Source organism: Cupriavidus sp. GW821-FHT07C08, assembly GCF_059419025.1.
In genome coordinates this window covers 281,923-336,312 of sequence record NZ_JBWKQZ010000003.1, presented here as the reverse complement: position 1 = coordinate 336,312, position 54,390 = coordinate 281,923, and the positions used below count along the sequence as shown (strand labels likewise).

Sequence of the window (54,390 nt, the reverse complement as noted above, 5' to 3'; positions counted from 1 at the left end):
TGCTTGCACCACCAGGGCGTGACGGTGTGGGACACGCTGGCGATCGCCGAATACCTGAACGAAATCCACCCCAAGGCCGGCCTGCTGCCGGAAGACCGTGCCGCGCGTGCCCACTGCCGCGCCATCTGCGGCGAGATGCATTCAGGGTTCGCCGCGATGCGTTCGGCGCTGCCGATGAACCTGAAGGGACATTTCCCCGGCATGAAGGTGTGGTCGCGTGCGCAGGCCGACATCGATCGCATTACGGCGATCTGGACCGAATGCCTGACGCGCTATGGCGGACCCTACCTGTTCGGCACGCGCACCATGGCCGACGCCATGTACGCGCCGGTGGTGACGCGCTTTGTCACGTATGGTGTCATGCTCGATCCCGTGCCGGTTGACTACTGCAAGCAGATCCTGTCGATGCCGGAGCTGCAGGAGTGGATCGCGGCGGCGCGCCGGGAACCCGACGAAATCAGCGAACTGGATGTGGAGTTCTGATGTCGTCGCTGGCAACCGCCGCGGCCGCCGGCCCTACGCCGTGGCGGAGTCGGCCTGCCGTGCCTTCAGGAAGCGCCCGGCGTAGTCGAAGTACCAGTCGAGCGTGTCCGGGTTGGCCATCGCGTCGCGGTTGGCGATGCCCTGGGGCGCATGGCCGAGCAGCAGCTTCTTGATCGGCACTTCCATCTTCTTGCCCGACAGCGTGCGCGGCACGCCGGGTGCCTGCACGATCTCGTTGGGCACGTGGCGCGAGGACAGCGCTTCGCGGATGCGCGTGCGCAGGGTGTCGCGCAGCGCATCATCCAGCACCAGGCCTTCGCGCAGTACCACGAAGAGCGGCATATAGGATTCGCGGCCCAGGTATTCCAGGTCGACCACCATGCTGTCGAGCACTTCCGGCAGGTCTTCCACCACGCGGTACAGCTCGCTGGTGCCCATGCGGATGCCGTGGCGGTTGATGGTGGCGTCCGAGCGCCCGTAGATCACCGCGCCACCGCGCGGGGTGATCTTGATCCAGTCGCCATGCCGCCAGACGCCGGGATAGGTGTCGAAATAGCTGTCGCGATAGCGCTTGCCGTCGGCGTCGCCCCACAGGTAGAGCGGCATCGACGGCATCGGCTCGGTGCAGACCAGTTCGCCCACCGAGTCAAGCAGCGGCTGGCCGTTGTCGTCGAAGGCCTCCACCTTGGCGCCCAGGCAGCGGCACTGCATCTCGCCGGAATAGACCGGCAGCAGCGGACAGCCGGCGACGAATGAGCCGGCAAAGTCGGTGCCGCCCGACATCGGCACCAGCCAGATGTCTTCGCGCACATGGCGGTAGATCCAGTCGTAGGCCTCCACCGGCAGCGGCGAGCCGGTCGAGCCGAGCCCGCGCAGGCGCGACACGTCGGCGATGCGTGCCGGTTCGATGCCGGCCTTCATGCAGTTGGTGAAGAAGGCCGCGCCGGCGCCGAACAGCGTCACGCCGGCGTCGTCGACAAAGCGCCACAGCACGCCCGCGTCGGGCCAGGCCGGGTTGCCGTCGTAGAGCGCGATGGTGGTGCCCAGCAGCAGCCCGGCCACCTGCGCGTTCCACATGATCCAGCCGCTGCTGCTGTACCAGTGGAAGACATCGTCCGGGCCCAGGTTGTTATGGAAGGCCATCAGCTTGAGCTGCTCGATGACGATGCCGCCATGGCCATGCACGATCGGCTTGGGCATGCCGGTGGTGCCGGACGAATAGACGATCCAGAGCGGATGGTCGAACGGCACCGGCTCGATCGTCAGCGGCACGTCGTGCGCCAGCACCTCCTGCCAGGCATGCGCGCGCACGCCGGCAGGCGGTGCCGCAGGGCTGCCGATCTGCGGCACCAGCACCAGGTCGGTCAGCGAGGGCAGGGCGGCGACCAGGTCGGCAAGCACCGGGGCGCGGTCGTAGACCTTGCCGCCATAGCGGTAGCCGTCGACGGCGATCAGCACCTTGGGCCCGATCTGGCGGAAGCGGTCGATCACCGCCACCTGGCCCATGTCCGGCGCGCAGCCCGACCAGACCGCGCCCAGGCTGGCCGTGGCCAGGAAGGCGACGATGGTGGCGGGGATATTGGGCAGGTAGCCGGCAACGCGGTCGCCGCGCTGCACGCCCATCTGGCGCAGCGCATGCGCCAAAGACGCCACCTGCGCTTGCAGCGTGTCCCAGCTGACATCTGCCAGCGGCTGCGCCTCGCCGGCATGGCGGATTGCGGCGCGCTGGCGGGCGCTGCCCGTACCGGCGTGGCGGAATACCTGCTGCACGTAGTTCAGCGTGGCACCCTCGAACCAGCGCGCGCCCGGCATGGTGCGGCGGTCCAGCGCCTGCGTTGCGGGCGTGTCGAAGCGCACGTCGAAATAGGCGCGCACGGCGTCCCAGAAGGCTTCCAGCTCGGTGACCGACCACTGCCAGAGGCTGTCGTAGTCGTCAAAGGCCAGGCCGCGCTCGGCCCGCAGCCAGTGCATGAAGGCGGCGATCTGGCTGCTGTCGCGGAACGCCGCCGAGGGCGTCCACATCAGGTTGCCTTCGGTGAGCGGGGCGGCGGTCGTCATGTCTCCTCCTTGCGCCCGTCTGTCGCGGGCATGGGATGGTGCGATGGTCGTTCCGGGGCGCCTGTGGCGACACCCGGCATCAGCCCGACATGATAACGGGGGACGGGCGCGGTTGCCCGTCAGCGGCTCATCAGAGCGGCTTATCAGCGGTTGGTGGGGCGCTCGAACAGCGTTTCCCACATGGTGTCGACCCTGGCCTTGACGGCCGCGTCCATGGAGATCGGCGTGCCCCATTCCCGCGTGGTCTCGCCCGGCCACTTGTCGGTGGCGTCGATGCCCATCTTGGAACCCAGGCCCGACACCGGCGAGGCGAAGTCCAGGTAGTCGATCGGGGTGTTGTCGACCAGCACCGTGTCCCGGCTGGGATCGACCCGGGTGGTGATGGCCCAAATCACTTCCTTCCAGTCGCGCACGTCGACATCGTCATCGACCACCACGATGAACTTCGTATACATGAACTGCCGCAGGAAGCTCCACACGCCGAACATCACGCGCTTGGCATGGCCGGCGTACTGCTTCTTCATGCGCACCAGTGCCATGCGGTAGCTGCAGCCCTCGGGCGGCAGGTAGAAGTCGGTGATCTCCGGGAACTGCTTCTGCAGCAGCGGCACGAACACCTCGTTCAGCGCCACGCCCAGCACGGCGGGCTCGTCGGGCGGCTTGCCGGTGTAGGTGGAGTGGTAGATTGGGTCGCGCCGCATGGTGATGCGGTCGATGGTGAACACGGGGAACCAGTCCTGCTCGTTGTAATAGCCGGTGTGGTCGCCGAACGGGCCTTCCAGCGCATGCTGGTAGCCGGAGGGGTGGTTCGGGTCGGGCTGGATATGGCCTTCCAGCACGATTTCGGCAGAGGCCGGCACGCTCAGTTCTGACAGCGTCGGCGTGAGGCAGCCGGCCAGCGCCGTGCGGCTGCCGCGCAGCAGGCCGGCGAACTGGTACTCGGACAGCGTATCGGGCACCGGCGTCACCGCGCCCAGGATGGTGGCCGGGTCGGCGCCCAGCGCCACCGCGATCGGGAACGGCTTGCCCGGATTGGCCAGCGCATGCTCGCGGAAGTCGAGGGCGCCGCCGCGGTGCGCCAGCCAGCGCATGATGACCTGGTTGCGGCCGATCACCTGCTGGCGGTAGATGCCCAGGTTCTGGCGCTTCTTGTGCGGGCCCTTGGTCACCACCAGGCCCCAGGTGATCAGCGGCGCGGCATCGCCGGGCCAGCAGGTCTGGATCGGCAGGCGCGCCAGGTCGACGTCGTTGCCCTCCCACACCACCTCCTGGCAGGCCGGGCTGCTGACGCGCTTTGGTGCCATATCCCACACAGATTTGGCCAGCGTGAACAGCTTGCCGGCCTCACGCAAACCGCGCGGCGGCTCCGGTTCCTTCAGTGCTGACAAGACCCGGCCGATGTCGCGCAGGTCTTCCATCGATTCGGCCCCCATGCCAAGTGCGACTCTGTGTGTCGTACCGAACAGATTGGCCAGTACAGGGACGCTATAGATGCCTCCATCGGTGCTGGCTCCGGAAGGTTTCTCAAAAAGGACCGCGGGGCCTCCAGCGCGCAGCAGCCGGTCGCAGACTTCGGTCATTTCCAGGTTGGGCGCGACCGGCCGGGCGATGCGCCGCAGCTCGCCCATGCCTTCGAGTTGGCCGATGAAATCGCGCAAGTCTTTGTATTGCATAGTGAATTCTGTTGTGGTGCGGGGCGGGGGAAACCGTCCGCAAGGCGGCGTCCAAGTCGGTGACGATACACATTCACCGGCGTCGCGGCAAAAAAATCATCAAGACCAAGCCGCGCAAATTGTAAGTTTTTTGTCGCTGACAGCGTACTTTTCCGAACGACCAGCCAAGGCCAGGCCTGCGTTTGCGGGCAATCGGGTGATCCGATGCCGACATGGCAACCATTGTTACAAATAACTATAAGTAGTAGAAAGCGAAGTTTTTATTCTTGACGAGATATAACACCGTTCCTACAATCCGGTCTTGCTCCGTGGAGTGTTGCGTCGCAACATGGATTTTCCCCCTGTGTCAAGGGGTGCACATTAAGAAAATGTGCCAGAAAGTCCCTCCAGCAAGGATCGATGGTCAGGCCTGAATGCAAGCGGGCCGACCGGTCGCCTCCGGCGACTTGCCGGAGCGTAGTGAGTGAGTTTAGTCGTGGCAGGGTGCGCTCCCCCAGAGCGTAGCCTGTTTCCAGTTGGGCGCACGGGGAGCGCCTGCCAACAGATGCTTGGTCGTCACTGCTAGACGGCGCGGCATCCTTACTTGAGTACGTTGAGATCGGGCGCGTGCCGCAGTCTGGCGCGCGAAGCGGGCAACGGATGGAGGTAAGCATGAGCGGTTGGAAAACCCTTCATCTTCCCGGCATCGGGCGGGCCTTGCAGGTCCGTCTCCGACAGCCGGTACCCGGAGTGAGTCGGGCATTGCAGGTCCGTCTCGCGCATCCGGTCGCGGGCCGCGCGTTGCGCGGTGGCCGCACAACGCTGAAGTACGCCCTGAACAGCCTGGGCGTGGTCGCGGTCGTTTCGGCCGTGTCGCTGTCGCTGAGCCAGGAATGGCGCACCACGCTGGCCGCGCTGCTGGCGGGTGACGAAGCACCCGCGGTGCTGGTTGGCGCCGCCATGTCGGCTGCGCCTGCCGTGGCCAGCACTGCCGTGCCGCCGCATTCGGCGGACGTCGCTGCAGCCAAGCTTGCCTTTGGCAAGGGCGGCCTGCCGACCGTGTCGGGCGTGGACGAATGGAGCCTGGCGGCTGCCGCCAAGGTGCCGTCGGTCGCGCACCTGGCCGCGCAGATCCCGGTGACGCGCGTGGCGATGGATGCCCGCAGCACCAGCACGCTGGGCACCGCCCGCGAGCAGGCGGCCGTGGCCGACTACATCGCGCGCAAGTACCGCGTGGCGGCCCAGGCCACCGCGCAACTGGTGAAGGCGGCCTACCTGACCGGCCGCGAGGTCGGTATCGACCCGCTGCTGATCCTGGGCGTGATCGCGATCGAGTCCAGCTTCAACCCGTACGCCGAAAGCGGCGTGGGTGCGCAGGGCCTGATGCAGGTCATGACCAAGGTCCACCAGGACAAGTACGAGGCCGTCGGCGGCGTTGCCGCGGCGCTGAACCCGTACGCCAATATCAAGATCGGCGCGCTGGTGCTCAAGGACTGCATCGCCCGCGCTGGCTCGATCGAAGGTGGCCTGAAGTACTACGTCGGTGCCACCACGGCCACCGATGGCGGCTACGGCGCCAAGGTGCTGGCCGAGCGCGCCCGCCTGCGCCAACTGCTGGGCGTGCGCAACGCGCCCGCCAACGCCGAAAAGCCGGTCGAGGTCAAGGCCCCGGCCGAGCACCTGGCCCCGAGCGAGAAGCTGGAAGCGAACAACGGTCCGCACAACGCCTGAGGGCGGAACGGTATCGCCAATCAGAAAAGCACCCCGCGGGGTGCTTTTCTTTTGCCTGCTTCAGCCGCGGGAGAGGCCGGTCAGCGGAACAGCCTGCCGAGGCGCGCCATCGCCTCCTCGATGTTCTCGCGCGAGGTCGCGTACGAGATCCGGATGTAGTCCTTAGCTGTATGCGGGCCGAAATCCTGCCCCGGCACCATGACCACGCCCGCATCGTGCAGCATCGCCTGCGTCAGCCGGTCGGCATCGCCGGCGGCGGGGTGGTTGACGCCGCGGCAGTCGGCATAGACATAGAAGGCGCCGTCCGGGCGCACCGGCACGCGCAGGCCGAGGGACTCCAGCGCTGGCACGATCAGGTCGCGGCGGCGACGGAACTCGGCCTTGCGTTCGTCGTAGATCGCCAGGGCCTCGGGCGTGAAGCAGGCCAGCGCGGCGTACTGCGCCACGGCCGACGCGCAGATGAACAGGTTCTGCGCGACCTTCTCGAAGGCTTCCACCAGTGCCTCCGGCACCACCAGCCAGCCCAGGCGCCAGCCCGTCATGTTGAAGTACTTGGAGAAGCTGTTCACCGTGACCACGTTCTCGTCCAGGCTCAGTGCCGACACCGGCGGGGCGTCATAGGACAGGCCCTGGTAGATCTCGTCGAGGATGGCAAAGCCGTTGCGCGCGCGCACGGCCTGCAGGATGCGGGCGAGTTCGTCGGGCAGGATCGAGGTGCCGGTGGGGTTGGAGGGCGATGCCAGCAGCACGCCGCGCGTTTGCTCGCCCCAGTTGGCCTCGACCTGCGCGGCGGTCAGCTGGAAGCGCTCGGCCGGGCCGCTCGGGATCATGCGCGCGGCGCCGTCGAAGGCGGCGACGAAGTGCCGGTTGCACGGGTAGCTGGGGTCGGGCATCAGCACCTCGGCGCCGATCTCGACCAGCACCGCGCACGCCAGCAGCAGCGCGCCCGAGGCGCCGGCCGTGACAATCACGCGCCGGGCCGGGATATCCAGCCCGTAGGCCGTCTTGTAATAGCCGGCGATGGCCTCGCGCAGCGGCTGGATGCCGAGCGCGCCGGTGTACTGCGTGACGCCGCGGCGCATGGCGGCTTCGGCCGCGCGCACCACCGGCTCGGCGGCGGTGAAGTCCGGCTCGCCGATGCCCATGTGCACGATATGGCGGCCGGCGCGTTCCAGCGCGGCGGCCTGCTTGGCCAGCTCCATCACGTGGAAGGCGTCGATATTGGCGAGGCGGGAGGCGGTGGCTAAGCGCTGCATGTCCATGGTGGTCCGGGACGGGCCTGGGGCCCGTTCAGCAAGAGGGTAGGTAGGAATGAAAACACCCGCCGGGGCGGGTGTCGTCTGCATCATTGCCGGCGCAAGCCAGCCGTGATGGCGTGGGCCGGCCCGCGGGCGGCTCGGTTGGCAACTCAGCGGCGCGCCGCGACCTCGGCCGCGCGCACCTGGGCGGCAAGCTTGTCCAGCACGCCGTTCACGTACTTGTAGCCTTCGACGCCGCCAAAGGTCTTGGTCAGCTCGACGGCTTCGTTGATCACGACCTTGTACGGGATGTCGAGGCAGTGCACCAGCTCATAGCTGCCGACCAGCAGGGCGGCACGCTCCACCGGCGACAGCTCGTTCACGGTGCGGTCCAGGAAGGGCTCGAACGCGGCGGTCAGGCGGGCTTCTTCGCGCACCGCGCCGTTGAGCAGCGCGTCGAAGTGCTCGCGATCGGCCTTGTTGAAGCCTTGCGCATCATGCAGGTGGGCCTGGATCGCGCCGATGTCGTTGCGGTTCAGCAGCCACTGGTACAGGCCCTGCAGCGCCAGCTCGCGCGAGCGGCGGCGCGCGCTCTTGGGCGGTGCCTTGGCCTCGGTGCGGGCCGCGGCGGGCTTGCCGCTGGCTGCCTTGCCGCTGTCGTTGTCGGGGGTGTTCGACGTATCACTCATCGTCGTCCTCGTCTTCATCTTCCTGGCCACGCAGCGAATCGAGCGCGACGACCAGGTTGGCCATCTCCACCGCGGCGCGGGCGCAGTCGCGGCCCTTCTCGCGGGTGCGGGCGTGGGCCTGCTCGTCGGTATCCACGGTCAGGATGCCATTGGCGATCGGCACATTGAAGTCCAGGCCGACGCGGGTGATGCCGGCGCCCGACTCGTTCGAGACCAGCTCGAAGTGATAGGTCTCGCCGCGCACCACGGCGCCCAGGGCGACCAGGGCGTCGAACTGGCCGCTCTCGCACATCTTCTGCAGCGCCAGCGGGATTTCCAGCGCGCCGGGGACGGTTACCACCAGGGTGTCTTCGCCCTCGACGCCGAGCTTTTCCAGCTCGGCCACGCAGGCTTCGAGCAGCTCGGCGCAGACCGGCTCGTTGAAGCGGGCCTGCACGATGCCGATACGCAGGCCTTCACCGTCGAGGTTGCTGGGGTAGAAGCCGTGATCCATTGTTCAGTTCTCCAGTTTTCGGGGCGGCAACGGCGCTGGTGCGCGCTGCCGGGGTGTTCGGGTGGCGCAGGCTCAGTCGGCCTGGCCGGTCATGGGTTGGTAGCCGGTGACTTCAAGGTCGAAGCCGGTCATGCTGGGCATGCGCTGCGGCGACGCCAGCACGCGCATCCTGCCCACCCCGACGTCCTTCAGGATCTGCGCGCCCATGCCGTAGGTGCGCAGGTCCGGCTTGCGGCGCGGGCGCGACTGCGGCGCGTCCAGCGCGCTGAACTGCGTGAACAGCTGGTCGGCCGAGTCGCCGCAGTTCAGCAGCACCACCACGCCATTATCGGCGCCGGCGATGGCTTCAAGCGCGGCGGGGATGCTCCACGAGTGCGTGGTGCGCTTCACTTCCAGCAGGTCCAGCACCGAGAAGGGCTCGTGCACGCGCACCAGCGTTTCCTGGTCCGGCGCGGGCGAACCCTTGACCAGCGCCAGGTGCGCCTGGCCGGTGGGCTTGTCGCGGTAGGCGATGCTGTGGAAGGTGCCGTAGGGGGTCTGCATGTCGCGCTCGCCCACACGCTCGATAATGCTCTCGGTGCGGCTGCGGTAGTGGATCAGGTCGGCAATGGTGCCGATCTTCAGGTCATGTTCCTGCGCGAACTCGATCAGGTCCGGCAGGCGCGCCATGGTGCCGTCGTCCTTCATGATCTCGCAGATCACGGCCGCCGGCGTCAGGCCTGCCAGCGCGCCCAGGTCGCAGCCGGCCTCGGTATGGCCGGCGCGGATCAGCACGCCGCCGGGCTGGGCCGTCAGCGGGAAGATATGGCCGGGCTGGACCAGGTCGGTGGGCTTGGCGTCGCGGGCGACGGCGGCCTGCACGGTGCGGGCGCGGTCGGCGGCGGAAATGCCGGTGGTCACGCCCTCGGCGGCCTCGATCGACACGGTGAAGTTGGTGCCGTGCTGGGTGCCGTTGCGGCTGACCATCGGGTGCAGGTCCAGCTGGCGGCAGCGCTCGGCGGTCAGGGTCAGGCAGATCAGCCCGCGGCCGTGCTTGGCCATGAAATTGATCGCTTCCGGTGTGACGAAATCGGCAGCCAGCACCAGGTCGCCTTCATTCTCGCGGTCTTCCTCATCGACGAGGATGACCATGCGGCCGGCGCGGATGTCGGCAATGATGTCTTCGGTACGGGCGATTTTCATGGCGTGCTGAACGGCAAATTGGGGCGAATCGAGCGAAAAACCGGCGAATAGCTGGGGCAGGAACCATGGCCGCGGTTGAAAGCGGCCGGACTGAGGCGGGGCGTCGGGCCGGGCCGGCCAGGCCATATACGCCCGGCAGGTTGCCCAGTCAAGCCGGGTATTGTACGCCAAGGCAGGCAATGCGGGAGACGACGGCACCGGAAAGTACGGCGCCTGCCCGAAGCGGGTGGGGACAGCGGTGCTGCATGGGCCGCCCCGTTGCCGGCAGGGCGCCGGCGTCGGGCTCGGCCGGGGCCTATGCGGCGACGGCCAGCGGTGTGGCGTCGTGGCCCGCGGTGCGCAGCCGCGAGGTCCTGGCGATGCGCGCCCTGGCCGCGCGGGTCGCGTCAGCCAGCGCGAGCTCGCGCGTGAGGAGGCCGGCGTTGGGTTTGGTGAACCTGGCATGCGCGTCCAGCGCATAGGCCCATTCCCACTTGCCGAAAGTGACCTCGGCCAGTGTCACGACGACGTGGCAATGCTTATAGAAAAAACTTTCGCTCATGCTTGTTTCCTTTGTGGGACAGCACGCTGGCCATGGCCTGAAAGCCATGCGGGCCAGTGGCGGTCCGTCAGCCAGCCGCGCAGGTGCAGCCGGCTATCCTGTGGGTCGATGGCGGCGGCGCCGGCATCCTGGGCGATCTCGCAGAGCCGCCCCTTTGCGTGCGGGTCGCACGCGCAAATCATCATCAGCTGGCCTGCCGCCATTTGCCGCTTCTGCCGCCTCAGGCCGGCGCGCATGACCCCGGCACCGATCACGCTGCCCAGCCACCGGCCGATCACGGCGCCAAGCGCCATGCCGCCGAGGTAGGCCATGAAGCCCGCGGCCGCGTTGGCCGGCGTGCCATAGTGGAACACGATCCAGGCCACCAGCAGCGCGCCCGCGACCAGGCCGGCCGCCGCGACTTCATTGCGATAGGTGATCTGCGCCGCGTGGGGCGCGGGCAGGCCTTCGGCCGGCTGGTCGTCGCGCTGGAAGAACCATGGCCCGTCGATGCGTGCGGGCGTCGCGGCCAGCTCGCCAAGCTGCGCGTGCGCGCGCCTTGCCGCGGCAATGTCGTTCAGCCGGAAATACAGTAGGGTGAGCATGGTCATGCCTCGCTTGTTGTCAGGTCCATTTGCCGCTGGACCACGGAAAGCCTGCGAAACGCCGGGCGCCGGGGCGCCGGAATGTCTTCGCCAGGGGTGAGGACGGTGGCTGCAGCCGCGGCCATCCGTCGCCCACGGCCTGGTCCCAGTCGATCAGCAGCGTGGCGGCACGGTGCAGGTGGGTCGCGGCCAGGCGCACAAAGCCCAGGCGCGCGCGCATCGGCGCAGTGGGGTGCCGGTCACGCAGCAGGCGCGTGGCCGGAAGTCGCTGATACAGGATTCTGGCGGTGGGATCGGGCACGGTGGTTTCCTTCATGGGTGCCGGGCAGCAATCCGGCCGGCAATCGAAAGCAACGGCAGGAGCGCCAGCTCGCGGACGAGCGCGCGGCGCGGCGGGCAGGGGTGCATGAAGGTCCCGGTGGTCCCCGTGAGTGGCTTCAGCAGCCACCAGTGCTAGACGTTGTCGAGGGGGGAGGCCCGGGAACGAGTGGCGAGCGCCTGTGGGCATACATGGACTGCAAGCGCTGCCTAACCATTCTAGGCCCAGGGCGTTGCAGGAACCAGCTGACTTACAACAAAGCCGCCACGCCCCGCGCGGCGCACCTTCCCCGGGGGGCGACGGCGCAAGCAAATTGCCACAGGAGGGGGTTGTCAGCGTATGCTCGGGACAAAAGGGCACGCCCCGCCCTGAATGCCGCCGCGCTGGCAGGCGGCGGTTCGGACCTCAAATCAGGGCGCCAGCCCGATCGCGCCCGCGGACTTTGCACAACAAAGGAGACAAAGATGTCGAGGCAGATCAAGAACAAGGCCGAACTGCGTGCCCTGGTACGCGCCGAGCAATCGAAGTTCGCCGCTTGCGAGGGCGCCTGCTTTGGCGATGTGGTCTGGCACGCGCCGGACGCCGGCGGCTGCAACTGGAGCCTGTCCACGATGGAGGGCGGCAACAGCAGCGCCTGTGTGGAAGCGCTGCGTCCCTTTACCGACAAGCTGCGCGAGGCCTATAACGTGCCCGACGAGGGCAGGTAGCCCGCGGGATTACGCGGGGGCCTGCGCGGTCGACAGCATCCGCTCCACATAGCGGGCGATCAGGTCGATCTCCAGGTTCACGCGCGCGCCCGGCTTGAGTTCCTGCAGCGTGGTGACTTCCACGGTGTGCGGGATCAGGTTGATGGAGAACACGCAGCCGTCGGCTTCGTCATTGACGCGGTTGACGGTCAGCGACACGCCGTTGACCACGACCGAGCCCTTGTAGGCCAGGTAGCGTGCCAGCTCGCGCGGGGCGCGGATGCGCAGTTCATGCGATTCGCCCACCGGCGCGAAGTGCACGACTTCGCCCAGGCCGTCGACGTGCCCGGACACCAGGTGGCCGCCCAGGCGGTCGGCCAGGCGCAGGGCCTTTTCCAGGTTGACACGGCCGGTGCTCTCCAGCCCCACGGTCTTGTCCAGCGACTCGCGCGAGACTTCGACGTCGAAACTGTCGGGCGCCATGGCGATCACGGTCATGCAGGCACCCTGGATGGCGATGCTGTCGCCGATGATGACGTCCGACAGGTCCAGCCCGCCCGCGGCGATGCGCAAGCGCACGCCGGCATCGGCGGCGCCCAGCGGGGTAATGGATTCAATGCGGCCGACTGCCGCGACAATGCCTGTAAACATGGTGGTGTCTTCTGCTTAGGGTATTTGGAATCTGGATACGCGGTGCCGGTGGGTGTCGCGCTACGCGTCGTTGCGCCGGGCGATCAGCCGCAGGTCGTCGCCGATCTGCCGGATCTCATGCCAGCGGAACTGCGCGGCGTCCTGCAGGCGCGCCAGCGGCGGCAGGTTGAACATGCCCTGGGCATCGCCCAGCAGCTTGGGTGCGAGGTAGATCAGCAGCTCGTCGGCGCAGTGCTCGCGCACCAGCGAACCGTTGAGCTTGAAGCCGGCCTCCACGTGCAGCTCATTGATGCCGCGCCGGCCGAGTTCTTCCAGCATGCGGCGCAACTCGACCTTGCCGTGCGGGTTGGGCAGGACCACGACTTCGGCGCCACGGCCTTCCAGTGCGCGCTGGCGTTGCCGGTCCCCCACCGCGCAGAACACCAGCACCGGCTTGGCGAACTCGCCGGTGTCCGGCGTCAGGATCTGCGCGTCCAGCGGGACCTCCAGCCGCGAATCGACCAGCACCCGCTGCGGCTGGCGCGGCGTGGCGATGGCCCGCACCGTCAGCGCGGGGTTGTCGTCGCGCACGGTGCCGATACCGGTCAGGATCGCGCACGCACGTGCGCGCCAGGCATGGCCGTCGTCGCGCGCGGCCTGGCCGGTGATCCACTGGCTGGTGCCGTCATGCAGCGCCGTGCCGCCGTCCATCGATGCCGCCACCTTGACGCGCACCCACGGCAGCCCGCGCGTCATGCGCGAGACAAAGCCGATATTCAGGTCGCGCGCTTCCTTTTCCAGCAGGCCGCAGCGCACGTCGACGCCGGCCTCGCGCAACCGCTGCAGGCCGCGCCCGGACACCGATGGGTTGGGGTCTTCCATGGCCGCCACCACGCGCGCCACGCCCGCGCGCACCAGCGCATCGGCGCACGGCGGCGTGCGCCCGAAATGGCTGCACGGCTCCAGCGTGACATAGGCGGTGGCGCCGGCCGGGTCCAGCCCGCGCGCCAGCGCGTCCTTCATCGCCTGGATCTCGGCATGGTCCTGCCCGGCCGGCTGGGTGAACCCCTGGCCGATGACCTGGCCATCCTTGACGAGCACGCAGCCGACGCGCGGGTTGGGCGTGGTGTTGAACATGCCCCGCGCGGCGAGCGCAAGGGCCTGTTGCATGGCGGCGTGGTCGGTATCGGAAAACATTCGGCGGTTGCGTTTGCCTTGGCGCAGCGATCTGGAATACAGGGCTGCCGGGTTATGGTGGTCCGGAGGACTCCGTCGCATCGCAGTCAGCGTCGCGGCCGGGTGTGCAGAGTCGGATACGTCCCTGCGCGCCCAGCCTGACTTGCCGCTGCTCGCCACGGCAGCCGAGCGTGAAAGTGGCGGCCTGGAAACCGCCCTGCTCAGATCGAGAGTATCCCACAGGCAGGAATTTCAGCACATTCGTGCCTCGGCCGGTCTGGCGCAGCGTCACCCACAGGCAGGGCATGCCCGGTTCGACCACGGACAGCACCGCGCGGCGCTCCGGGTCGCCGTCTGCGGTGACCAGTTGCCAGCCGGGACCCAGCGTCGCCTCGCCCGGCAGCGGCTGCAGCGTCACATCGAGGCGGCGCGCCAGTGCGGTGGCCCGCGCCAGCGCCAGCGACGCCGCCAGCCGGTCGGCCGCCAGTGTGACCTGTTGCCGGGCGAGCAGGCCGCTGAACACCGGATAGGATGCCGCCGCCAGCAGTGCCAGGATGGCCAGGCCGGCGAGCAGCTCGGCCAGGGTCAGGCCATGGTGGCGGCGGAGTGCGTGGCGGGTCATCGCGCCTTCAGCAATGGGACGGAAGCGGTCGCTGCACGGCTTCACCTTCGGGCAGCGCCAGCCACTGTCCGGTGCTGCGCAGGATCAGCACGCCGCACTCCGGGTCGGGCCGCTGCGGAACGGCACGCAATTCAACACAGGAATCCAGGCCGGCCTGCGGGCATGCCGCGGCTGTCACGGTATGACGCACGGTGCCGGTGGCCGGTACGGGAAGTGGCCATTCCCCGGCGGCCACTTCGCCACCGGGTTCGGCGGCAAACGTCATGGCGCCGACGGCATGGCGCTCCAGTTGCAGCATTCCCTCGGTCAGCGCGGTACGCGCCTGCGCCCGCCATCCCCGCAACAGGTGGTCGTGCCACGCGGGCACGGCGATGGCCGCAAGGATGGCGAGGACGGCCAGCGCAGGCCGGCACAGGCCAGCCTGTTGGCCATGCCGCAGTGTCCCGGTGGCCGGCCTGCGACGGCGGCGCCGGCGCCAGATCGCCGGCGGCGGTGCCGGGTGTTGGCAACGGGTCGGCGCCTTATGGGCGGTCACCGAGACTGGCAGGGACCGTCAAAGTAGCTGTCGCGAGCAGGCGAATACGTGCCTAAGCGTGAAGGATTTGCAGAATGTTGTTTCGGTCGTCCTGGGAACAGCTACCAGGCCGCCTCGCTTACTGACACACCGAGGTTTGTGTCGGCACGGGCGCGCATACGCGGACCCTGCCCAACTGGCTGATATCGATGAGCTTCTGGTTGCCGGTGCCCAGTCCCATCAGCACCTGGGCAGACTGCATCGCATCCGCCAGCGTGCGTGTATAGCCTACGGGCGAGTAGGAGAGGACCGCCGACTGCGGCGTGCTGGAGAACGCTACGGTCAATCCCTGGGCGGAGGGGACATGCTGAACCAGCACGGTTTGGCCAGTGCAGTCCGCGTTTCGATTGGGGTTCAGGCAGACAGTCCAGCCGTTCTGCCAGTCATTGCTGACGGGCGCCACGGTGACCCAGCTATTGCGCGATAGCGCACTGGCCCGTGCCAGGGAAAGCGACGAAGCCAGCGCGTCTGCTTCAGTGGCAAGCGTGTTGCGCTGAATGAACGAAGTGTAGGCGGGTGCCGCCATGCCGGCGAGGATGGCCAGTACGACCAGTGTGACCAGCAGTTCGATCAGCGTGAACCCGGTCTGAGGTTGGGGGGCTTGGTCGCGCATCACCAGCACCCCTGGGGCAGGTTCGCGAAGGCCGTGACATTGTTGATCAGCACGCCACGCTCGCCGGTGCTGCGTAGCAGCAGCGTGCCACACCGGTTGTCGGCGATGGCGGGCGTGGCGCTGACCTGCACGCATTCGTTGAATGCCAGGCCCGCGCACGCGCCGGATGCGATCGTGTAGTTGCCGCTTTCCGAGGCTTGAGGGAAGCCGCGCCAGGCCCGCATGCTGTCGGCGGGGTCGACGTAGGAGTTGGCCTGTGCGTAACGACGCTCCAGTGCCTGCATGGCCGTCATCAGTGCGGCCTTGGCTTCGGTGCGGCGCCCGCGGGCAACATGTTCGGCGTAGTTGGGATACGCAATGCCGGCGAGGATGCCAAGGATGGCGATGGCAATCAGCATCTCCATCAGCGTGAAGCCGCTGGCGTGGTGACGCCAGTCACGGTGGCAGCGCTTCATTTTGCGGCTCCGAAATTGCGAATCTCGCGCCAGCCAAGGCGCCCGGTGGTGGGATGCCCCCCGTCGGTGGCTGTATTGCCGGACACAAGCGGCCTGCTGGACAACGACGCGCCTGCGCTGCGGCCACCGCCCGATGCGCCGAACGAAAACACGTCGATGGACTTCAGCGTAGTGATCTGGCCGACAGCATTGCGTTGCGGATCCACCGTGGTCCTGGTCTGGATCAGCACCGGCGCACCCAGGATGCCGAAGGTGGAGGGATCGCCGGTCGATGTCCCCGTGGCGGGCATGCCGGTCAGCGCATTGATCTGATAGCGTCCGCTGTTGCTGGCGGCACCGCAAAGGTCATCGCCGGTCATCAGCGAGTTGAACCAGATCTTTCCGTAAGCCGGTACGAGCGCGGTGACCTGGCGTTCTCCGTTGCCAGGGAAATCAAAGTACCACCCCGCCTTCTGTCCCGTCTTTGAGCCGAGGCTATAGCTGCGTGACGAATATTCGTAAGCGCCTTTGCTGTTGCGGGTCAAGGTGACCGGGTTCAGCATGCTGCGGTCTGCGATCGACTGTGAGCCTCCCGCATCGTAGATGCCGTACATGGCGTTCCGGGTCAGCGTGCCGGTGGTGATGGTGTCGGCAGGCTCCAGGTACTTCCCGGTGCCGAACACCACCATGTAGCCTCCGGGCGCGTAGACCCATTTGGGCTGGACGGTGATCGGCTGCGGTTTTCCGCTGGCATCGCGGGCCTGGAAAAGCGGCCGTCCATAGTTGCCGCCGCCGTAGTAGGGCAGTGCCCCGGCAGCGTTCCAGGTGGATGGGCCGCCATTGAGGATGAACTTCCAGAGTCGGCCCTGGAGGTCGCCGGCGTAGGCGGCGACGGTCTGCCCGTCGGTAAGCCGCACCAGCGCCGGCGAGCTCAGCCCGTTGGCAATGCTGGCGGTGGCGTCCGCTGCCATCGAGATCTTCCAGTAATTGACGCCCAGTTGCCACGGCGTCCCGGCCGGCTTGTCCAGTGCCACGATGAACAGCACCGAAGGCGCAGCCGGATTGCTCGCGCCATCCGCATCGTTGGCATTCAGGCCGTTGCCGGTCATGGCAAACCACTTGTACACAGGCTTGTTGTCGGAGTCCTTGCCGGCAAACAGCTTGACGATCTGGGGCGGCGACATGACGTTGCCCATGTCGGCATCATCCTTGTCCGTGAACTCCCACAGTACATTGCCGGTCCCGACGCTGGCAGGATCGCTGACATTCAGCGCAAAGAGGCCTTGCGCGCCGCCGCCCATGCCAGAGACCAGCACGGTCTGCCAGGCGTTGCCCACCCTGGCTTCCGCCACGGCAGGCGTGGCGTCCACGTAAGGCCGATGGATATAGCTCGGGGTGGTCAGCTGGGCCAGGTTGGCGAACACTGCGTTTGGCACGTAGGCAAACAGTTCAGAGCCATTGGCCGCATTGAAGGCGTGGAGCATGCCATCGTTGGCGCCGATAAATACGGCGGCAGTACGCCGGCTGTGGGCCTTGTAGAACGCGATGTAGTCGCTTTCGGCGATGGTGCCGGATGGGGCCGCCATATAGACGGGGCCCGAATTGACGATGTCGCCCAGCAGTGAGTCGCGCAAGCGCATGGTCCCCGTGCTCCCGGTGGCTTGCTCCTGGCTGCGCTCGCCACGCAGGTAGCTGAGCCGGCTCTGGGCTACGGTGTCAGTCTCTGTCGGCACGATCTTCAGTGCGGCCTTCTGCGCGGCGTTGAGAGATTTCCATTCGAAGGTGGCGCCAGAACCCGCGCCGGTTCCTACATTGTCGGCCGTGCCCGACGGGACCCAGGTCAGCAGATTGCGGGCAGCGGTGCGGGCAGTCAGCACCTTGCCGGCCTCCCAGGTTTCGGTATTGGAGATCTGAACACCGGTATTGGGATCATTGGTCACCGCCAGTGCCGACAGGCGACCGTTCCATCGCTGGTCGAATCCGGGGGTGAACAGGAGCGTGTCGCTCGCGACCTGGGAAGAGGTCAGCGCCACGCCAGATAACGTACCTGCCGCATTGACGATTTGCGCGAAGACCTTCTTGATGGAAGCGATCATGGCGGCCGGCTGCCCGGCCAGGAACCAGTTGGCGGGGACATTGGATCCGCCCGACGATTCCCATTCGGCATTGCTGGTGACGGTGGTGCCGCTGGCCCCCTTGGTGCGGAACGGATTGCCATCACCGTTCTGGTCGTCAAAGCCGCCGTACTTTGCCGCCAGGTACATCTGGCTGCGGCGCTGTTCATCGCCCACGCTGCCGTCCCCGTTCTCATTGACGTCGATGCTGAACGTGGTGACGCGCAATTCCGGCATATCCGGGCGGAAGCCGTAGGTATGGGCCCAATACGCGACGCCGGCCATATAGTAGGTGCCGTGGCCGCTGGAGCCAGTGTCGGCGCCAGCGAGGTTGGCGAGCGAGGCGTCGGGGCGGCTGTTGCCGGATGTTCCCGAACTCTCAAGATCGGCCACCGCCTGGGTCCAGGTCGTGACATCGAAGCTGTACTTGCTGTATTTCGATATCGCGTCGGCCGGCCTTGCCGAGTCGTTGGCAGAGACCTGCTTGCCACCGGAGAGGTAGGTCGTCCTGGTGTTGCCGGGGATGTATCGGTCCCAGTGCGTATTGATATCGGCAATGGCAAGGACGTAGTTCTTCTGGCAGCTGGCAAGGATGGGGTCCGTCCATTGCGTGTAGACCGGAAATCCATCCTTGTAGGCGCTGGCGTTGTCGATGGCTTCGGGCGTTGGTTGTCGGCCTTGCAGGTAGCGGATGCTCTCGTAGTAGAGCTCGCCGACGGGATCCAATGACTTGTAGGCGCCGGAACGCCCGAACTGATTCAGGTAATTGATGACACCGCTGATGTTCTCTGACGCGCTCTCGGGGTTCTGGATGAATACGCCGTCGTCATCCCATTCCCGGCGCAGGTTGCTGGCTTGATTGAAATTGCTGTCGACGGTGTTTGGCCCTACATACTTCAGGGGCGCGCGCAAGACACCGCCATAGCGGGTACTGGCACTGTCGTTCAGATAGCCAAACGCGCCAAAGCGGACCTTGTCGGCATTGCGCTGCATTTCACCAGCCGGCTTGTACCCGGTGCGATACAACTTGCAGAGATCGGTGCGGGACTTGGCTTCGCTTGCATCGCAGACTTGCACCCGTACCAGGTAGGTGCCCTGGTTCTTGTACTTGCCGGGGCTCGAGCAGCTGGCGCCGGACTCGGTGCTGTCCCCGAAGAACACCTTGTTGCCGCATGAAGTGATGTACAGGGTCCGACTGGTGAAAGGCGTGACTGAGGACGCCTTGTCGTAAGTCTTGCGGGGGAAGTAAGAGTTGCTGTTGAAAAAACTGTCCTGCTGCACGGCACGTTGCAGGATGGTCTGCGTGGCGGTGTCAACCACGCGGTCGCCCCCGGTCAGCGCGTATCGCAGCATATCGATGGCCGAGGCCGTGGCCCAGTTCATGAAGTTGCCGCTGAACTGGCCCGCGCATGTGTGATCGGCCGTGTTGGCGTCGCCAGCAATGACAAAATAGCCATTGCTGGTGCCGCCCCCGCTGTAGTTGTAGCACTTGAGCGGATTGAAGTAGCCGATGTATTCGGTGGCCGGCGAATACGTGCCGGAGCGATAGGCTGCCCCAACCGTGGGGAACTCTACCGAGAGCGTCAGCAGCAGGTTGGGATGGATATTCTGATTGCGGCCGTACAGCGGTGCCTGCGCGATCTTGACGGTCGCGAGGCTGCTCTGTTCTGTGGCGGCAAGCAACGGGCCGGCGGGCAGGCTGAGAAGCGCAGCCATTGCCGCGAACAGGAATTGCCGGATGCGGCTCATTTGCCGTGCTCCGCGACAATCATGGACGTTGCCATTCATTCCCCCTTTCGGTAGTACGACTGCAACATGACCCGGGTCGCCGGGTTTGCGCCAAAGCCGACCGCCGTGACGCGGAAGATGTATGCGCCCTCGCTCGCGCCCGGCGACATGTCGTTGATCGGCTCGATGATGTAGCGCGGCAGGGCGGCAGGCAGCAGCCCGCCGGTCGCGGTCGGGAACCTGCGGCCGGTGAAGGTGCCATAGGCGGTGGTGCGTGCGTTGGCGCCAGCCTGGCTGAAGTCAACGGTGAGCCAGTTCGGCGTACCGTCGAGCACCGGGTCGCACAATCCCTGGAAGGGCGAGGCGCCTGTTACACCCGTATTGCAGCCCGCCACGAACGGCAGGACGTTCATCGTGGTGCCGGAGAAGATGGCCGACCGGCTGGTTGGGGCGGCGACACCCTGGATGTCTATTTCTGCATCCAGCAAGGCTGCCTCGGCCGCTTGCTGAGCCAGGTCCCGGTCGCGCTGGTTCGATGCCATGCGCTTGCTGCCAATGGCCAGCCGGGCACCGGCGATGGCGATGACGCTGATGATCAGCAGCATCACCAGGGCGGTGATCAGCGCGATGCCACGCGGGTTGGGCTGCACGGTGCGGGCGTTCATGTCGGCGAGCACGTGGTGCAGGTGGCCATGTTCCGGAGCTGTACGGTGACGGTGTACAGGCGTCGCATGCGCTGCAGTTGCGTGGCTGGCGTGAAGGACGTGTCGTTGCCCGGCGAGCCCGGGAACAGGCGCCCAAACAGGCGGAAGGTTGGCGGATCCTGAGGCGATGCGCTGGCGGTATCGCCCATCAGCACCATGGCCATCTTGATTGCGACGACGTTCTGCCAGGTGGTGGGCAGGGCCAGCACCTCGGTGGCTGACAGGAAGCGGTCCGGGGTCTGGTCGAAATTCGTATCCACGCCGTAGAGCACCTGGAAGACTTCGACGCCTGAGATCAGCGAAACAGCCTGGTACGCCGTGCCCGCCGTGAGGATTTCCTTGTTGGTGGCGTCCCGTGGACGATAGCCACACATCAGCTGAGGCATGCCGCTGGCATCGTTGCTGACATAGAAAACCGCCATGCCGCGCGCGAGGTCTGCGTCTTCCCAGGCCTGCGGCTCGGCGACGCCGTTGCCGGAGCAGTCGATCATGCTGTTGTCCGGAACGGTGCGGTCCTGCTGCGTGCCGGAACCGAAGAAGCGGACCTGCAGCACATCGCTCTTGTTCACGGCGCCAGGTTGAGCAGGACACGCGAGGTTTTGCGCCGGGTTGCCGAGGTCTTGCGTCGGGGCGCCGCAGCTGTCGAGGCCGCTGATGGTCGGCGACAGGCTCGTGGTCGTGAGCATGACGCCTCCAGGGCTGGGCGCGGGTGGCCCGCTGGCGCCGGGCGAGGCCGCCGCGCTGTTGCCCGCATAGTTGCTCCAGGCGGCCTGGCGCACGATCCGCACCACGGTATCCACCGCAAAGCGGCCTTTCTCATCCAGCGCCGTGGTGTCGTCGATGCTGTTGTAGTTGGCTCGCCCGGTCAGGTAGAGCGCCGCGGCAGCCATGATCAGGAGCAGGCTCAGCGTCATCGCTACCATCAGCTCCACCAGCGACAGCCCCAATTGACGATGCCGGCCGGGGTTGTGATACATCCTGGCGTTCCGCATGTCAGTTCACCGTGCCCTGCGTGGCCACGATGACCACCTGGGGGCGCGTGCCCATATCGGACATGTCGACCCGTGCAGCGACGGTTTTGGCGGCAAGCCGCGAGATCCAGCCGATCTTGATGACAATCGGTGCATCGTCCGGGCGGCCAGTGGCCGATGGCGTGCATCCCCATGAGAAGCCGGTGGTCTGGTCGTACGCGACCATGTCCCGGCAAATCACGGCGCGTCCGCCAGGCAGGCCTATGCTGACACGCTCCCAGAACTCGGCGACATCGAAATCCGCCAGTTGCTGTGCGCACCCGGCCGCCGTGCCCGAGCAGGCGATCGCGTATGGGCTGTTTGCTGCCGTGAGCGCGGGTGGCTGCCCGGTGGCCGTGTCGATGAAGTAGCGGTTCGGGGTGATGGCTTCCGCAGCCGCGCCGGTTTGCGAGACGGCAGGATTGGCACGCATGCGCTCGGCCATCTCGGTGGCCAGCTGCATGGCAGTGGTGTCGTAGGAAGCTTGTTGCGTGAAGCGGGATGAATTCAGCAGCAGGCTGGCGACGCCGAGCACGCCAACCGCCAGAACGACAATTGCCACCAATGCTTCGAGCATGGCAAAGCCGGCTGCCCCGCGGCAGCGTTGACCCATTCTGACCCCCGTCAAAAGACGTCCGACTTCGTTAACTTCTTTTTTTGGTCTGCAATCCGGGCCCTTTTAATATGCGACAGCGGGCCTTGCGGAAATGCAACGGGGATTAAACAACGACTTTGTTACTTTTGCTACCCCTTCCGAGGGGTGGACACCGCGAATTCGTCCAGTACGTCGCGGAATTCCGACACGTCCTCAAAGCTCCGGTAAACCGAAGCAAAGCGGATATACGCAATCTTGTCGAGCTTGCGCAATTCGCGCATCACCAGCTCGCCGACCTGGCTGCTGGGGATTTCCTTTTCGCCCAGTGCCAGCAGTTTTTCTTCGATGCGGGTGATGGCTTCGTCGATGGCTTCGGCCGAGACCGGGCGCTTGCGCAGCGCCAGGCGCATGGAATCCTTCAGCTTGGCGCGGGTGTAGTCCACGCGCGAGCCGTTTTTCTTGACGATGGCGGGGAAGAACAGCTCGATCCGCTCATAGGTGGTGAAGCGGCGGTCGCAGGCTTCGCAGCGCCGGCGCCGGCGCACGGCATCGCCGTCTTCCGACATGCGCGTGTCGAGTACCTGGGTATTGGAATGACCGCAAAAGGGGCATTTCATGCCGGACCACCTTCAGTTGAACCCCGTCGCCTTGTCCGTGTTGTCGTTCTGCGGTGGCGGGGCGGGTTGGCGAGGCCCGCAAGCCGGTGCCGCGGGGCGCCGGCTTGCGGAGCTGCCGGCCGCTCATGCGAAATCCGCATGGGCGGCCTCGATGCATCAGCCGTAGACCGGGAAACGCTTGGTCAGGGCTGCCGCCTGCTCGCGCACGCTGGCGATGTTGGCGGCGTCGTGCGGGTTGTCCAGCACATCGGCGATCAGGTTGCCGACAATGCGGGCTTCTTCTTCCTTGAAGCCGCGCGTGGTCATGGCCGGCGAGCCCAGGCGGATGCCCGAGGTCACGAACGGCTTTTCCGGATCGTTGGGGATGGCGTTCTTGTTGACGGTGATATGCGCCTCGCCCAGGACGCGCTCGGCTTCCTTGCCGGTGATGTTCTTGGCGCGCAGGTCGACCAGCATCACGTGGCTTTCGGTGCGGCCCGAGACAATGCGCAGGCCGCGCGCGATCAGGGTCTCAGCCAGCACGGCGGCGTTCTTCACCACTTGCTGCTGGTAGGCCTTGAACTCGGGCGTCAGCGCTTCCTTGAACGCGACCGCCTTGCCGGCGATCACGTGCATCAGCGGGCCGCCCTGGATGCCGGGGAAGATCGCCGAGTTGATGGCCTTCTCGTGCTCGGCCTTCATCAGGATCACGCCGCCGCGCGGGCCGCGCAGGCTCTTGTGCGTGGTGGTGGTGACGAAGTCGGCGTGCGGCACCGGGTTGGGGTAGACGCCCGCGGCGATCAGGCCGGCGTAGTGGGCCATGTCGACCATGAAGTAGGCGCCGATCGACTTGGCCACCTTGCTGATGCGCTCGAAGTCGATGCGCAGCGCGAAGGCCGAGGCGCCGGCGATGATCAGCTTGGGCTTCTTCTCTTGCGCCAGCTTTTCCAGCGCGTCGTAGTCGATGTCTTCCTGGGCGTTCAGGCCGTAGCTGACCACGTTGAACCACTTGCCGCTCATGTTCAGGGCCATGCCGTGGGTCAGGTGGCCGCCTTCGGCCAGGCTCATGCCCATGATGGTGTCGCCCGGCTTGAGCATGGCGAAGAACACGCCCTGGTTGGCCTGCGAGCCCGAGTTGGGCTGCACGTTGGCGGCGTCGGCGCCGAACAGCTGCTTGACGCGGTCAATGGCCAGCTGCTCGACGATGTCGACGTACTCGCAACCGCCGTAGTAACGCTTGCCGGGGTAGCCCTCGGCGTACTTGTTGGTCAGTTGCGAACCCTGCGCGGCCATCACGGCCGGCGAGGTGTAGTTTTCGGAGGCGATCAGCTCGATGTGGTCTTCCTGGCGCTGGTTTTCCTTCTGGATGGCGGCAAAGACCTCGGGGTCGATCTGGTCGATCGTAAAACGGCTGCGTTCGAACATGGCGAAACTCGTCTGAAAAAAGGGAATCCGATTAGCGCATCGGGGGTAGGGCGCGCGGGGAAGGCTAGCGGCGACCAGCACCGGCGGCACGTTGTAACCGTCGGTGCAGGGCGCACCCTGCTTCCCATTCGCTGCCCAGGCGAGCGGCAGGCGCAAGCAACTTCACGCCTAGGCGTGCTGAACGTTACGCGAACGCGCAATGGACGTCACGCCAGAGAACTTGCGCTTCCTCGTGGTAGTGCCCACTGACTTCGCCAGTCGCGCAAGATGGAATGGTTGCGCGCAGTGTAGCGCGAGGCGGGCGCCCGCCGCAAGCCGTCGGCCCCGCCAGGCAAGCACTGGCAAGGGCTGGTCAGCAACTTGCTGTTGCAAAGTCGTCATGCGGGTTTACACGAAACCGCTATCGCTCTCCGTTACAATCGCGGCCATGACAAACTTTGTCTGGACCCTGCGGGTGTATTGGGAAGACACCGACGCGGGTGGCGTAGTGTTCTACGCCAACTACCTGAAGTTCTTCGAGCGCGCCCGCACCGAGTGGCTGCGTGCGCTCGGCATCGAGCAGCAGTCGCTCGCCGACGAGGCGGGCGTGGTCTTTATCGTCCGCAGCACGGCGGTGGACTACAATGCGCCCGCCCGGCTGGATGACCAGCTCGAGATCCGCACGCGCATCGACCGGGTCGGCCCGGCGTCGGTCCAGTTCACCCAGGAAGCCTGGCGTGGCGAGTTGATGCTGGCCTCTGGCGCGATCCGCGTTGGGTGTGTCGATCGAAGCACTTTCCGTCCCGCCCCGATTCCCGACCCCGTTCTAGCTACCATCAAGTCCGCACGATGAATCCCGTGACCGTCACGCAAGACATGTCGATCATAACGCTGGTGCTCCACGCCAGCCTGCTGGCACAGGCCGTCATGGCACTGTTGCTCGTCATGTCCCTGTTTTCGTGGACCTATATCTTCCGCAAGCACCTGGCACTGCGCTCGGCGCGCACCCAGACCGAGGGGTTCGAACGCGACTTCTGGGCCGGCGGCGACCTGCAGGCGCTATATAACAGTGCCCTCAACAACCGCCACAACACCGGCGCGCTGGAGCGGATCTTTGAATCCGGCATGGGCGAGTTCCTGAAGGCGCGCGAGCGCGGCAACGAAGCCGGCGCGCTGCTCGATGCGGCCCGGCGCGCAATGCGCGCGGCCTACCAGCGCGAGATGGATGTGATGGAATCGCATCTGCCGTTCCTGGCATCGGTGGGTTCGGTGAGCCCGTATATCGGTCTGTTCGGCACGGTCTGGGGGATCATGAACGCATTCCGCGGCCTGTCGAATGTGCAGCAGGCGACGCTCGCATCGGTGGCCCCCGGTATTGCCGAGGCGCTGGTGGCGACCGCGATCGGCCTGTTCGCGGCGATTCCGGCGGTGATCGCCTACAACCGCTATGCCACGGAGATCGACCGCCTGGCGATCCGCTTCGAGAGCTTCATGGAAGAGTTCCTGAACATCCTGCAACGGCAGGCACGCTAACTGCACACGTATCGAATCTAATCCAGACGGTCCGGGCGCAAGCCCGGGCCGGCGTTTCCAGGAGTCCTGCAATGGCAGCCATTCAGCGCCGCGGCGGCTCGCGCCGCCGGGCCAGCGCCGAGATCAATGTCGTGCCGTACATCGACGTCATGCTCGTGCTGCTGGTCATCTTCATGGTGGCGGCGCCGATCGTGAGCCCCGCCACCGTCGACCTGCCCACCGTGGCCAACGCCACGCCGCAGCAGAAGGCGCCGCCGATCGTGGTCACCGTGCACGAGAGCGGCCAGCTCACCGCGCGCGGCAAGGACAACGCCGGCAACTCCTTCGAGCGCAAGCTCGACAAGCAGGGCCTGCTCGACTTTGTGCACCAGCGCCAGAACGAGAATCCCGACCAGCCGGTGGTGATTGCCGCCGACCGCTCGGTCAAGTACGAGGCGGTGCTGGACGTGATGTCGATCCTGAAAGCCGACGGCATCAAGCGCGTCGGCCTGATGGTCAAGTCCAAGACCTCCTGACGCATTGAAGCGCCTATCTGATTGCCGTTGCGCCTGATGAAGACCGTCGCCGCCTATCCCTACCAGCCGGTCAAGGAGCGGGGAACCCTGCGTTCCTTCCTGTTCGCGCTCTTCATGCACATGCTGCTGGCTGTCGTGCTGTACTACGGCGTGCGCTTGCAGAGCAGCACCCCGGTCGGCGCCGAGGCCGAGCTGTGGGAAGAGATTCCGGCCGCCACCGCGCCCCCGCCGCCGCCGCCGGCGCCGGTGGTGCAGCCGCGCCCGGCCCCGCCGCTGCCCGAGGTGAAGAGCAAGGTCGAGGACGACGCCGACATCGCGCTGGAACGCCAGAAGCGCCGTGCCGAGGCGGCAGCGCGCGAAGAGGCCGAGCGCAAGCAGGCGGCCGCGCGCAAGGAAGCCGAGCGCAAAGAGGCGGAACGCAAGGAAGCCGAGCGCAGGGAAGCGGAACAGCGCGAGGCCGAGCGCAAGGAAGCCCAGCGCAAGGACGACGCGAAGAAGAAGGCAGCGCAGCAGCAGGAACAGCAGCGCAAGGAGCAGGCCGAGCGCAAGGAAGCAGAACGCAAGGATGCGGACGCCAAGGCCAAGGCCCAGGCGGACGCCAAGGCCAAGGCTGACGCCGAGAACAAGGCCAAGGCCAAGGCGGATGCCGACGCCAAGGCCAAGCGCGAGGCTGCGGCCAGTGCCCAGCGCAAGAGCGAGCTGGCGCGCCTGCAGGCGCTGGCCGGCGGCTCCGGCGCGGGCGGTGGCGGCGTGGGCAGCACGGCCGGCGCGGGTGCCGGCGGCGGTGGCAAGGCGTCGCCGGGCTATCCCGACCGCGTACGCCGCCGCGTGAAACCGAACATCGTCTTCACCGACGACGTAGACGGCAACCCGACTGCGGTGGTGTCCGTGCGGCTGGCGCCGGACGGCTCGCTGATGTCGGCGCGGCTGGCCAAGTCCAGCGGCAACTCGGCGTGGGACAACGCCGTGCTGCGCGCGGTCGAGCGTTCCGACCCGCTGCCGCGTGACGAGGACGGCAAGGCGCCGGCCAGCTTCACCATCACCTTCCGGCCGAAGGACTGAGTGGCCCGTAACGCATGATTTGCAACATAATGCAACCTTCATCGCCGGGTTTCAGTCCCATCGCTACCATGGCAGGTTGCCTGACGCGGCCGGCAGTGTGCAGCACGCACGCAGATCGGGCATGCGCCATGCGCAGCGCCCGACCTGCCCGTTTTGCCGATTGCCTGCCGTGCCCGACGAATCTTGTAATCGACTGAGGAGCAGCATGCGAAAGCTTTGGGCCCCCAACTGGCTGTCCGCGAGGCGGCACAACGCAACCCAACCCGAATCCCAACGCGCCATCGGCCCGGCCCCCCTGGCCGGCCGCCGCGCGCTGATGGCCTGGCTGGCCGCGGCGATGACGATGGCAGCCGGCGCCGCGCACGCGCAACTCAACGTTGAGATCTCCGGGGTCGGTTCCAGCCAGATCCCGGTTGCGACCGCCAACTTCCAGGGCGAGGCCCAGGCCCCGCAGAACCTGACCGCGATCATCCGCGCCGACCTGACGCGCAGCGGGCGCCTGCGCAATGTCGATCCGGGCGGCGCCACGGTGGCGGAATCCGCCAATGTCGACCTGGGCAGCTGGAAGTCGCGCGGCGCCGATGCCTTCGTCGCCGGCAGCGTGACCCCGGCCGCCGGCGGCAAGTATGAGGTCCGCTTCCGCCTGTACGACACCGTCAAGGGCCAGAGCCTGGGCGGGCTGGCCTTTACCGTCAACCAGTCCCAGCTGCGCGTGACCGCGCACAAGATCGCCGACTACATCTATGAAAAGCTGCTGGGCGAGCGCGGCGTGTTTGCCACGCGCCTGTCCTACGTGTCGAAGGTGGGCGGCCGCTACCAGCTGCTGATTTCCGACTCGGACGGCCAGAACGCGCAGGTGGCGCTGACCAGCAACGAGCCGATCATCTCGCCGTCGTGGTCGCCGGACGGCGCGCGCGTGGCCTATGTCTCGTTCGAGGCCAGGAAGCCGGTGGTGTATGTGCACGACCTGGCCAGCGGCAAGCGCACGCTGGTGTCGAACCAGAAGGGCAACAACAGCGCGCCGTCGTGGTCGCCTGACGGCCAGCACCTGGCACTGGCGCTGTCGCGCGACGGCAATACCCAGGTCTACCAGGTCAATGCCGACGGCTCCGGCGTCCGCCGCCTGTCCCGCAGCAGTGCCATCGACACCGAGCCGCAGTACTCGCCCGACGGCAAGAGCATCTACTTCACCAGCGACCGCGGCGGTGCGCCGCAGGTCTACCGCATGCCCGCTTCCGGCGAGGAAGGTGGCGGTGCGCAACGTGTCACCTTCAAGGGCAGCTACAACGTGAGCCCGCGTATTTCGCCGGACGGCAAGTACCTGGCGTACATCTCGCGCGCGGGCGGCTTCAAGCTGCAGCTGCAGGACCTGAGCAACGGCGACGTGACGTCGCTGACCGATACGGCCAACGACGAAGCCCCCAGCTTTGCCGCCAACGGCAAGTACATCCTCTATGCCACCCGCGTGGGCGGTCGCGCGGTGCTGGCGGCGGTTTCCACTGACGGGCGTACCCGGCAGGTTCTGTCCCTCCAGTCCGGCGATGTTCGCGAGCCGTCCTGGGGTCCTTTCATGCAATAACAGGAGTCATTCACCATGCCCCAACTGATGAGCAAAACCCTTGCCGTTGCCGCACTGCTGGCCCTTGGCGCCTGCAGCTCCGGCGTCAAGCTGGACGACACCGCCAAAGCCGGTGCCGGCGCGGGCACCGGTGCCGATGCGCGCGCCGTGACCCCGGTGACGGCCGCCGATCCGCTGAACGATCCGAACAGCCCGCTGGCCAAGCGCAGCGTGTACTTCGACTTCGACAGCTACAGCGTCAAGTCCGACTACCAGGGCATGCTGGGCGAGCACGCCAAGTACCTGGGCTCTAACAAGGGCCGCAAGATCCTGATCCAGGGCAACACCGACGAACGCGGCACCAGCGAGTACAACCTGGCGCTGGGCCAGAAGCGTGCCGAAGCCGTGCGCCGCTCGCTGGCCTCGATGGGTGTGCCCGACACCCAGATGGAAGCCGTGAGCCTGGGCAAGGAAAAGCCCAAGGCCGCCGGCCATGATGAAGCCTCGTGGGCCGAAAACCGCCGCGCGGACATCAACTACTGATCTGCGGATAGCCATCCATGAAAGCACGCGTTTCCACCTTGTTGTGGCTCGCCGCGGTCGCCGGCGGCGGCATGCTGCCGCTGTCGCAGGCGCATGCCGGAGTGTTCGACGATGACGAGGCGCGCAAGGCGGTCATCACCCTGCGCGACCAGTTCAACGGTTTCCAGGCGACCGCGACGCAGCGCATCGAGCAGAACAGCCGCACCACGATCGACATGCAGAACCAGCTCGAGGGCCTGCGCCAGGAAGTGGCGCGGCTGCGCGGCCAGAACGAAGTGCTGCAGAACACGGTGGACGCGCTGCAGAAGCAGCAGAAGGACTACTACGCCGACCTGGACGCGCGCCTGAAGAAATTCGAGCCGCAGCAGGTTACGGTCGAAGGCCGCGAAGGCCTGTCGCAGCCGGGCGAAAAGCCCGAATACGATGCCGCGCTCAAGCAGTTCCAGGCGGGCGACTTCAAGAGCGCCGGGAGTTCATTCTCGGCGTTCGTCAAGAAGTACCCGCAGAGCCCGTACGTGCCGCTGGCGCAGTACTGGCTCGGCAACTCGCTGTATGCGCAGCGCGACTACAAGGGCTCCACCTCGGTGCTGCAGACCATGATCAATAACAACCCGACGCATCCCAAGGTGCCGGACGCGATGATCGCGGTCGCCAACAACCAGCTCGAGTCCGGCCAGAAGGCGGCCGCGCGCAAGACGCTGGAGCAGGTGGTGGCCAAGTATCCGGGCACCGAAGGCGCGCAGGCGGCCAGCAACCGGCTGAAGACATTGAAGTAACACCGGAAGCGGCCGGTACGCCCGGTCCTGTCTGCAAGGCCCGCTTTGGCGGGCCTTTTACTTGGGTCGCGCTAAAATACGCAATTCGCCTGAATCTTTTGCGCGCCCAGACGGCGCGCTCCCGATCATGACCCAACGCGCCATCGTCCTGCTGTCCGGCGGACTCGACTCCGCCACCGTACTCGCCATGGCCCGCGCCCAGGGCTTCGAGACCTATGCGCTGTCGATGCGCTATGGCCAGCGCCACTCCTCTGAACTGGAAGCCGCCAAGCGCGTGGCGGCCGCGCTGGGCGCCACCCGCCACGAGATCATCGACCTGGACCTGCGCCGCTTCGGCGGCTCGGCGCTGACCGACGACACGCTCGCGGTGCCGACCGACGGCGCTTCCGGTGGCATCCCGGTCACCTACGTGCCGGCGCGCAACACCATCATGCTGTCGCTGGCGCTCGGCTGGGCCGAGGCCGTCGGCGGGCGCGACCTGTTCTTCGGCGCCAATGCGGTCGACTACTCCGGTTACCCGGACTGCCGCCCGGAATACGTCGCGGCCTATGAAACGCTGGCCAACCTTGCCACCAAGGCCGGGGTCGAGGGCGACCGCTTCCGCGTGCATGCGCCCATCATCGACATGACCAAGGGCGAGATCATCCGCGCCGGCATCGCGCTGGGGGTGGACTACAGCCTGACGGTGTCGTGCTACCAGGCCGACGACGAGGGCCGCGCCTGTGGCGTGTGCGATTCGTGCCGCATCCGCCGGGCCGGCTTTGAAGCCGCCGGTGTGCCCGATCCGACCCGCTACCAGGCCGCTGCCTGATCTCAAGCCGCCGTTCACGCCCCCGACATGCCTGAAATCGACCTCGCCGCGCTCTCGCGCACCGTGCTGCTGAGCACGTTCGTCCTGACCTTCCTGTTTGGCGCCGTGCTGCAGCGCACGCACTTCTGCACCATGGGCGCGGTCTCCGACATCGTCAACATGGGTGATTGGAGCCGCATGCGCATGTGGGTGCTGGCGATCGGCGTGGCCATGATCGGCACCGGCGTGCTGGCCTGGACCGGCGCGATCGACCCCACCAAGACCATCTACACCGCCAGCAAGCTGGGCTGGCTGTCGGCGCTGGCCGGCGGGCTGATGTTCGGCTTCGGCATGGTGCTGGCGTCGGGCTGCGGCAGCAAGACGCTGGTGCGCATCGGCGCCGGCAACCTGAAGTCGCTGGTGGTCTTTGTCTTCCTGGGCCTGTCGGCCTACATGACGCTGCGCGGGCTGTTCGGCGTGGTGCGCGTGAATACCGTCGACGCGGTGGCGCTGACGCTGCCCACCACGCAAGACCTGCCGTCCGTGCTGGCGCAGGGCACGGGGCTCGCGCGCGGCGCGCTGCAGCTGGGCCTGGGCCTGGCGCTGGGCGGCGTGCTGGTGCTGTGGGCGCTGGCCGGCCGCGGCTTCCGCTCGTTCGACAACCTGCTTGGCGGCATCGGCGTCGGGCTGATCATCGTGGCGATGTGGTATGTGTCGGGCCACCTCGGCTACGTGGCCGAAGACCCCAACACGCTTGAAGAACTGTTCGTCTCGACCAACAGCGGCCGCATGGAAAGCCTGAGCTTCGTCGCCCCCTATGCCTACACGCTCGACTGGCTGATGATGTTCAGCGACAAGAGCAAGGTGGCGACGGTCGGGATCGTCAGCGTGTTCGGCGTGATCGCCGGCGCGGCGGCCTATGCCCTGGCCACGCGCACGTTCCGCTGGGAAGGCTTTGGCAATGCCGAGGACGTCGCCAACCATATGGTTGGTGGCATCCTGATGGGTGCGGGCGGCGTGACCGCGCTGGGCTGCACGGTCGGGCAGGGGCTGTCGGGCGTGTCGACCCTGGCGCTTGGCTCGTTTATCGCGCTGGCGGGTATCCTGGCCGGCGCGGTGCTGGCATTCCGCTACCAGATATGGCGTCTGGAGCGCATGGCCTGAGGCGCATGCTTGACACATCGAGAACCGCATCCCTATAATCGCGGTTCTGTTTTTTCGGGTCGTTAGCTCAGTCGGTAGAGCAGCGGACTTTTAATCCGTTGGTCGCGTGTTCGAGTCACGCACGACCCACCAGCATTACGAAGGGCCTGTGGCGCAAGCCACAGGCCCTTTTTGCGTCTGGCATGCCCCGACAGTGGGGGGTGCTTTAACTAGTTCGAGGTAGAGACTTGGACCTGCCTGCGCAGCACAATGGGTCAACCGCGGCGTGTTGACCGCGGTCCATCAGGACGGCCGCGAGACACGGCCCACCAACAAGACCCTATGCGGCAAGCAGGTGTTTCCTTGCCGGCCAGCGGGCACGTGCTGCGCATTATCTGGCCGTTCGTACCGGTGGTCGTTGCGCTGGCGTTGTTCAGCATCGCCAGCCTGGACCTGTTGTCGGCTGCGCGCGCCTTTGTCGCGGGCGAGAGCCAGTGGTCCAAGGGGCAGAAGAACGCCGTGCTGCACCTGCTGCGCTACGGCGAGGATCGCGATCCGGCGGATTTCGAGGCATATCTGGAGTCGATCGCGATCCCGCTGGGCGACCACCACGCGCGCCTGGAGCTCGACCGCGACGAGCCTGACCTGGAGCGCATCCATGAAGGGCTCCTTGCCGGCGGCAACGATCCCGAAGACATTCCGCGGATGGTGCGGCTCTACCGGAATTTCCGCCATATCCAGGAGGTCGATGCCGCGATCCGCGTGTGGGCCGCGGGCGACATCGAGATCGCTGCCCTGCACGAACAGGCACTGACCCTGCGCCGGCTGGTCCGCCAGCCTGGCTGCGGGGACGATTGCGTGGCGCCGGTGCTGCGCAACATCGCGCAGATCGACGCCAGGCTGACGCCGCTGGAGCGGGCCTTTTCGGGCCATCTGGGCCAGGCCTCGCGCCGCGTGACGCGGCTGCTGACCACCGGCAGCGCGGTGATGGCGGCGGCGCTGCTGATGTCGGCGATCTTGCTGTCGGTGGCGCCGTTGCGGCGCGAGCGCCGGCTGCGCGAGGCGCTGGCGCAGCGCGAAGAGCAGTTGCAGCTGGCGGTGGAGGGCAGCAACGACGGGCTATGGGACTGGCATCTTGGTCGTGGCGAACTCTACTTCTCGCCGCGCTGCGCGCAGATGCTCGGTTACCACGACGACGAGCTGCCGCATGCGCGTGAAACCGTGCTGGGCCTGCTGCATCCTTCCGACCTGGCCGCCTTCGAGGCCAAGCTGGCCCACCATCTGCGCAGCGGCGAGCCCTACGACGCCGAATTCCGCCTGCGCAACCGCGCCGGCGATTACCTGTGGGTGCGCGCCCGCGGCCGGCTGGTGCGCGGGGCGGGGCGCCGGCGCGCGCGCATGGCGGGGTCGCTCACGAATATTTCCGACCACAAGCGCTACGAGACCCAGCTCTTTGCCGAGAAGGAGCGCGCCCAGGTCACGCTGCAGGCCATCGGCGACGCGGTGGTGACGGCCGATGTGTGGGGGCGCGTGGAATCGCTCAACCCCGCGGCCGAGGCCCTGACCGGCTGGCGCGAAGCCGACGCCCGCGGCCTGCCGCTGAGCCGCGTCTGCGTGCTGCGCCATGAGGAAAGCCTGGCGCCGCTGCCCGATATTGTCACGCTGGCGCTGCGCCAGCGCTGGCGCAGCCGGTCGGCGCAGCTGGTGCGGCGCGATGTGTCCGGGCTGCCCGGACAGGCGCTGGCGGTCAAGCCATCGGTGGCGCTGATCCGCGACCGTGCCGCGCAGGCCATCGGCGTGGTGGTGGTGCTGCACGATATCAGCCAGGAACGCGCCCATGCGGCGCGCCTGGCGTTCGAGGCCAGCCACGATGCGCTGACCGGCCTGGTCAACCGCGCCGAGTTCGAGCGCCGGCTGGGCGCGGCGATCACGCGGTCACGCGAGCAGGGCACCACCCATACGCTGATGTACCTGGACCTGGACCAGTTCAAGGTGGTCAACGACACCTGCGGGCATGCCGCCGGCGACGAGCTGATCCGGCAGATGGCGGAGGTCATGCGCAGCCAGCTGCGCCGCAGCGACACGCTGGCCCGGCTGGGCGGCGACGAGTTCGGCGTGCTGCTGGAGCATTGCGGCACCGGCGAAGGCGAACGCGTGGCCGAGGCCTTGCGCCACGCCATTGCGTGCTTCCGCTTTGCGCATCGCCAGCGCACCTTCACGCTGGGCGTCAGCATCGGCCTGGTCACGCTGGACCGACAGACCGTCAACGTCGCCGAGGCGCTGAGCGCGGCCGACGCGGCCTGCTACGTGGCCAAGGAGGGCGGGCGCAACCGCGTGCAGGTCTACCATCCGCTGGACAGCGTGGTGCAGGCGCGCCACGGCGAGATGGAGTGGGTCAGCCGCGTGCATGCGGCGCTGGCGGCCGGCCGCTTCTGCCTGTACTCGCAGGAGATCGTGCCGGCTCACGATGGCGCGTTGCCGCAGACGGGCCGCCATGTGGAACTGCTGCTGCGCATGGTCGATGAACGTGGCCGGCTGGTGCCGCCAATGGCCTTCGTGCCGGCGTGCGAGCGCTACAACCTGATGCCGATGATCGACCGCTGGGTGGTCGAGACCGCGTTTGCCACCCTGGCGGGGCGGCAGGCGGCGATTGCCACCTGCGCGATCAACCTGTCAGGCTCGTCGCTGGCGGACATCCAGTTTCCCGATTTCGTGCGCGAGCAGGCGCAGCGCTTCGGCATCGCGCTGGACGGCATCTGCTTCGAGATCACGGAAACCGCGGCGATCTCCAACCTGGCGCAGGCCGGCGCGTTCATCCTGCAGCTGCAGCAGCTGGGCTGCAAGTTTGCGCTGGATGACTTCGGCGCGGGCATGTCGTCGTTCACCTACCTCAAGCACCTGCCGGCGGCCTACCTGAAGATCGACGGCAGCTTCGTGCGCGACATGCTGGCCGACCCGGTCAACCTGGTGATGGTGGAGGTGATCCAGCGCATCGGCCACGCCATGGGCAAGCAGACCATTGCGGAATTCGTTGAGAGCGAGGCCATGCTCGAACGGCTGCGCGAGCTGGGCGTGGACCTGGTGCAGGGCTACCACATTGCAGCGCCGGTGCCGTTTGCCCCGGCGGATGCCGAGGCCGGCGACCGGCCGGCGCTGGCGCTGGCGGGCTGAGCCGCCAGGCCCGGCCGTGGGTCAGGGAACGAGCGGATCGCGGAAGCCGGTATCGGCGCCGGGCGGGGTGCCGGCCGGCGCCGGCGTCGGCACGGTTGCGGGTGGCACCGCCTGATGCCTGGCCTCGCGCCAGGTGTTGTACACCCAGTAGGCGGCGCCGGCTGCCAGGCCGACTTTGGACAGCTTCCAGGTCCAGCGCAGCACCGGCGTGCGCTTGACCAGCGGCAGCGCCAGCGTCAGTGCGGTGCTCAGCAGCGGGTATTCCTTGGTCATGCCGACCACTTTCATCCACGACCCCGGACGGGCGATGCGCGGCAGCCAGTGGCCGATAGTGCCCAGGCGGTGCGCGCCACCCCGCACCTCGTGCAGGGCCTGCAGGCAGTCGTAGCGTTCCAGCGCGGCGCGGGTCAGCAGCAATTCCTTGCGCACCGCCAGCGGCAGGCGCACCTCTTGCGTGAACCGGGCCCGCCGCGGGTGATCGCGGCGGTTGTGTCCGGCTGCGCTGTCGTCGGGTTCCAGGGGGCTCATCGGCGCAGGATCTCCCGGTCTTTGTCGATTTCGGCGAGCGTGGCCTCCAGCATCGGCGGGGCGTTGCGCACCAGGTTGCGTGCGTACGCCAGGCAAATCGCGCACAGCACCAGGTAAAGGACCGTCAGTGCGCCCAGCGCCTGCCAGCGGTAGGTGTCCCAGAACAGGATGGCGACCAGCCCGGTCAGGGTGACCAGCCCGATGCCAAAGAACACCAGGCCGAAGCAGGCCAGCAGCGCGACCTTCATCAGGCGCGTGCGTTCCTCGGCAAGCTCCACGCTGGCGAGTTCGAGGCGGGTCTGGATCATTGCCACCAGCGAGCCGGCCAGGTTGCGCACGGATTCGAGGAACTTGGGGGAAGGGGGGGATTCGCTCATGCGGCTCCGGCGTGAAAGAGCGGCGCGACGGCGTGGCCGTACGCGCCTTTCCGGCAGTCGGGGCCGGGTGTGGCGCCATGGTGTGTCGCCAACATGCTTGCGCCCCGGCCACTGGCAACCCGATGACCGGGTTGCCGCTCAGGCGCGGCACCAGCATGCCGCGCCGGGTTGGAATCGCTTACTTGCGGTTCAGCAGCAGACCGATCAGCAGGCCTACGCCGGCGGCCACGCCCACGGCGCGCCACGGGTGGTCATGCACGTAGTCGTCGGTGGCGCGTGCAGCGGCCTTGCTCTTGGTCACGACGGCGTCTTGCAGGTCCTGGGCCTTTTCTTTGGCTTGCTTGAGCAGGCCCATGCCACGCTCGCGCAGTTCGGCGGCCTTTTCCCCGGTGGTCGAGGCGGCTTGCTTCAGCAGTTCCTCGGCGTCGGACAGAACGGTCTTGACATCGCTCATCAGTTTCTCCTGTTTGCGGGCGGTTGGTTCGGTTTGTGCGGATTCTGACATTTTCTACGCTCCGAGGCTAACGGCATTTGTCGGTCTGATACTTAGCATATGTGGCGGGCGGCCGTGGTTTCAAGGCTACACGCCAGCCAGCGCGACGCCAGTGCCTAGTATCGCAAGCATGCCGGAAAGCACGCGTGATGACTGTCAGAAAATGTTTATATGACTTCGAGTGATTTTGTAGTGACTTTATATTCGTTTGGGTTGGATATCAATCCGGATACTCTGGTTCCACCCCGAAATCAGGAGAACTGAACATGGCATTGCGTCTTGGCGATATCGCCCCGGACTTCGAGCAGGATTCGAGTGAAGGCCGCATCCGCTTCCATGCGTGGCTTGGCGACAGCTGGGGCGTGCTGTTCTCGCACCCGGCCGACTACACCCCGGTGTGCACCACGGAACTGGGCCTGACCGCGAAGCTGAAGGATGAGTTCGCGCGCCGCGGCGTCAAGGCGATCGCGCTGTCGGTGGACGGCGTGGAGTCGCACCATGGCTGGATCCGCGACATCAACGAGACCCAGTCGACCACGGTCAACTTCCCGATCCTAGCCGATGGCGACCGCAAGGTGTCGCAACTCTACGACATGATCCACCCGAACGCGAACGAGACCCTGACCGTGCGCTCGCTGTTCATCATCGACCCGAAGAAGAAGGTGCGCCTGATCATCACCTATCCGGCCAGCACCGGGCGCAATTTCAACGAGATCCTGCGCGTGATCGACTCGCTCCAGCTGACCGACAACCACAGCGTGGCCACGCCGGGCAACTGGCAGGACGGTGACGACGTGGTGATCGTGCCCTCGCTGAAGGACGAGGCGGTGATCCGCGAGAAATTCCCCAAGGGCTACCAGGCGGTACGGCCGTACCTGCGCCTGACGCCCCAACCGAACAAATGAAACGCGGCCCCGCTTGAAGGCGGGGCCGGCGTGAACGACAGGTGTTTTATCGACGGGGGCAGCCTCGTCGTCTCCTTGGTAGTGTGCTTGGCCCGGCTTTGCAGCCGGGCCTTTTTATTGCGGAGAGCCTGTGCGCAAGTCGCGGATGGCGATCAGAAGAAGGCCTGCAGGCCGGTCTGGGCGCGGCCGAGGATCAGGGCGTGGATGTCGTGGGTGCCTTCATAGGTGTTGACCACCTCCAGGTTCACCACGTGGCGGATCACGCCGAACTCATCCGAGATGCCGTTGCCGCCCAGCATGTCGCGCGCCACGCGGGCGATGTCGAGCGACTTGCCGCACGAGTTGCGCTTCATGATCGAGGTGATTTCCACCGCGGCGGTGCCTTCGTCCTTCATGCGGCCCAGGCGCAGGCAGCCTTGCAGGCCCAGCGTGATCTCGGTCTGCATGTCGGCCAGCTTCTTCTGCACCAGCTGCGTGGCGGCCAGCGGACGGCCGAACTGCTTGCGGTCCAGCGTGTACTGGCGCGCGGTGTGCCAGCAGAATTCGGCGGCGCCCAGCGCGCCCCAGGCGATGCCGTAGCGGGCCGAGTTCAGGCACGTGAACGGGCCCTTCAGGCCGCTCACGCCCGGCATGATGTTCTCTTCCGGCACGAACACCTGATCCAGCACGATTTCGCCGGTGATCGAGGTGCGCAGGCCGACCTTGCCGTGGATGGCCGGTGCCGACAGGCCCTTCCAGCCCTTTTCCAGGATAAAGCCGCGGATCTCGTCCTTGCCGTTATCGCCCTGCAGCTTGGCCCAGACCACGAACACGTCGGCGATCGGCGAGTTGGTGATCCACATCTTGGCGCCGGTCAGCTCATAGCCGCCGTCGACCTTCCTGGCGCGGGTGACCATCGAGCCCGGGTCGGAGCCGTGGTTCGGCTCGGTCAGGCCGAAGCAGCCGATCCATTCGCCGGTGGCCAGCTTGGGCAGGTACTTCTGCTTCTGCGCTTCGGTGCCGAATTCGTAGATCGGAACCATCACCAGCGACGACTGCACGCTCATCATCGAGCGGTAGCCGGAATCGACGCGCTCGACTTCACGCGCGATCAGGCCGTAGCTGACGTAGTTCAGCCCGGGGCCGCCGTATTGCTCTGGGATGGTCGGGCCGAGCAGGCCGAGTTCGCCCATCTCGCGGAAGATCTCGATATCGGTCTTTTCATTGCGGAACGACATCAGCACGCGCGGCATCAGCTTGTCCTGGCTGTACGCCGCGGCGGCGTCACGCACCATGCGTTCTTCGGCGGTCAGTTGCTGGTCCAGCAGCAGGGGGTCGGCCCAGTGGAATTCGGCGTTGGCAGCCATGCAGGTCTCCTTCGGTAGCGCGGGGGAAGCATCGGGGGCGGGGCGAATGGTCGCTTGCCGCACCGGCGCTTCCGGGAATCATGACGGGTTCGGTGATCTTCGCGGAGGGTTTTTGTGGTTCCGCATTGCGGAACTGTGTTCCGTTGAATTAGTATATCGCAATGGCTTTGCCGTGCAACAGGCAAAACCCCCGACACCCATGCCTTTGTGCGATGAGCGGACAACCGCCGACCTGAGAGGAGCCGCCCTTGACCAGTCCGTCACTTTCTCCCGATGCCGCGCCGCCCGCGCCGGTGCGCGACAGCGATCCCAACTTCGTCACCGCCCTGGCGCGCGGGCTGGAGCTGATGCGCTGCTTCCGCACCGGCGAGGCGATGCTCGGCAACCAGGACTTCGTGCGCCGCACCGGCTTCCCCAAGGCCACGGTGAGCCGGCTGGCCGGCACGCTGGTGCAGCTGGGTTACCTGCGCTACGACGAGAGCCTGGGCAAGTACGCGCTCGATGCCGGCGTGCTGGCGCTGGGCTATGCCTACCTGTCGGCGTCAGACGTGGTGTCGCTGGCGCGGCCGCATATGCTGGCGTTCGCCCAGTCATACGGGGTCTCGGTCTCGCTGGGCAAGCGCGAGCGCATGGAAGTGATCTACCTGGAATCGATCCGCAACGATGCGGGCGTGATGCTGGGGCTGGGCGTGGGCTCGCGGCTGTCGCTGGTATCGAGTTCGATGGGGCGCGCGTACCTGGCCGCGCTGCCGGCGGCGCGGCGCGAGCGGGTCATGGCTGAGTTCAGCCAGGCGTTCCCCGAGCAGTGGAAGCAGCAGGAGACGGCCACGCGCGCGGCCCTGGCCGAGGCGCAGCAGCGCGGCTATGCGGCGTCGTTCCGCGACTGGCATCCGGCCATCCATGCCTGTGCGGTGGCGTTCCGGCCGGTGGGGGAGAAGGAGTTGCACATGCTGAGCTGCAGTGCTTCCTATGGGGCGGTGGATGAGGCGGTGTTCCACCAGACGCTGGCGCCGGCGTTGCGGGCGCTGGCGGCAAGGCTGTCGGACCCGGCGGGCTGACGGCCAGGTCCGACGTGCGCAGGTGTTACAGGTCCGTGCGCAGCTTCCACAATTCCGGAAACAACACCACATCCAGCATCTTGCGCAGATAGCTGACGCCTTCCGTGCCGCCGGTACCACGCTTGAAGCCAATCACCCGCTCAACCGTGGTCACATGCCGGAAGCGCCATTGCCGGAACGCATCTTCCAGGTCGACAAACTTCTCGCCCAGTTCATACAGTTCCCAGTGCGCGCCGGGATTGCGATAGACCTCCAGCCAGGCGGCCTCGACCGAAGCGTTATACGCGGTGGGCTGGGTCCAGTCCCGTTCGACGCAGTCCGCATCGATGGCAAAGCCGCGCCGCGCCATCAACCGGATCGCCTCGTCATACAGCGACGGCGTCTTCAGCGCGGTTTCCACCAGCGCCAAATGCTCCGGCCGGTGCGCATGCGGCTTCAGCATGGCAGCGTTCTTGTTGCCGAGGATGAACTCGATCTCGCGGTACTGGTACGACTGGAAGCCTGACGACATGCCCAGGTAGGGCCGCATCGCCGAGTATTCCGGCGGCGTCATCGTCGCCAGCACGTTCCACGCCTGCACCAGCTGGTCCATGATGCGCGACACCCGCGTCAGCATCTTGAACGCCGGCGGCAGGCTGTCGGTCTTGACCGACTCGCGCGCGGCGCGCAGCTCGTGCAGCATCAGCTTCATCCACAGCTCGGTGGTCTGGTGCTGCACGATAAACAGCATCTCGTTGTGGTCCGGCGACAGCGGGTGCTGCGCGTTCAGGATCTGGTCCAGGCCGAGATAGTCGCCGTAGCTCATGTCCTTGGCGAAATCCATCTGCGCACCGTGCCAGTTGTCACCTTGCGGCGCAGCCTGGCCTGCGGTGCCGCCAGCGCCGGAAAAAGGGCATCCCTTGAATTCACTCATGATGCGCTCCCGATCAGGTGACCTGGCCGCGCGTCTGGAAGCGCGCGTCGCGATAGGCGCCGCTGTCCAGCACATCGCGCAGGATTTCCACAGCATCCCACACCTCGGTGAAGCTGGTGTACAGCGGCGTGAAGCCAAAGCGGGCGATGCGCGGCTCGCGGTAGTCGCCGATCACGCCGCGCTCGATCAGGGCCTGCACCAGCGCATAGCCTTCCGGATGTTCCAGGCTGACCTGGCTGCCGCGGCGCGCGTGCTCGCGCGGGGTGACCAGCGTCAGCGGGTGGTGGCCGCAACGGGCTTCCACCAGTTCGATGAACAAGTCGGTCAGCAGCAGTGACTTGGCGCGCAGCACCTGCATAGTGGTCTGGGCGAAGATGTCCAGGCCGCATTCGACCATCGCCAGCGAAGTCACCGGCTGCGTGCCGCACAGGAAGCGGCGCACGCCTTCCACCGGGCGATACTGCGGATCCATCGCGAACGGCGCGGCGTGGCCCCACCAGCCCGACAGCGGCTGCCAGAAGGCATCGCGCAGTGCGGGCGCGACCCAGACGAAGGCGGGCGAGCCCGGGCCGCCGTTCAGGTACTTGTAGGTGCAGCCGATGGCGTAGTCGGCCCCGGCCGCCTTCAGGTTGACCGGCACGGCGCCGGCGGAGTGGCACAGGTCCCACACCGTGAGCGCGCCGCGGGCATGGGCCAGCTCGGTCAGCGCGGCCATGTCCAGCATCTCGCCGGTCTTGTAGTTGACGTGGGTGAGCATCAGCACGGCGGTGTCGGCACCCACGGCGGCGTCGATCTCGGCCGGCGAATTGACCAGGCGCAGCGAATAGCCCTGCTGCAGCAGGTCGGCCAGGCCCTGCGCGATGTACAGGTCGGTGGGGAAGTTGCTGGCCTCCGACACGATCACCTTGCGCGCCGGGTCGCGCGTCTGCTGCACGCGCAGCGCCGCGGCCAGCACCTTGAACAGGTTGATCGAGGTGGTGTCGGTCACCACCACTTCATCCTGGCCCGCGCCGACCAGCGGGGCCAGCTTGTTACCCAGCCGCTGCGGCAGCTCGAACCAGCCGGCGGTGTTCCAGCTGCGGATCAGGCCCTCGCCCCATTCTTCGGCCACCACCTGGGCGGCGCGCGCGGCGGCGGCGCGCGGGCGGGCGCCCAGCGAGTTGCCGTCGAGGTAGATCACGCCCTCGGGAAGCGCGAACTGGTCGCGCAGCAGGCGCAGCGGGTCTTGCTGATCGAGCCGGATACAGTGCTCGCGGTCAAATGTCGTCATGTCGTGGGATTGGCCAGGGGTTGTTCGGGAGTGGTTCAGTCAAGGCTGCGCAGCACCGCGCGCACCGGGCTGGCGTCGAGCCCGGCAAAGCGCAGCGGCAGCGCGATCAGTTCGTAGTCGCCGGCATCGACCTCGTCCAGCACGATGCCTTCCAGGATGGCCAGACCGTGCCTGCGCACGGCGTTGTGCGCGTCCATGGTCTTGGATTCCTGCGGGTCCAGCGATGGGGTGTCGATGCCCACCAGCTGCACGCCGTGCGCGGCCAGCAGCGCGATGGTCTCGGCCGCGACCGCGCAGAAGTGCGGGTCCCACTGCGCCAGCGGCGCCTGCCGGTAGGTGCGCAGCAGCACGCGCGGCGGCAGGCCGGCCAGCGCGTGTTCGATATGGCGCGGCTCGACCACCGGCGAGGCGCCGATGCAATGGATCACGCGGCAGGTGCCGAGGTAGGGCGTGAGCGGCACGGCGCCGATCGGCGCGCCGTCGGCGGCGTAGTGCAGCGGTGCGTCGGCGTGCGCGCCAGTGTGCGGCGACAGGGTGATGCGGCCGACATTCACCGGGCAGTGCTCGTCCATCTGCCAGGCCGGCTGCTGCTGGAACGGCGTGTCGCCGGGCCAGACCGGGGTGGCGGGGGAGAGCGGCGGGCTGATGTCCCACAGCCGGCGCGGGTCTTGATTGGGGGCGGTCATAAGGGTGCGCGGCGCCTTTGCAAGGCGCCGTCGTTGTCTGCCTCGATGTCGGAAATCATAGTCAAAATTGGAGGCAAGAGGCTTGCTAAATGGACCGTTGATGCGGTCATCTTTCGCATAAAATGCGAAGAACTGATGATTTGTCGAAGGAAATTCGAATGAACCTCGATCCCACCGATCTGCGCATCCTGACCTGCCTGCAGGAGAACGGCCGCATCAGCAACCAGGACCTGGCTGACCGCGTGGCGCTGTCGCCTTCGGCATGCCTGCGGCGGGTGCGCCTGCTGGAAGAGTCAGGGGTGATCGGCGGCTACCGCGCCTGGTTCGACGCCGAGCAGCTCGGGCTGGAGCTGGAGGCGATCGTGCAGGTCTCGATGCGCCATGACGTGGAAGGCTGGCATGACACCTTTATCGCCGCGGTGCAGTCGTGGCCGGAAGTGCTGTCGGCGTACATCATCACCGGCGACAGCAACTACATCCTGCGGGTGCAGGCGCGCAACCTGAAGCACTACTCGGACTTCATCGTGAACCGGCTGTACCGCACCAAGGGCGTGATGGACATCCGCTCGAATATCGTGCTGCAGCGGATCAAGGTGGACAGTTCGCCGCTGGCGATCCTGAAGGCGGGCGCGAAGGATGCCTAGCGTTGCGTATGCAGCGCGATCAACTGCCGCAGGGTTTCCTTGAGCAGTGCACCCTGGCGGGGGCCAAAGTCGTCCAGCACTGCGCGCTCATGCTGGGCGGCGCGCGCCAGCAGCGGCTGCGCCAGCGCGAGGCCGCGTGGAGTGATGGAGATCAGAGCCTGGCGGCGGTCGGTCTGGCCGGCGCGGCGCGTCACCAGCCCGTCGGCGGCCATGCGGTCGACCAGCTTGGTCAGCGTCGGCTGCTTGGTCAGCGTGATTTCGGCGAGCGTGCCGATGGTGCAGTCGGGGCGGTCGGCCAGCGTGGCCAGCACGCGCCATTCCTGCACGGACAGGCCGCTGGCTTCCACTTCGCGGTGGAATTCGCCCGAGATCAGGTGGCTGGCGCGGGCCAGCAGGTAGGCCAGGTAGCCATCGACAAAGGGCAGGGGGGATTGCGCGGGCAGGTCCGCCATGATGGGCCCGGTGCCGTTCAGAGGTCGAGGGGGGCGGTGGTAGTGAACTGGCCACCCTGGAATACCAGCGGGCCGTCGCTGCCATCGAGCACGCCGCAGCGCTCGACTTCACCCACGAAGATGATGTGGTCGCCCTCGTCGTAGCGGCTGCGGTTGTGGCATTCGAACCAGGCCAGCGCATTGGACAGGATCGGCAGGCCGGTGGCCGAGAGCCGGTAGTCGACGCCGGCGAAACGGTCGCCCTTGAGGGTGGCGAAGCGCTGGCACAGCTCCAGCTGCGAGGCCGACAGCACGTTGATGATGTAGTGCGTGCCGTCGCGGAACATCGGCAGGCTGTTGGCGCGCGTGGCCATGCTCCAGAGCACCAGCGGCGGATCCAGCGACACCGAATTGAACGAACTGGCGGTGATGCCGATGAACGGCGGCGCGCCGGCGGCGACAGATTCGGCGCTGGCGCGCGTAGTGATCACGGTCACCCCGGTCGCGAACTGCGACAGGGTGCGGCGGAAGTGCTGCGCATCGAAATCTGGTGCGGCGGCGCTGGCGATCTGTGGCTGGGCCTCAGGCATGCCCATGGGGGCTCCGCTGGAGTTCATGAAATTTCATATATATTATTCGCGCCAGGGGCAGCAAGTTCAAGCCCGGCCGTGCGCTTATTTGCGGCCGCGGCGCTGGGCTGGCGCACACAACAAGGCGGGCACTGCCGCCGATACAACAAGCAGGAGACAAACGTCATGCTCATCGAGCAGATCGAACACCGCTGGCTGGCGGCGTTCCGGCGCACGCTGGAACTCTGTGCCCTGCAGGGTGCGGAAGTCGTTGGAATTGTAACGGAGTCGCAATCCCGCCCTGTCAACGTGGCCTTGGCCGAGCTGGCCGTGCAGTCGCTGGGTGCCACCCCGGTGCGCATCCAGGTGCCGACACCCGCACTTAGCGCGCCCGCGCCGGTGCGCTCCACCGGCGCCAGCGATGCCTTGCAGAGCCTCGCTCCGGTGGTGGCGGCCTTGTCGCGCTGCCACCTGGTGCTGGATTGCACGGTGGAAGGCCTGCTGCACGCGCCGGAACTGCCGCTGATCCTGCGCGGCGCCGACGGCATCGTGCCGCGCCTGCTGATGGTCAGCAACGAACATCCCGAGATCCTGGAACGCTGCCAGCCCGACCCGGCGCTGGAAGGCACCGTGCGCGCCGCCATGAAGCGCCTGCGCGGCGCGCGCGAGATGCGCGTGCATTCGCCGGCCGGCACCGAGTTGCGCATCGGCCTGGCCGACGCCCGCGTGGGCGGGGTCTGGGGCTTCTGCAGCAAGCCCGGCCAGGTCTCGCACTGGCCCGGCGGGCTGTGCCTGGCGTTCCCGGCCAGCCGCCAGGTCAACGGCACGCTGGTGCTGGCTCCGGGCGACGTCAACCTGACCTTCAAGACCTACCTGCGCGATACCGTGGTCTGCCATATCGAGGACGACTACATCGCCGGCGTCGAGGGGCAGGGCGTGGATGCCGACATGATGCGCGGCTACTACCAGGCCTGGGCCGACCGCGAGGGCACGCGCGATGCGTACGCGGTCTCGCACGTGGGCTGGGGCCTGAACCGGCTGGCGCGCTGGGACGCGATGACCTTCTACGACAAGCGCGACTGCAACGGCACCGAGCTGCGCGCGTTTGCCGGCAACTTCCTGTTCTCGACCGGCGCCAACGAGGTCGCCGGGCGGCATACGCTGGGCCATTTCGACCTGCCGCTGCGCAACTGCACGGTATCGCTGGATGGCCGCAACGAGGTGGAAGCAGGCACGCTGGTGGAGGTGGCGGCATGAGCGCGAGCGCGACGATGCAATGCCACGCCAATGGCATTGCCACGCTGGCCTGGGGCGATGGCCCGGTGGCGGTGGCGATGCTGCACGGCATCGGCGGCGGCAAGGCCGCCTGGCCCGCGCAGGGCGAGGCGCTGGCGCAGGCCGGCTACCGTGCCGTGGCCTGGGACATGCCCGGCTACGGCGACAGCACCCTGATCGATCCCTATGACTTCGACGGGCTGGCGCAAGCGCTGGCGCCGCTGCTGCAGGCCGAGCGCGACGCCGGCCGGCGCGTGGTGCTGCTGGGCCACAGCATGGGCGGCATGGTGGCGCAGCAAGCCTGCGCGGCCGCGCCCGCGCTGATCGACGGCATGGTGCTGTCCGGCACCTCGCCCGCCTTTGGCAAGGGTGACGGGCCCTGGCAGCGCGACTTCATCGCAGCGCGCACCGCGCCGCTGGACGCCGGCAGGACCATGGCAGAGATGGCCGCCGGGCTGGTGCGCACCATGGTCGCGCCCGATGCCGAGCCACAGGCCGTGGCCTTTGCCACGGCGGTGATGGCGGCGGTGCCGGCGCCCACCTACCGCGCGGCGCTGGGCGCGCTGGTGCGCTTCAACCAGCGCGACGCGCTGCCGCGCATCGCGGTGCCGGTGCTGGCGCTGGCCGGGCAGCACGACACCAATGCCGCGCCCGAGGTGATGGAGCGCATGGCCCAGCGCATTCCGGGCGCCGAGTACCGCTGCCTGCCGGATGTCGGCCACCTGGCCTGCATGGAGCGCCCCGCGCTGTTCAACGAGGCGGTGCTGGATTTCCTGCAGCGGCGCTTCCCCGTGCACTGAACCATGCCGCTTCCCGGCAACGCAACACAAGAACCACCGCCGCGCCGCGACCGCATCCGGCGCGAGCAGGAAAACAGGAGACCGCGACATGCCATCCGGACAGCTCGACTTCATTCCCGCCATCGGTACGGCGGACTTCACCCCGCAACAAGCGCGCCTGCTGGCGCTGGCCAACCGCCTGGGCCGCGAACGCTTTGCCGAGCGCGCAGCCACCTGGGACCGCGAGGCCAGCTTCCCCTTCGCCAACTATGCCGACCTGCGCGAGGCCGGCCTGCTGGCCCTGTGCGTGCCGCGGGCGTTCGGCGGCGAGGGCGCGGACTTTGCCACCTACTGCATGGTGGGCGCCGAGATCGGCCGCTTCTGCGGGGCCACGGCGCTGACGTACAACATGCATATCTGCTCGATCATGTGGACCGGCGTGCTGTCCGACGGCATCGACATGACGCCTGACCAGCGCGCCGAGCACGAAGCGCGGCGCGAGCTGCATTTCTCGCGCGTGGTGCGCGACGGCGCGGTCTATGCGCAGCCGTTCTCCGAAGGCTCCGCCGCCGCCGCGGGCAAGGCGCCGTTCGGCACCACCGCGCGCAAGGTCGAGGGCGGCTGGGTGCTGAACGGGCGCAAGATCTTCGCCTCGCTGTCGGGCGCGGCAGACTACTACGGCATCCTGTGCACCGAGGACCGTGGCGACCAGCATCCCGACATGCGCGACACGCTCTACATTGCCGTGCCCGGCAAGGCGGAAGGGCTGACCGTGACCGGCGAGTGGGACCCGATGGGCATGCGCGGCACGGTGTCGCGCACGCTGCTGCTCAAGGACGTGTTCGTGCCCGACCATGAGCAGCTGATGCCGCGCGGCGTCTACTACCGTGCCGCGCAGACCTGGCCGGCGATGTTCTTCACGCTGTCGCCGACCTACCTGGGCGTGGCCCAGGCCGCCTACGACTTCACCGTGCAGTACCTGCGCGGCGAGGTGCCGGGCCAGCCGCCGGTCAAGCGCCGCATGTACCCGACCAAGCAGATCGCGGTGGCGCAGATGCGCATCCAGCTGGAGACCATGCGCTCGCTCTTCTGGCGCGTGATTCATGAGGCGAAGCCCAATCCGACCAAGGACGAGCGCCTGCGCCTGTACGCCGCGCACTACACCGTGATGGAAGGGGCCAACGACATCGCCCGGCTGGCGATCCGCACCTGCGGCGGGCAGTCGATGCTCAAGGACCTGCCGCTGGAGCGGCTCTACCGCGACTCGCGCTGCGGCGCGCTGATGCTGCCCTGGACCGCCGAACTGATCCTGGACCGCATGGGGCGCGAGACCCTGTACGAATCCGGCGAGCGCGACGAATGAGCGCCACCCGCCGCACCATGCGCGCGGGCGCCGCCGGGCTGGGCGCGCTGCCGGCCAGGCTGCATGACCATGCCGCCGCGGCGCCGGGGCGGCCGGCGTTGCACTACCAGGGCCGCACCTTCACCTACGGCAAGCTGTGGCGGCGCGTCGAGCGTGCCAGCGCCCACCTGGCAGCAACGTGGGGCATCCGCGCGGGCGACCACGTCGGCACGCTGTGCCTGAACCACGAGCTGCAGCTGGTGCTGCTGTTCGCCTGCGCGCGTGTCGGGGCGATGTTCGTGCCGCTGAACTACCGGCTGGCGCCGGCGGAGCTGCGTACCATCGCCGCCCACGCGCAACTGGCCGCGCTGTTCCATGACGAGCGCCATGCAGGGCTAGCGCAGGAGGCTGGCGGCGGCTGCCAGGTCGCGCATCTCGACCGGCTGGTCGACCATCCCGCGCCGTTCGGCGTGACCCATCCGCCGGTGCCGGACGATGCACCGCTGCTGCTCGCCTACACCTCCGGCACCACCGGCAAGCCCAAGGGCGCGGTGCATACCCAGGCCGGGCTGCTGGCCAATGCGCGCGCCAGCTGGTGGGCGCACGGCATGACCGCGGACGACCACGTGTTGTCGGTGCTGCCGATGTTCCACGTCGGCGGGCTGTGCATCCAGACGCTGCCGGCGCTGCTGGCCGGGGCGCAGGTCACGCTGCACGAGCGCTTTGCGCCGGATGCCTGGCTTGGCGCGGTCACGCAGGCGCGGCCGAGCCTGTCGCTGATGGTGCCGGCCACGTTGCGCGCGGTGCTTGAGCATCCCGGCTGGCCCGGGGCCGACCTGTCGGCGCTGCGCGGCGTGATGGCAGGTTCGTCGACCATCCCGCTGTCGTATATCGAGGCCTTCCATGCGCGCGGCGTGCCGCTGGGGCAGGTCTATGGCGCGACCGAGACCGGTCCGGTGTCGGTGGTGCTGAAGCTGCAGGATGCGGTGGCCCGGCCTGGCTATGCCGGCTGGCCGCAGCCGGAGGCGCAAGTCCGGCTGGCCGGCCCGGACGGTGCCGAGGTGGCGCCGGGCGAGGTTGGCGAGCTGTGGGTGCGCGGCGCCAACGTGATGGCTGGCTACTGGAACCAGCCTGATAACGGCCTGGCCGACGGCTGGTTCCATTCCGGCGACCTCGCGCACCGCGATGCCGGCGGCTGCATCGAAGTCGTCGGCCGCAGCAAGGACATGATCATCTCGGGCGGCGAGAACATCTATCCCGCCGAGATCGAGAATGTGCTGGTCGGCCTGCCCGGGGTGCAGGAGTGCGCGGTCGTCGGCGTGGCCGATGCGCGCTGGGGCGAGGTGCCGGTGGCGGTGATCGTGCCCGCGCCGGGCGCGCCGCGCGACGCGCTGGGGGCGGAGCCGCTGCGCGAACTGCTGGCTATGCGCATTGCCCGCTTCAAGCTACCGCGCGAGGTGGTGCTGCTGGACGACCTGCCGCGCAGCGCGCTGGGCAAGGTGCTCAAGCCGCAACTGCGCGCGATGCTGGAGGCGCAGCGCCAGCCTGGCTGAATCTGCTGCAAGGGCGCCAATCTGCGCTTATGCTTGAGGCCGTGACACCACAGACGACAACGCAAGGGGGCGGCGCAAATGGAACATGGACTTGAAACGGCCACGCTGGGCGGCGGGTGCTTCTGGTGCCTCGAAGCGGTTTTCCAGCAGGTCGATGGCGTGGTGGCGGTGGAGTCCGGTTATACCGGCGGGCATGTGGATCACCCGACTTACCAGCAGGTCTGCGAGGGGGATACCGGGCACGTCGAGGTGGTGCGTGTCACCTTCAATCCGTCGGTGATCAATTTTCGGCAGATCCTGGAGATCTTCTTTGCCATCCACGACCCGACCACGCCGGACCGGCAGGGTAACGATGTGGGGCCGCAGTACCGGTCGGCGATCTTTACGAATTCGGAGGCGCAGCGGGCCACGGCGGAATACGTGATGCGGGAGCTGGCCGCGGCCAAGGTTTTTGATGCGCCGATTGTTACGCAGGTCGAGCCGGAGCAGCCGTACTGGCGCGCCGAGGCAAGTCACCAGAACTACTATCAGGACAATCCGAGCCAGGGGTACTGTGCCCTGGTGATCTCGCCGAAACTGGCCAAGTTTCGAAAGCAGTTTGGGGGGAAGTTGAGGAAGTAGGGACTGGGCGCCTGGGTCGGCGCCAGAAACCGGCCCTAACTTCCCTGCGCAAACATCGCGCCGACAATCGCCCCCATCTCATGCCGCCGCGCCGCGGGCATCCGCGACGCAGTCGACATGATGCTGATGGCCGCCTCGGCGCCCATTTCCAGGGGCAGTGCAATGCCCACGCCTGCCACCCCCTCCGCGCCCGCAAGCGCATAGCCCAGCTTGCGGGCGCGCTCTACACCGCGCAACAGCCTGAGCAGGCTCAGGCCCCCGGCTGCGTACTCGGCGCGGTGCCGCTCGTAGTGCGCACGCACCGCCTCGTTGTCCATCTTCGCCAGCAACGCCATGCTGCCGGTGCCCTGGCCCAGCAGGCGGGAAGTGCCGGTCAGCAAGTGGAAGGTCTTGATCCGGTGGCTGCCTTCCTCGGTATGCAGGCAGTGCCCATGGTCGCCGATGCGCACGGTCAGGAACACCGCGTCGCCCGTGAGCCGGGCCAGCGCCTTCATCTTGCTCACCAGCGCGCTGTTGGGCGGCGGCCGGTTCATCGCGCGCAGGCCCAGCGCCATGGCGGCAGTGCCCAGGTGATAACGCTTGCCCCCCGACTCGCGCTCGACATACCCCGCGGATTCCAGGAAGCGCGCCATCCGGTGCGCAGTGGTACGGTCGATCTCCGCTATCGCGGCGAGCTCGGGCAGGGTCAGTCCCGCCTCGTGATGCTCGGCGAGCAGCCGGAGCAGGGCGAAGGCACGGGACAGGCTCTGCACGCCGCCGGGCGAGGGGGTCTTGGTGGGCATGGGAAGGTGCGTCGGGGGGCGCTTTGGGGGTGGCGGATGCCGCGCCCCGCGTCCCGGGTTTCTGGCTTGTGCACATTATGCACAACCTGAGTGATTGCGGTTGTCCCGGGCGGCGTGGTGGTTTGCAATCCATGCATTACGGAACCTCACGCAAGCGCCATGATTCCCATCGACTCACGCATCGACTCATCTTCCGACGCTTTCGCCAGCCAGCGCGCCGGCATGCAGGCCCTGATCGACCGCCTCCATGGCCTCGAACAGCGTGCCGTAGCCGCCTCGGAGCGCGCCCGGCCCACCTTTGCCAAGCGCGGGGCGCTGCTGCCGCGCGAGCGCATCGGCCGCCTGCTGGACGCAGGCGCGCCGTTCCTGCCGATGGCCACGCTGGCCGGCTTCGGCATGGACGACCCCGACCCCGAGACCTCCATCCCCGGCGGTTCGCTGGTGGCCGGCATCGGTTTCGTCTGCGGCGTGCGCTGCATGGTGCTTGCCACGGATTCAGGCATCGACGCCGGTGCCATGACCGAGGCCGGCAACATGAAGCTGATGCGCTGCCAGGAGATCGCGCTGGAAAACCGGCTGCCATTCATCCACCTGGTGGAATCGGCCGGTGCCAACCTGCGCAAGTACCGCGTGGACAAGTTCGTGCGCGGCGGCGCGCTGTTCTACAACCTGGCTCGCCTGTCCGCGGCCGGGCTGCCGGTGATCACGGTCGTGCATGGCTCCTCCACGGCGGGCGGCGCCTACATGCCGGGGCTGTCCGACTACGTGGTGATGGTGCGCAATCGCGCGCGCGCCTTCCTGGCGGGACCGCCGCTGCTGAAGGCCGCCACCGGCGAAATCGCCACGGATGAGGAGCTGGGCGGCGCCGACCTGCATGCGACGGTCAGCGGCCTGGCCGAATACCTGGCCGAGGACGACGAGCACGCCATTGCCACCGCGCGCGACATCGTCGCCAGCCTGGACTGGCCGACCGTGGCGACGGAGCCCGCGCAGCCCGCCCGCCCTCCGCGGCTCGATCCGTCAGAGCTGGACGGCGTGATGACGCTCGACATGAAGCGCCCGGTGGACATGCGCGAGGTGATCGCGCGCATCGTCGACGACTCCGCCTGGCTGCCGTTCAAGCCCGACTATGGTCCCGGCACGGTGTGCGGCCACGCCCGCATCGAAGGCAATACGGTTGGCTTCATCACCAACAACGGTCCCATCGACCCGGCTGGCGCCACCAAGGCCGCGCAGTTCATCCAGCTATGCAACCAGTCGGACACGCCGATCGTGTTCCTGCAGAACACCACCGGCTTTATCGTCGGCCGCGCCTCGGAAGAGGCCGGCATGATCAAGCATGGCGCCAAGATGATCCAGGCGCTGTCGAACTCGACGGTGCCGCAGATCACGTTGTACTGCGGGGCCTCGTTCGGGGCGGGCAACTTCGGCATGTGCGGGCGGGGCTTCCGGCCGCGCTTCTGCTTTTCGTGGCCGAACGCGCGCACCGCCGTGATGGGCGGCGAGCAGGCCGCCATGACGCTTGAGATCGTGGCGCGCCAGCAGGCCGCGCGCAAGGGCGTGCCGGTCGACGAGGCGCAGCTTGCCAGCCAGACCGCCGATATCGTTGCCAATTTCGAGCGCCAGGCCAGCGCCTTCGTCACCAGCGGGCTGCTGCTGGACGACGGGGTGATCGACCCGCGCGACACGCGCGCCGTGCTGGCCTTCGTGCTGGCCACCGCGCGCGAGGCCAGCCTGCGCAAGCCGCATGCGATCCAGTTTGGTGTCGGGCGCTTCTAAGCGCCGCCGCCATCCCGACACGTCACAAACGAACAAGACACCAGGAGACCACCATGCTTTACACGGAAGACCACCGCAACATCATGGACAGCATCCGCCGCTTCGTCTCGGCGGAGATTGATCCCTTCGTCGATGAGTGGGAAGCCGCCGAGATTTTCCCGGCGCATGCACTGTTCAAGAAGATGGGCGACCTTGGCTTCCTCGGCATCACCAAGCCGGTCGAATACGGCGGCATGGGGCTCGACTTCTCCTACGCCGTTGCCGCCGCCGAGGCACTGGGCTATGCCCACGCACAGGGCGTTGGCATGGGCGTGGGAGTGCAGACCGACATGGCGACGCCGGCGCTGACCGCGTTCGGCTCGGACGAACTCAAGCGCAACTACCTGGCCCCTGCCATCGCCGGTGACATGGTGTGCTCGATCGGCGTGTCCGAAGCCGGCGCCGGTTCCGACGTGGCCTCGCTCAAGACCCGTGCGGTGTGCGATGGCGACGACTATGTCATCTCCGGCTCCAAGATGTGGATCACCAACGGCACCCAGGCCGACTGGATCTGCCTGCTGTGCAATACCTCCGACGGTCCGGTCCACAAGAACAAGTCGCTGATCGTGGTGCCGCTCAGGGAAGACGGCAAGCGCGTGCGCGGCGTGGAAGTGCAGAAGATCAGGAAGTTCGGCATGTGGTGTTCCGACACCGCGCAGATCTTCTTCGATGAAGTGCGCGTGCCGGTGCGCAACCGCATCGGCGACGAGGGCATGGGCTTCATCTACCAGATGAAGCAGTTCCAGGAAGAGCGGCTGAACGGCGCGGCGCGCCGGCTGGCCTGCAACGCGCTGATCGAGGAGACCGCCGACTATCTGCGCCAGCGCATCGCCTTCGGCAAGCCGCTGCTGGACAACCAGTTCATCCAGTTCAAGCTGGCCGAGCTGAAGACCGAGATGGAGGCGCTGCGCGCGCTGGTCTACATGGCCACGCAGACCTATATCAATGGGGGCGATGTGATTGAACTGGCGTCGATGGCCAAGCTCAAGGCCGGGCGTCTGTCGCGCGAGGTGGCCGACTGGTGCATGCAGTTCCAGGGCGGCATGGGCTACACGTGGGACAACCACGCGTCGCGCGCCTATCGCGATTTCCGGCTGGGCTCGATCGGCGGCGGGGCGGACGAGGTCATGCTCCAGGTCATTGCCAAGCAGATGGGCCTGATGTCGCGCGGCTGACGCGATCCTGAACCAACCACCAGCCAGGATCGTCATGCCTGACAGCTTATACAACGATGTCGTGATCGTGCGCCGCGCCGGCGGCGTACTGTTCGCCACCCTCAATATCCCTGCCACGCGCAACGCGCTGGCGCCCGAAGTGGTGGCCGCGCTGGCCGCCGCCGTGGCGCAGGCAGAAGCCGATCCGGACGTCCGCGCGCTGGTGCTGCGCGGCGCCGGCGGCAGCTTCAGCGCAGGCGGCAACGTGGGCAGCTTCCAGGCCCGGCTCGATGCCGACGCCAGCCAGGAAGATCCGGTCGCCACGCGCAACCGCCAGTTCGGCTACTTCATGGAGCGCCTGAGCGTGCTGCCGGTACCTGTGATCGCCGCGGTTGAGGGCGCGGCCATGGGCGGCGGCATGGGCCTGGCCTGCGCGGCCGATATCGTGCTGGCTACGCGCGATGCGCGCTTTGCGTTGTCGGAGACCACGCTGGGCATTGTCGCCGCGCAGATCGCTCCCTTTGTGGTGCAAAGGCTGGGCGCTGCCGCCACGCGCCGCCTGGGCCTGACCGGCGAACGCGTCAGCGGCGATGCAGCGGTAGCCATCGGCCTGGTCGACCAGATCGCGGGCGACAGCGCGGAGCTGGACGCCCTGATTGCCGAGTGGCTGACGCGCATCGGCCGTTGCGGCCCGAATGCCAACCGCGTGTTCAAGGCACTGGTCGGCCGCTGCGGCCACGAGCCGCTGGGCCCGCTGCTGGACCAGGCCTCGCGCCAGTTTGCGCAATGCATGCGGCGCGAGGGCGCCGAAGGCGTGGCGGCATTCCGCGAGAAGCGCGATGCCGCCTGGACCGTTCGCTTCGATGCCGAGGCGGTGCGCGCCGCGCAGTCGACCGGCT

Annotated in this window: 55 protein-coding genes, 1 tRNA gene and 1 riboswitch (2 of these 57 cut by a window edge); of the genes, 25 read left to right on the top strand and 31 right to left on the bottom strand. The window is 67.3% G+C overall.

Annotation, left to right across the window (positions count from 1 at the left end; all coding sequences use genetic code 11):
* On the top strand, window positions 1–483 hold the 3' portion of the coding sequence (locus AC07UK_RS06750) for a glutathione S-transferase family protein (RefSeq protein ID WP_114131910.1). The gene continues 171 nt to the left of window position 1, outside the view; the window shows 483 of its 654 coding nt (coding positions 172–654); its start codon lies off the left edge, out of view; the stop codon is at window positions 481–483.
* A 33-nt stretch (window positions 484–516) separates the two neighbouring features.
* On the opposite strand, the gene AC07UK_RS06745 is transcribed toward AC07UK_RS06750, so the two are convergent.
* A complete protein-coding gene (locus tag AC07UK_RS06745; protein WP_494686002.1) occupies window positions 517–2,541 on the bottom strand; it encodes an acetoacetate--CoA ligase in 2,025 nt (674 codons plus the stop codon).
* Between the two features lie 143 nt (window positions 2,542–2,684).
* On the bottom strand, window positions 2,685–4,214 hold the full coding sequence (gene ubiD / locus AC07UK_RS06740; protein ID WP_436222385.1) for a 4-hydroxy-3-polyprenylbenzoate decarboxylase: 1,530 nt from the start codon (window positions 4,212–4,214) through the stop codon (window positions 2,685–2,687).
* A gap of 651 nt (window positions 4,215–4,865) precedes the next feature.
* On the opposite strand from ubiD, the gene AC07UK_RS06735 reads away from it, so the two are divergent.
* Window positions 4,866–5,924, top strand: a complete 1,059-nt coding sequence (locus AC07UK_RS06735; RefSeq protein WP_013957648.1) for a lytic transglycosylase domain-containing protein — start codon at window positions 4,866–4,868, stop codon at window positions 5,922–5,924.
* A gap of 80 nt (window positions 5,925–6,004) precedes the next feature.
* Here AC07UK_RS06735 and AC07UK_RS06730 read toward each other — a convergent pair whose 3' ends face one another.
* The 7 genes from AC07UK_RS06730 to AC07UK_RS06700 all read right to left on the bottom strand — a co-directional run bounded on the left by AC07UK_RS06730 (window position 6,005) and on the right by AC07UK_RS06700 (window position 10,967).
* Entirely contained in the window at window positions 6,005–7,186 is a 1,182-nt protein-coding gene (locus tag AC07UK_RS06730; RefSeq protein WP_436222380.1) for a pyridoxal phosphate-dependent aminotransferase, read from the bottom strand.
* Between the two features lie 146 nt (window positions 7,187–7,332).
* Window positions 7,333–7,851 (bottom strand): transcription antitermination factor NusB, encoded by a 519-nt coding sequence (nusB, locus tag AC07UK_RS06725; protein WP_494686001.1) that lies wholly within the window; start codon window positions 7,849–7,851, stop codon window positions 7,333–7,335.
* A complete protein-coding gene (ribH, locus tag AC07UK_RS06720) occupies window positions 7,844–8,344 on the bottom strand; it encodes a 6,7-dimethyl-8-ribityllumazine synthase (protein ID WP_013957645.1) in 501 nt (166 codons plus the stop codon). The genes nusB and ribH overlap by 8 nt, the downstream gene beginning before the upstream one ends.
* 72 nt (window positions 8,345–8,416) lie before the next feature.
* On the bottom strand, window positions 8,417–9,526 hold the full coding sequence (gene ribBA, locus AC07UK_RS06715) for a bifunctional 3,4-dihydroxy-2-butanone-4-phosphate synthase/GTP cyclohydrolase II (RefSeq protein ID WP_114131904.1): 1,110 nt from the start codon (window positions 9,524–9,526) through the stop codon (window positions 8,417–8,419).
* Between the two features lie 295 nt (window positions 9,527–9,821).
* Complete coding sequence (locus AC07UK_RS06710) at window positions 9,822–10,067, bottom strand: hypothetical protein (protein ID WP_494686000.1); 246 nt, start codon at window positions 10,065–10,067, stop codon at window positions 9,822–9,824.
* Window positions 10,064–10,651, bottom strand: a complete 588-nt coding sequence (locus AC07UK_RS06705) for a hypothetical protein (protein WP_494685999.1) — start codon at window positions 10,649–10,651, stop codon at window positions 10,064–10,066. The genes AC07UK_RS06710 and AC07UK_RS06705 overlap by 4 nt, the downstream gene beginning before the upstream one ends.
* Window positions 10,652–10,670: 19 nt before the next feature.
* Complete coding sequence (locus AC07UK_RS06700; protein WP_035821104.1) at window positions 10,671–10,967, bottom strand: hypothetical protein; 297 nt, start codon at window positions 10,965–10,967, stop codon at window positions 10,671–10,673.
* 467 nt (window positions 10,968–11,434) lie between these two features.
* On the opposite strand from AC07UK_RS06700, the gene AC07UK_RS06695 reads away from it, so the two are divergent.
* Entirely contained in the window at window positions 11,435–11,677 is a 243-nt protein-coding gene (locus tag AC07UK_RS06695) for a hypothetical protein (RefSeq protein ID WP_114131902.1), read from the top strand.
* A gap of 9 nt (window positions 11,678–11,686) precedes the next feature.
* Here AC07UK_RS06695 and AC07UK_RS06690 read toward each other — a convergent pair whose 3' ends face one another.
* The 12 genes from AC07UK_RS06690 to glyA form a co-directional block, all read right to left on the bottom strand.
* Complete coding sequence (locus tag AC07UK_RS06690) at window positions 11,687–12,307, bottom strand: riboflavin synthase (RefSeq protein WP_035821100.1); 621 nt, start codon at window positions 12,305–12,307, stop codon at window positions 11,687–11,689.
* Between the two features lie 60 nt (window positions 12,308–12,367).
* A complete protein-coding gene (ribD, locus tag AC07UK_RS06685) occupies window positions 12,368–13,483 on the bottom strand; it encodes a bifunctional diaminohydroxyphosphoribosylaminopyrimidine deaminase/5-amino-6-(5-phosphoribosylamino)uracil reductase RibD (RefSeq protein WP_494685998.1) in 1,116 nt (371 codons plus the stop codon).
* A 52-nt stretch (window positions 13,484–13,535) separates the two neighbouring features.
* Window positions 13,536–14,084: a GspH/FimT family pseudopilin gene (locus AC07UK_RS06680; protein WP_436222374.1), complete on the bottom strand. Its 549-nt coding sequence runs from the start codon at window positions 14,082–14,084 to the stop codon at window positions 13,536–13,538.
* A 7-nt stretch (window positions 14,085–14,091) separates the two neighbouring features.
* Entirely contained in the window at window positions 14,092–14,523 is a 432-nt protein-coding gene (locus tag AC07UK_RS06675; protein ID WP_494686009.1) for a type IV pilin protein, read from the bottom strand.
* Window positions 14,524–14,737: 214 nt separating this feature from the next.
* Window positions 14,738–15,271, bottom strand: coding sequence for a GspH/FimT family pseudopilin (locus AC07UK_RS06670; protein WP_494685997.1), 534 nt, complete (start codon window positions 15,269–15,271; stop codon window positions 14,738–14,740).
* Window positions 15,271–15,726 (bottom strand): type IV pilin protein, encoded by a 456-nt coding sequence (locus AC07UK_RS06665; protein ID WP_494685996.1) that lies wholly within the window; start codon window positions 15,724–15,726, stop codon window positions 15,271–15,273. The genes AC07UK_RS06670 and AC07UK_RS06665 overlap by 1 nt, the downstream gene beginning before the upstream one ends.
* A complete protein-coding gene (locus AC07UK_RS06660) occupies window positions 15,723–19,568 on the bottom strand; it encodes a pilus assembly protein (protein ID WP_494685995.1) in 3,846 nt (1,281 codons plus the stop codon). The genes AC07UK_RS06665 and AC07UK_RS06660 overlap by 4 nt, the downstream gene beginning before the upstream one ends.
* Window positions 19,569–19,603: 35 nt before the next feature.
* Window positions 19,604–20,212, bottom strand: coding sequence for a pilus assembly PilX family protein (locus tag AC07UK_RS06655; protein ID WP_494685994.1), 609 nt, complete (start codon window positions 20,210–20,212; stop codon window positions 19,604–19,606).
* Window positions 20,209–21,228 carry a PilW family protein gene (locus AC07UK_RS06650; RefSeq protein WP_494685993.1) on the bottom strand — a complete coding sequence of 340 codons (1,020 nt, stop codon included), beginning with the start codon at window positions 21,226–21,228 and terminating at the stop codon, window positions 20,209–20,211. Before AC07UK_RS06650 ends, AC07UK_RS06655 begins: the two co-directional genes overlap by 4 nt.
* Before the next feature lie 16 nt (window positions 21,229–21,244).
* Window positions 21,245–21,874 (bottom strand): type IV pilus modification protein PilV, encoded by a 630-nt coding sequence (gene pilV / locus AC07UK_RS06645; RefSeq protein WP_494685992.1) that lies wholly within the window; start codon window positions 21,872–21,874, stop codon window positions 21,245–21,247.
* Between the two features lie 131 nt (window positions 21,875–22,005).
* On the bottom strand, window positions 22,006–22,473 hold the full coding sequence (gene nrdR, locus AC07UK_RS06640) for a transcriptional regulator NrdR (protein WP_494685991.1): 468 nt from the start codon (window positions 22,471–22,473) through the stop codon (window positions 22,006–22,008).
* Between the two features lie 156 nt (window positions 22,474–22,629).
* Entirely contained in the window at window positions 22,630–23,877 is a 1,248-nt protein-coding gene (glyA, locus tag AC07UK_RS06635) for a serine hydroxymethyltransferase (RefSeq protein WP_436222368.1), read from the bottom strand.
* 126 nt (window positions 23,878–24,003) lie between these two features.
* Window positions 24,004–24,149: riboswitch (ZMP/ZTP riboswitch) on the bottom strand.
* Window positions 24,150–24,304: 155 nt separating this feature from the next.
* Between glyA and ybgC the strand changes: the two genes are divergently transcribed.
* The 11 genes from ybgC to AC07UK_RS06580 all read left to right on the top strand — a co-directional run bounded on the left by ybgC (window position 24,305) and on the right by AC07UK_RS06580 (window position 34,947).
* Window positions 24,305–24,709 (top strand): tol-pal system-associated acyl-CoA thioesterase, encoded by a 405-nt coding sequence (gene ybgC, locus AC07UK_RS06630; protein WP_010813741.1) that lies wholly within the window; start codon window positions 24,305–24,307, stop codon window positions 24,707–24,709.
* Window positions 24,706–25,389 carry a protein TolQ gene (gene tolQ / locus AC07UK_RS06625; RefSeq protein ID WP_189374256.1) on the top strand — a complete coding sequence of 228 codons (684 nt, stop codon included), beginning with the start codon at window positions 24,706–24,708 and terminating at the stop codon, window positions 25,387–25,389. The genes ybgC and tolQ overlap by 4 nt, the downstream gene beginning before the upstream one ends.
* Window positions 25,390–25,460: 71 nt before the next feature.
* Window positions 25,461–25,904 (top strand): protein TolR, encoded by a 444-nt coding sequence (gene tolR, locus AC07UK_RS06620; protein WP_316151041.1) that lies wholly within the window; start codon window positions 25,461–25,463, stop codon window positions 25,902–25,904.
* 36 nt (window positions 25,905–25,940) lie between these two features.
* Window positions 25,941–26,966 (top strand): cell envelope integrity protein TolA, encoded by a 1,026-nt coding sequence (gene tolA, locus AC07UK_RS06615; protein ID WP_114131894.1) that lies wholly within the window; start codon window positions 25,941–25,943, stop codon window positions 26,964–26,966.
* Between the two features lie 205 nt (window positions 26,967–27,171).
* Window positions 27,172–28,545 (top strand): Tol-Pal system beta propeller repeat protein TolB, encoded by a 1,374-nt coding sequence (gene tolB / locus AC07UK_RS06610; RefSeq protein ID WP_494685990.1) that lies wholly within the window; start codon window positions 27,172–27,174, stop codon window positions 28,543–28,545.
* A 15-nt stretch (window positions 28,546–28,560) separates the two neighbouring features.
* The gene (gene pal, locus AC07UK_RS06605) at window positions 28,561–29,067 is read left to right on the top strand and encodes a peptidoglycan-associated lipoprotein Pal (protein WP_013957625.1); all 507 of its coding nucleotides are present in this window, start codon (window positions 28,561–28,563) and stop codon (window positions 29,065–29,067) included.
* Window positions 29,068–29,084: 17 nt separating this feature from the next.
* Window positions 29,085–29,843: a tol-pal system protein YbgF gene (gene ybgF, locus AC07UK_RS06600; protein ID WP_035821060.1), complete on the top strand. Its 759-nt coding sequence runs from the start codon at window positions 29,085–29,087 to the stop codon at window positions 29,841–29,843.
* A gap of 127 nt (window positions 29,844–29,970) precedes the next feature.
* Window positions 29,971–30,654, top strand: coding sequence for a 7-cyano-7-deazaguanine synthase QueC (queC, locus tag AC07UK_RS06595; RefSeq protein WP_114131892.1), 684 nt, complete (start codon window positions 29,971–29,973; stop codon window positions 30,652–30,654).
* Window positions 30,655–30,681: 27 nt separating this feature from the next.
* Window positions 30,682–31,797 carry a YeeE/YedE family protein gene (locus tag AC07UK_RS06590; RefSeq protein WP_013957622.1) on the top strand — a complete coding sequence of 372 codons (1,116 nt, stop codon included), beginning with the start codon at window positions 30,682–30,684 and terminating at the stop codon, window positions 31,795–31,797.
* Between the two features lie 56 nt (window positions 31,798–31,853).
* Window positions 31,854–31,929: transfer RNA gene (locus AC07UK_RS06585), tRNA-Lys, on the top strand.
* 117 nt (window positions 31,930–32,046) lie between these two features.
* Window positions 32,047–34,947 carry an EAL domain-containing protein gene (locus AC07UK_RS06580; RefSeq protein ID WP_436222364.1) on the top strand — a complete coding sequence of 967 codons (2,901 nt, stop codon included), beginning with the start codon at window positions 32,047–32,049 and terminating at the stop codon, window positions 34,945–34,947.
* 21 nt (window positions 34,948–34,968) lie between these two features.
* Here the strand turns inward: AC07UK_RS06580 and AC07UK_RS06575 are convergent, their stop codons facing one another.
* The 3 genes from AC07UK_RS06575 to AC07UK_RS06565 all read right to left on the bottom strand — a co-directional run bounded on the left by AC07UK_RS06575 (window position 34,969) and on the right by AC07UK_RS06565 (window position 36,357).
* Window positions 34,969–35,475 (bottom strand): DUF3318 domain-containing protein, encoded by a 507-nt coding sequence (locus AC07UK_RS06575; protein WP_114131890.1) that lies wholly within the window; start codon window positions 35,473–35,475, stop codon window positions 34,969–34,971.
* Window positions 35,472–35,852, bottom strand: a complete 381-nt coding sequence (locus tag AC07UK_RS06570; protein ID WP_114131889.1) for a phage holin family protein — start codon at window positions 35,850–35,852, stop codon at window positions 35,472–35,474. The genes AC07UK_RS06575 and AC07UK_RS06570 overlap by 4 nt, the downstream gene beginning before the upstream one ends.
* 178 nt (window positions 35,853–36,030) lie before the next feature.
* Window positions 36,031–36,357: an ElaB/YgaM/YqjD family protein gene (locus tag AC07UK_RS06565; RefSeq protein WP_010813729.1), complete on the bottom strand. Its 327-nt coding sequence runs from the start codon at window positions 36,355–36,357 to the stop codon at window positions 36,031–36,033.
* Window positions 36,358–36,611: 254 nt separating this feature from the next.
* On the opposite strand from AC07UK_RS06565, the gene AC07UK_RS06560 reads away from it, so the two are divergent.
* Window positions 36,612–37,250 (top strand): peroxiredoxin, encoded by a 639-nt coding sequence (locus tag AC07UK_RS06560; protein WP_013957615.1) that lies wholly within the window; start codon window positions 36,612–36,614, stop codon window positions 37,248–37,250.
* Window positions 37,251–37,402: 152 nt separating this feature from the next.
* On the opposite strand, the gene AC07UK_RS06555 is transcribed toward AC07UK_RS06560, so the two are convergent.
* Complete coding sequence (locus AC07UK_RS06555) at window positions 37,403–38,596, bottom strand: acyl-CoA dehydrogenase (protein WP_436222363.1); 1,194 nt, start codon at window positions 38,594–38,596, stop codon at window positions 37,403–37,405.
* A 248-nt stretch (window positions 38,597–38,844) separates the two neighbouring features.
* Between AC07UK_RS06555 and AC07UK_RS06550 the strand changes: the two genes are divergently transcribed.
* Complete coding sequence (locus AC07UK_RS06550) at window positions 38,845–39,654, top strand: IclR family transcriptional regulator (protein WP_436222362.1); 810 nt, start codon at window positions 38,845–38,847, stop codon at window positions 39,652–39,654.
* A gap of 25 nt (window positions 39,655–39,679) precedes the next feature.
* Here AC07UK_RS06550 and kynA read toward each other — a convergent pair whose 3' ends face one another.
* Genes kynA through kynB form a run of 3 tightly spaced genes read right to left on the bottom strand, consistent with a single transcriptional unit; the run spans window position 39,680 to window position 42,523 of the window.
* Complete coding sequence (gene kynA, locus AC07UK_RS06545; protein ID WP_494685989.1) at window positions 39,680–40,567, bottom strand: tryptophan 2,3-dioxygenase; 888 nt, start codon at window positions 40,565–40,567, stop codon at window positions 39,680–39,682.
* 13 nt (window positions 40,568–40,580) lie between these two features.
* The gene (kynU, locus tag AC07UK_RS06540) at window positions 40,581–41,837 is read right to left on the bottom strand and encodes a kynureninase (protein ID WP_494685988.1); all 1,257 of its coding nucleotides are present in this window, start codon (window positions 41,835–41,837) and stop codon (window positions 40,581–40,583) included.
* Between the two features lie 35 nt (window positions 41,838–41,872).
* Window positions 41,873–42,523, bottom strand: a complete 651-nt coding sequence (kynB, locus tag AC07UK_RS06535; protein ID WP_010813723.1) for an arylformamidase — start codon at window positions 42,521–42,523, stop codon at window positions 41,873–41,875.
* Between the two features lie 158 nt (window positions 42,524–42,681).
* Here kynB and AC07UK_RS06530 point away from each other — a divergent pair, with 158 nt between their 5' ends.
* Window positions 42,682–43,167, top strand: a complete 486-nt coding sequence (locus tag AC07UK_RS06530) for an Lrp/AsnC family transcriptional regulator (RefSeq protein ID WP_494685987.1) — start codon at window positions 42,682–42,684, stop codon at window positions 43,165–43,167.
* On the opposite strand, the gene AC07UK_RS06525 is transcribed toward AC07UK_RS06530, so the two are convergent.
* Both AC07UK_RS06525 and AC07UK_RS06520 read right to left on the bottom strand, forming a co-directional pair.
* A complete protein-coding gene (locus AC07UK_RS06525; protein ID WP_114131884.1) occupies window positions 43,164–43,619 on the bottom strand; it encodes a MarR family winged helix-turn-helix transcriptional regulator in 456 nt (151 codons plus the stop codon). The two genes, AC07UK_RS06530 and AC07UK_RS06525, sit on opposite strands and share 4 nt — an antisense overlap.
* A 17-nt stretch (window positions 43,620–43,636) precedes the next feature.
* Window positions 43,637–44,194, bottom strand: a complete 558-nt coding sequence (locus AC07UK_RS06520; protein ID WP_013957607.1) for a flavin reductase family protein — start codon at window positions 44,192–44,194, stop codon at window positions 43,637–43,639.
* Window positions 44,195–44,353: 159 nt separating this feature from the next.
* On the opposite strand from AC07UK_RS06520, the gene AC07UK_RS06515 reads away from it, so the two are divergent.
* The 5 genes from AC07UK_RS06515 (at window position 44,354) to msrA (ending at window position 49,737) form a co-directional block, all read left to right on the top strand.
* Window positions 44,354–45,424 carry a 2,5-dihydroxypyridine 5,6-dioxygenase NicX family protein gene (locus AC07UK_RS06515; protein WP_494685986.1) on the top strand — a complete coding sequence of 357 codons (1,071 nt, stop codon included), beginning with the start codon at window positions 44,354–44,356 and terminating at the stop codon, window positions 45,422–45,424.
* On the top strand, window positions 45,421–46,242 hold the full coding sequence (locus AC07UK_RS06510; protein WP_494685985.1) for an alpha/beta fold hydrolase: 822 nt from the start codon (window positions 45,421–45,423) through the stop codon (window positions 46,240–46,242). The genes AC07UK_RS06515 and AC07UK_RS06510 overlap by 4 nt, the downstream gene beginning before the upstream one ends.
* A gap of 88 nt (window positions 46,243–46,330) precedes the next feature.
* Window positions 46,331–47,584: an acyl-CoA dehydrogenase family protein gene (locus AC07UK_RS06505; RefSeq protein WP_494685984.1), complete on the top strand. Its 1,254-nt coding sequence runs from the start codon at window positions 46,331–46,333 to the stop codon at window positions 47,582–47,584.
* Window positions 47,581–49,116, top strand: a complete 1,536-nt coding sequence (locus tag AC07UK_RS06500) for a class I adenylate-forming enzyme family protein (RefSeq protein ID WP_436222355.1) — start codon at window positions 47,581–47,583, stop codon at window positions 49,114–49,116. Before AC07UK_RS06505 ends, AC07UK_RS06500 begins: the two co-directional genes overlap by 4 nt.
* Before the next feature lie 78 nt (window positions 49,117–49,194).
* Window positions 49,195–49,737 (top strand): peptide-methionine (S)-S-oxide reductase MsrA, encoded by a 543-nt coding sequence (gene msrA / locus AC07UK_RS06495; RefSeq protein WP_436222354.1) that lies wholly within the window; start codon window positions 49,195–49,197, stop codon window positions 49,735–49,737.
* A gap of 35 nt (window positions 49,738–49,772) precedes the next feature.
* Here the strand turns inward: msrA and AC07UK_RS06490 are convergent, their stop codons facing one another.
* Window positions 49,773–50,519, bottom strand: coding sequence for an IclR family transcriptional regulator (locus tag AC07UK_RS06490; RefSeq protein WP_436222353.1), 747 nt, complete (start codon window positions 50,517–50,519; stop codon window positions 49,773–49,775).
* A gap of 159 nt (window positions 50,520–50,678) precedes the next feature.
* Here AC07UK_RS06490 and AC07UK_RS06485 point away from each other — a divergent pair, with 159 nt between their 5' ends.
* The 3 genes in view from AC07UK_RS06485 to AC07UK_RS06475 are tightly spaced (at most 53 nt apart) and all read left to right on the top strand, a layout consistent with a single transcriptional unit that may run on beyond the window.
* Window positions 50,679–52,298, top strand: coding sequence for an acyl-CoA carboxylase subunit beta (locus tag AC07UK_RS06485; protein WP_436222352.1), 1,620 nt, complete (start codon window positions 50,679–50,681; stop codon window positions 52,296–52,298).
* A 53-nt stretch (window positions 52,299–52,351) separates the two neighbouring features.
* The gene (locus tag AC07UK_RS06480; RefSeq protein WP_494685983.1) at window positions 52,352–53,512 is read left to right on the top strand and encodes an acyl-CoA dehydrogenase family protein; all 1,161 of its coding nucleotides are present in this window, start codon (window positions 52,352–52,354) and stop codon (window positions 53,510–53,512) included.
* A 34-nt stretch (window positions 53,513–53,546) separates the two neighbouring features.
* Window positions 53,547–54,390: the 5' portion of an enoyl-CoA hydratase/isomerase family protein gene (locus AC07UK_RS06475; protein ID WP_494685982.1), read on the top strand. It continues 2 nt past the right edge of the window; the window shows 844 of its 846 coding nt (coding positions 1–844); the start codon lies at window positions 53,547–53,549; its stop codon straddles the right edge of the window (only 1 of its three bases is visible, at window position 54,390).

Excerpts from the sequence above, each read along its gene's own strand:
- AC07UK_RS06700 (WP_035821104.1), bottom strand. The coding sequence starts at position 10,967 with ATGAAGGAAACCACCGTGCCCGATCCCACCGCCAGAATCCTGTATCAG.
- tolB (WP_494685990.1), top strand. The coding sequence starts at position 27,172 with ATGCGAAAGCTTTGGGCCCCCAACTGGCTGTCCGCGAGGCGGCACAAC.
- kynA (WP_494685989.1), bottom strand. The coding sequence starts at position 40,567 with ATGAGTGAATTCAAGGGATGCCCTTTTTCCGGCGCTGGCGGCACCGCA.
- AC07UK_RS06650 (WP_494685993.1), bottom strand. The coding sequence starts at position 21,228 with ATGTATCACAACCCCGGCCGGCATCGTCAATTGGGGCTGTCGCTGGTG.
- AC07UK_RS06500 (WP_436222355.1), top strand. The coding sequence starts at position 47,581 with ATGAGCGCCACCCGCCGCACCATGCGCGCGGGCGCCGCCGGGCTGGGC.
- AC07UK_RS06485 (WP_436222352.1), top strand. The coding sequence starts at position 50,679 with ATGATTCCCATCGACTCACGCATCGACTCATCTTCCGACGCTTTCGCC.
- glyA (WP_436222368.1), bottom strand. The coding sequence starts at position 23,877 with ATGTTCGAACGCAGCCGTTTTACGATCGACCAGATCGACCCCGAGGTC.
- AC07UK_RS06510 (WP_494685985.1), top strand. The coding sequence starts at position 45,421 with ATGAGCGCGAGCGCGACGATGCAATGCCACGCCAATGGCATTGCCACG.
- AC07UK_RS06490 (WP_436222353.1), bottom strand. The coding sequence starts at position 50,519 with ATGCCCACCAAGACCCCCTCGCCCGGCGGCGTGCAGAGCCTGTCCCGT.
- ubiD (WP_436222385.1), bottom strand. The coding sequence starts at position 4,214 with ATGCAATACAAAGACTTGCGCGATTTCATCGGCCAACTCGAAGGCATG.
- AC07UK_RS06565 (WP_010813729.1), bottom strand. The coding sequence starts at position 36,357 with ATGTCAGAATCCGCACAAACCGAACCAACCGCCCGCAAACAGGAGAAA.
- ybgF (WP_035821060.1), top strand. The coding sequence starts at position 29,085 with ATGAAAGCACGCGTTTCCACCTTGTTGTGGCTCGCCGCGGTCGCCGGC.
- AC07UK_RS06660 (WP_494685995.1), bottom strand. The coding sequence starts at position 19,568 with ATGAGCCGCATCCGGCAATTCCTGTTCGCGGCAATGGCTGCGCTTCTC.
- ribD (WP_494685998.1), bottom strand. The coding sequence starts at position 13,483 with ATGTTTTCCGATACCGACCACGCCGCCATGCAACAGGCCCTTGCGCTC.
- tolA (WP_114131894.1), top strand. The coding sequence starts at position 25,941 with ATGAAGACCGTCGCCGCCTATCCCTACCAGCCGGTCAAGGAGCGGGGA.
- AC07UK_RS06525 (WP_114131884.1), bottom strand. The coding sequence starts at position 43,619 with ATGGCGGACCTGCCCGCGCAATCCCCCCTGCCCTTTGTCGATGGCTAC.
- AC07UK_RS06655 (WP_494685994.1), bottom strand. The coding sequence starts at position 20,212 with ATGAACGCCCGCACCGTGCAGCCCAACCCGCGTGGCATCGCGCTGATC.
- msrA (WP_436222354.1), top strand. The coding sequence starts at position 49,195 with ATGGAACATGGACTTGAAACGGCCACGCTGGGCGGCGGGTGCTTCTGG.
- AC07UK_RS06680 (WP_436222374.1), bottom strand. The coding sequence starts at position 14,084 with ATGACCCGCCACGCACTCCGCCGCCACCATGGCCTGACCCTGGCCGAG.
- AC07UK_RS06480 (WP_494685983.1), top strand. The coding sequence starts at position 52,352 with ATGCTTTACACGGAAGACCACCGCAACATCATGGACAGCATCCGCCGC.
- AC07UK_RS06710 (WP_494686000.1), bottom strand. The coding sequence starts at position 10,067 with ATGAGCGAAAGTTTTTTCTATAAGCATTGCCACGTCGTCGTGACACTG.
- kynB (WP_010813723.1), bottom strand. The coding sequence starts at position 42,523 with ATGACCGCCCCCAATCAAGACCCGCGCCGGCTGTGGGACATCAGCCCG.
- nusB (WP_494686001.1), bottom strand. The coding sequence starts at position 7,851 with ATGAGTGATACGTCGAACACCCCCGACAACGACAGCGGCAAGGCAGCC.
- AC07UK_RS06570 (WP_114131889.1), bottom strand. The coding sequence starts at position 35,852 with ATGAGCGAATCCCCCCCTTCCCCCAAGTTCCTCGAATCCGTGCGCAAC.
- AC07UK_RS06530 (WP_494685987.1), top strand. The coding sequence starts at position 42,682 with ATGAACCTCGATCCCACCGATCTGCGCATCCTGACCTGCCTGCAGGAG.
- AC07UK_RS06555 (WP_436222363.1), bottom strand. The coding sequence starts at position 38,596 with ATGGCTGCCAACGCCGAATTCCACTGGGCCGACCCCCTGCTGCTGGAC.
- AC07UK_RS06735 (WP_013957648.1), top strand. The coding sequence starts at position 4,866 with ATGAGCGGTTGGAAAACCCTTCATCTTCCCGGCATCGGGCGGGCCTTG.
- AC07UK_RS06580 (WP_436222364.1), top strand. The coding sequence starts at position 32,047 with ATGGGTCAACCGCGGCGTGTTGACCGCGGTCCATCAGGACGGCCGCGA.
- AC07UK_RS06515 (WP_494685986.1), top strand. The coding sequence starts at position 44,354 with ATGCTCATCGAGCAGATCGAACACCGCTGGCTGGCGGCGTTCCGGCGC.
- AC07UK_RS06505 (WP_494685984.1), top strand. The coding sequence starts at position 46,331 with ATGCCATCCGGACAGCTCGACTTCATTCCCGCCATCGGTACGGCGGAC.
- nrdR (WP_494685991.1), bottom strand. The coding sequence starts at position 22,473 with ATGAAATGCCCCTTTTGCGGTCATTCCAATACCCAGGTACTCGACACG.
- AC07UK_RS06575 (WP_114131890.1), bottom strand. The coding sequence starts at position 35,475 with ATGAGCCCCCTGGAACCCGACGACAGCGCAGCCGGACACAACCGCCGC.
- AC07UK_RS06665 (WP_494685996.1), bottom strand. The coding sequence starts at position 15,726 with ATGAAGCGCTGCCACCGTGACTGGCGTCACCACGCCAGCGGCTTCACG.
- AC07UK_RS06590 (WP_013957622.1), top strand. The coding sequence starts at position 30,682 with ATGCCTGAAATCGACCTCGCCGCGCTCTCGCGCACCGTGCTGCTGAGC.
- ybgC (WP_010813741.1), top strand. The coding sequence starts at position 24,305 with ATGACAAACTTTGTCTGGACCCTGCGGGTGTATTGGGAAGACACCGAC.
- AC07UK_RS06730 (WP_436222380.1), bottom strand. The coding sequence starts at position 7,186 with ATGGACATGCAGCGCTTAGCCACCGCCTCCCGCCTCGCCAATATCGAC.
- AC07UK_RS06560 (WP_013957615.1), top strand. The coding sequence starts at position 36,612 with ATGGCATTGCGTCTTGGCGATATCGCCCCGGACTTCGAGCAGGATTCG.
- AC07UK_RS06520 (WP_013957607.1), bottom strand. The coding sequence starts at position 44,194 with ATGGGCATGCCTGAGGCCCAGCCACAGATCGCCAGCGCCGCCGCACCA.
- AC07UK_RS06745 (WP_494686002.1), bottom strand. The coding sequence starts at position 2,541 with ATGACGACCGCCGCCCCGCTCACCGAAGGCAACCTGATGTGGACGCCC.
- AC07UK_RS06695 (WP_114131902.1), top strand. The coding sequence starts at position 11,435 with ATGTCGAGGCAGATCAAGAACAAGGCCGAACTGCGTGCCCTGGTACGC.
- AC07UK_RS06670 (WP_494685997.1), bottom strand. The coding sequence starts at position 15,271 with ATGCGCGACCAAGCCCCCCAACCTCAGACCGGGTTCACGCTGATCGAA.
- pilV (WP_494685992.1), bottom strand. The coding sequence starts at position 21,874 with ATGGGTCAACGCTGCCGCGGGGCAGCCGGCTTTGCCATGCTCGAAGCA.
- pal (WP_013957625.1), top strand. The coding sequence starts at position 28,561 with ATGCCCCAACTGATGAGCAAAACCCTTGCCGTTGCCGCACTGCTGGCC.
- queC (WP_114131892.1), top strand. The coding sequence starts at position 29,971 with ATGACCCAACGCGCCATCGTCCTGCTGTCCGGCGGACTCGACTCCGCC.
- tolQ (WP_189374256.1), top strand. The coding sequence starts at position 24,706 with ATGAATCCCGTGACCGTCACGCAAGACATGTCGATCATAACGCTGGTG.
- AC07UK_RS06705 (WP_494685999.1), bottom strand. The coding sequence starts at position 10,651 with ATGCTCACCCTACTGTATTTCCGGCTGAACGACATTGCCGCGGCAAGG.
- tolR (WP_316151041.1), top strand. The coding sequence starts at position 25,461 with ATGGCAGCCATTCAGCGCCGCGGCGGCTCGCGCCGCCGGGCCAGCGCC.
- ribBA (WP_114131904.1), bottom strand. The coding sequence starts at position 9,526 with ATGAAAATCGCCCGTACCGAAGACATCATTGCCGACATCCGCGCCGGC.
- ribH (WP_013957645.1), bottom strand. The coding sequence starts at position 8,344 with ATGGATCACGGCTTCTACCCCAGCAACCTCGACGGTGAAGGCCTGCGT.
- AC07UK_RS06690 (WP_035821100.1), bottom strand. The coding sequence starts at position 12,307 with ATGTTTACAGGCATTGTCGCGGCAGTCGGCCGCATTGAATCCATTACC.
- kynU (WP_494685988.1), bottom strand. The coding sequence starts at position 41,837 with ATGACGACATTTGACCGCGAGCACTGTATCCGGCTCGATCAGCAAGAC.